This is a genomic window from uncultured Fretibacterium sp., assembly GCF_938030725.1.
Lineage (GTDB): Bacteria > Synergistota > Synergistia > Synergistales > Aminobacteriaceae > Fretibacterium.
On sequence record NZ_CALHIQ010000084.1, the window covers coordinates 1 to 43,445 of the forward strand.

At 66.0% G+C, this 43,445-nt stretch carries 37 protein-coding genes; 25 read left to right on the forward strand and 12 right to left on the reverse strand.

Translation table 11 applies throughout. The features are described 5' to 3' along the window. Positions 1–5 precede the first annotated feature (5 nt). Positions 6–128, forward strand: a complete 123-nt coding sequence (locus tag Q0629_RS10165) for a hypothetical protein (protein ID WP_366123106.1) — start codon at positions 6–8, stop codon at positions 126–128. 69 nt (positions 129–197) lie between these two features. Here Q0629_RS10165 and Q0629_RS05000 read toward each other — a convergent pair whose 3' ends face one another. Together Q0629_RS05000 and Q0629_RS05005 are read right to left on the reverse strand one after the other, a co-directional pair. Then, positions 198–923: a phenylalanine--tRNA ligase beta subunit-related protein gene (locus tag Q0629_RS05000; protein WP_298779722.1), complete on the reverse strand. Its 726-nt coding sequence runs from the start codon at positions 921–923 to the stop codon at positions 198–200. 106 nt (positions 924–1,029) lie between these two features. After that, positions 1,030–1,635, reverse strand: a complete 606-nt coding sequence (locus Q0629_RS05005) for a M20/M25/M40 family metallo-hydrolase (RefSeq protein WP_298779725.1) — start codon at positions 1,633–1,635, stop codon at positions 1,030–1,032. Positions 1,636–1,880: 245 nt separating this feature from the next. Here Q0629_RS05005 and Q0629_RS05010 point away from each other — a divergent pair, with 245 nt between their 5' ends. The 5 genes from Q0629_RS05010 (at position 1,881) to Q0629_RS05030 (ending at position 8,728) form a co-directional block, all read left to right on the forward strand. Further along, positions 1,881–3,218, forward strand: coding sequence for a hypothetical protein (locus tag Q0629_RS05010; protein WP_298779728.1), 1,338 nt, complete (start codon positions 1,881–1,883; stop codon positions 3,216–3,218). Next, on the forward strand, positions 3,202–4,572 hold the full coding sequence (gene mnmE, locus Q0629_RS05015) for a tRNA uridine-5-carboxymethylaminomethyl(34) synthesis GTPase MnmE (RefSeq protein WP_298779730.1): 1,371 nt from the start codon (positions 3,202–3,204) through the stop codon (positions 4,570–4,572). The genes Q0629_RS05010 and mnmE overlap by 17 nt, the downstream gene beginning before the upstream one ends. A gap of 322 nt (positions 4,573–4,894) precedes the next feature. Further along, complete coding sequence (gene hutH, locus Q0629_RS05020; protein WP_298779732.1) at positions 4,895–6,457, forward strand: histidine ammonia-lyase; 1,563 nt, start codon at positions 4,895–4,897, stop codon at positions 6,455–6,457. A gap of 6 nt (positions 6,458–6,463) precedes the next feature. Next, entirely contained in the window at positions 6,464–7,291 is an 828-nt protein-coding gene (locus Q0629_RS05025; RefSeq protein ID WP_298779735.1) for a hypothetical protein, read from the forward strand. A 129-nt stretch (positions 7,292–7,420) separates the two neighbouring features. After that, positions 7,421–8,728, forward strand: a complete 1,308-nt coding sequence (locus Q0629_RS05030) for an SLC13 family permease (protein ID WP_298779738.1) — start codon at positions 7,421–7,423, stop codon at positions 8,726–8,728. 79 nt (positions 8,729–8,807) lie between these two features. Here the strand turns inward: Q0629_RS05030 and citC are convergent, their stop codons facing one another. Next, positions 8,808–9,803 (reverse strand): [citrate (pro-3S)-lyase] ligase, encoded by a 996-nt coding sequence (gene citC, locus Q0629_RS05035; RefSeq protein ID WP_298779740.1) that lies wholly within the window; start codon positions 9,801–9,803, stop codon positions 8,808–8,810. Between the two features lie 226 nt (positions 9,804–10,029). Here citC and citX point away from each other — a divergent pair, with 226 nt between their 5' ends. Then, entirely contained in the window at positions 10,030–11,307 is a 1,278-nt protein-coding gene (citX, locus tag Q0629_RS05040; RefSeq protein ID WP_298779742.1) for a citrate lyase holo-[acyl-carrier protein] synthase, read from the forward strand. Here citX and amrB read toward each other — a convergent pair. The 3 genes from amrB to Q0629_RS05055 all read right to left on the reverse strand — a co-directional run bounded on the left by amrB (position 11,285) and on the right by Q0629_RS05055 (position 17,197). Beyond that, complete coding sequence (amrB, locus tag Q0629_RS05045) at positions 11,285–12,079, reverse strand: AmmeMemoRadiSam system protein B (RefSeq protein WP_298779746.1); 795 nt, start codon at positions 12,077–12,079, stop codon at positions 11,285–11,287. The genes citX and amrB overlap by 23 nt on opposite strands. Then, positions 12,072–14,609, reverse strand: coding sequence for a DUF3160 domain-containing protein (locus Q0629_RS05050; protein WP_298779748.1), 2,538 nt, complete (start codon positions 14,607–14,609; stop codon positions 12,072–12,074). Before Q0629_RS05050 ends, amrB begins: the two co-directional genes overlap by 8 nt. Positions 14,610–14,767: 158 nt before the next feature. Next, positions 14,768–17,197: a DUF3160 domain-containing protein gene (locus Q0629_RS05055; protein ID WP_298779750.1), complete on the reverse strand. Its 2,430-nt coding sequence runs from the start codon at positions 17,195–17,197 to the stop codon at positions 14,768–14,770. 304 nt (positions 17,198–17,501) lie between these two features. Between Q0629_RS05055 and Q0629_RS05060 the strand changes: the two genes are divergently transcribed. After that, the gene (locus Q0629_RS05060; RefSeq protein WP_298779751.1) at positions 17,502–17,747 is read left to right on the forward strand and encodes a hypothetical protein; all 246 of its coding nucleotides are present in this window, start codon (positions 17,502–17,504) and stop codon (positions 17,745–17,747) included. A 78-nt stretch (positions 17,748–17,825) separates the two neighbouring features. Here Q0629_RS05060 and Q0629_RS05065 read toward each other — a convergent pair whose 3' ends face one another. Beyond that, positions 17,826–18,839 carry a cache domain-containing protein gene (locus tag Q0629_RS05065; protein ID WP_298779754.1) on the reverse strand — a complete coding sequence of 338 codons (1,014 nt, stop codon included), beginning with the start codon at positions 18,837–18,839 and terminating at the stop codon, positions 17,826–17,828. A gap of 133 nt (positions 18,840–18,972) precedes the next feature. Between Q0629_RS05065 and Q0629_RS05070 the strand changes: the two genes are divergently transcribed. The 3 genes from Q0629_RS05070 to Q0629_RS05080 all read left to right on the forward strand — a co-directional run bounded on the left by Q0629_RS05070 (position 18,973) and on the right by Q0629_RS05080 (position 22,586). Further along, positions 18,973–20,370, forward strand: coding sequence for an extracellular solute-binding protein (locus tag Q0629_RS05070; RefSeq protein WP_298779756.1), 1,398 nt, complete (start codon positions 18,973–18,975; stop codon positions 20,368–20,370). Beyond that, on the forward strand, positions 20,342–21,928 hold the full coding sequence (locus Q0629_RS05075; RefSeq protein WP_298779759.1) for a helix-turn-helix transcriptional regulator: 1,587 nt from the start codon (positions 20,342–20,344) through the stop codon (positions 21,926–21,928). Before Q0629_RS05070 ends, Q0629_RS05075 begins: the two co-directional genes overlap by 29 nt. 292 nt (positions 21,929–22,220) lie before the next feature. Next, entirely contained in the window at positions 22,221–22,586 is a 366-nt protein-coding gene (locus Q0629_RS05080; protein ID WP_298779762.1) for a helix-turn-helix transcriptional regulator, read from the forward strand. A gap of 52 nt (positions 22,587–22,638) precedes the next feature. Here the strand turns inward: Q0629_RS05080 and Q0629_RS05085 are convergent, their stop codons facing one another. Continuing rightward, a complete protein-coding gene (locus Q0629_RS05085; protein ID WP_298779765.1) occupies positions 22,639–23,673 on the reverse strand; it encodes a serine hydrolase domain-containing protein in 1,035 nt (344 codons plus the stop codon). Between the two features lie 362 nt (positions 23,674–24,035). Here Q0629_RS05085 and gyrA point away from each other — a divergent pair, with 362 nt between their 5' ends. From gyrA to pssA, 3 genes are read left to right on the forward strand one after another with little or no spacing between them, the layout of a single operon-like run. Beyond that, on the forward strand, positions 24,036–26,561 hold the full coding sequence (gene gyrA, locus Q0629_RS05090) for a DNA gyrase subunit A (RefSeq protein ID WP_298779767.1): 2,526 nt from the start codon (positions 24,036–24,038) through the stop codon (positions 26,559–26,561). 10 nt (positions 26,562–26,571) lie between these two features. After that, positions 26,572–27,192 (forward strand): phosphatidylserine decarboxylase family protein, encoded by a 621-nt coding sequence (locus Q0629_RS05095; RefSeq protein ID WP_298779769.1) that lies wholly within the window; start codon positions 26,572–26,574, stop codon positions 27,190–27,192. After that, complete coding sequence (pssA, locus tag Q0629_RS05100) at positions 27,189–27,947, forward strand: CDP-diacylglycerol--serine O-phosphatidyltransferase (RefSeq protein WP_298779771.1); 759 nt, start codon at positions 27,189–27,191, stop codon at positions 27,945–27,947. The genes Q0629_RS05095 and pssA overlap by 4 nt, the downstream gene beginning before the upstream one ends. 165 nt (positions 27,948–28,112) lie before the next feature. Here the strand turns inward: pssA and Q0629_RS05105 are convergent, their stop codons facing one another. The 3 genes from Q0629_RS05105 to Q0629_RS05115 all read right to left on the reverse strand — a co-directional run bounded on the left by Q0629_RS05105 (position 28,113) and on the right by Q0629_RS05115 (position 30,812). Next, the gene (locus tag Q0629_RS05105; RefSeq protein WP_298779773.1) at positions 28,113–28,940 is read right to left on the reverse strand and encodes an A24 family peptidase; all 828 of its coding nucleotides are present in this window, start codon (positions 28,938–28,940) and stop codon (positions 28,113–28,115) included. 9 nt (positions 28,941–28,949) lie between these two features. Continuing rightward, complete coding sequence (locus Q0629_RS05110) at positions 28,950–29,339, reverse strand: hypothetical protein (protein ID WP_298779775.1); 390 nt, start codon at positions 29,337–29,339, stop codon at positions 28,950–28,952. Positions 29,340–29,792: 453 nt separating this feature from the next. Then, a complete protein-coding gene (locus tag Q0629_RS05115) occupies positions 29,793–30,812 on the reverse strand; it encodes a hypothetical protein (protein WP_298779777.1) in 1,020 nt (339 codons plus the stop codon). Positions 30,813–31,181: 369 nt separating this feature from the next. Here Q0629_RS05115 and Q0629_RS05120 point away from each other — a divergent pair, with 369 nt between their 5' ends. The 9 genes from Q0629_RS05120 (at position 31,182) to Q0629_RS05160 (ending at position 38,979) form a co-directional block, all read left to right on the forward strand. Then, positions 31,182–31,871 (forward strand): lysozyme inhibitor LprI family protein, encoded by a 690-nt coding sequence (locus Q0629_RS05120; RefSeq protein WP_298779779.1) that lies wholly within the window; start codon positions 31,182–31,184, stop codon positions 31,869–31,871. Between the two features lie 120 nt (positions 31,872–31,991). Beyond that, on the forward strand, positions 31,992–32,399 hold the full coding sequence (gene mce, locus Q0629_RS05125) for a methylmalonyl-CoA epimerase (protein WP_298779781.1): 408 nt from the start codon (positions 31,992–31,994) through the stop codon (positions 32,397–32,399). A gap of 11 nt (positions 32,400–32,410) precedes the next feature. Beyond that, positions 32,411–33,289, forward strand: a complete 879-nt coding sequence (locus Q0629_RS05130; protein WP_298779783.1) for a lysophospholipid acyltransferase family protein — start codon at positions 32,411–32,413, stop codon at positions 33,287–33,289. After that, complete coding sequence (locus Q0629_RS05135) at positions 33,253–33,759, forward strand: endonuclease (protein ID WP_298779785.1); 507 nt, start codon at positions 33,253–33,255, stop codon at positions 33,757–33,759. The genes Q0629_RS05130 and Q0629_RS05135 overlap by 37 nt, the downstream gene beginning before the upstream one ends. Positions 33,760–33,843: 84 nt before the next feature. Continuing rightward, on the forward strand, positions 33,844–34,329 hold the full coding sequence (locus Q0629_RS05140) for a chemotaxis protein CheX (RefSeq protein WP_298779787.1): 486 nt from the start codon (positions 33,844–33,846) through the stop codon (positions 34,327–34,329). Between the two features lie 157 nt (positions 34,330–34,486). Then, entirely contained in the window at positions 34,487–36,580 is a 2,094-nt protein-coding gene (locus Q0629_RS05145; RefSeq protein WP_298779790.1) for a patatin-like phospholipase family protein, read from the forward strand. Between the two features lie 121 nt (positions 36,581–36,701). Next, complete coding sequence (gene proS / locus Q0629_RS05150) at positions 36,702–38,141, forward strand: proline--tRNA ligase (RefSeq protein WP_298779793.1); 1,440 nt, start codon at positions 36,702–36,704, stop codon at positions 38,139–38,141. Positions 38,142–38,195: 54 nt separating this feature from the next. Continuing rightward, positions 38,196–38,486 (forward strand): hypothetical protein, encoded by a 291-nt coding sequence (locus Q0629_RS05155; RefSeq protein ID WP_298779795.1) that lies wholly within the window; start codon positions 38,196–38,198, stop codon positions 38,484–38,486. 106 nt (positions 38,487–38,592) lie between these two features. Continuing rightward, on the forward strand, positions 38,593–38,979 hold the full coding sequence (locus Q0629_RS05160) for a metalloregulator ArsR/SmtB family transcription factor (RefSeq protein WP_298779798.1): 387 nt from the start codon (positions 38,593–38,595) through the stop codon (positions 38,977–38,979). Between the two features lie 37 nt (positions 38,980–39,016). On the opposite strand, the gene Q0629_RS05165 is transcribed toward Q0629_RS05160, so the two are convergent. Then, entirely contained in the window at positions 39,017–40,672 is a 1,656-nt protein-coding gene (locus Q0629_RS05165; RefSeq protein ID WP_298779800.1) for a hypothetical protein, read from the reverse strand. Positions 40,673–40,888: 216 nt separating this feature from the next. Between Q0629_RS05165 and Q0629_RS05170 the strand changes: the two genes are divergently transcribed. Both Q0629_RS05170 and Q0629_RS05175 read left to right on the forward strand, forming a co-directional pair. Further along, positions 40,889–41,194, forward strand: a complete 306-nt coding sequence (locus tag Q0629_RS05170; protein WP_298779803.1) for a metal-sensing transcriptional repressor — start codon at positions 40,889–40,891, stop codon at positions 41,192–41,194. A gap of 137 nt (positions 41,195–41,331) precedes the next feature. Then, positions 41,332–43,445 (forward strand): heavy metal translocating P-type ATPase (locus tag Q0629_RS05175; protein WP_298779805.1); only part of this gene is annotated, 2,114 nt, incomplete at its 3' end.

Consider the following 43,445-nt stretch of genomic DNA (forward strand, 5'->3'; position numbering starts at 1 on the left):
TCTCCATCGAGCCGGGCATCTACCTGAAGGACGACGTTGGCGTGCGGATCGAGGACCTGGTCCTGGTGACGGAGGAGGGCTGCGAGAGGCTGAACCGTTACAGCAAGGAGCTTGAGGTGCTCCAGTAATCCCAAAGGTTGTTTGACGACGGACGCGAGGGCGGCCCCGGATATTTCCGGGGCCGCCCTCGCGCGAAGTCAGCCTGCGATGACCATCTCAGGGGCCTGCGCGGTGACGAGCCCGCTGGCCAGGACCTCTGCGCCGGCGTATCTTTTCAGCAGGTCCGTCAGCTCCGTCTGGGCCGCCCTCAAGTCTTCCATACGGTGGGGCTCGATGCACTCCATGACGATAAACTCGTTGACGGTGCCGTCCGTCACCGCCGTTCGGCGGCCGTCGCGCCAGTTCCAGCAGCGGCACACCGCACCGGCTTCGTCGTAGTACCCGATTTCTCCGGGGAGCGGCGGGTCCTGGGCATCTTCGCCCAGGGGCAGAAAGTCCTCGGTCCCCTTCATGGCCCCCAGGTGCAGGTCGCCAACGAAGGCGTCCAGGTCCTCCGCCCCGATGGGGAACCCGTATCGGAGGGAGATCGCGTTCGTCAGGTCCACGGTGGGGGCGATGGAGGTCAGCGGCTTGTCGTGCAGGACGCGCTTCAGCAGGTTCTCGATGGAGCAGCGGGCTCCCTTCTTGGTGGGGAACCTTCGGTAGGCCTCTCGCCAGCTTGCGGGGATGGCGTTCTCCGAAATGACGTCCGAGGTCAGGTGCTTCCGCGCCTCCAGGTTGGCCTGGGCCAGCAGGGCCCGGATATCCCCGGCCTGAGCTTCCGCGGGACGGCGGGCCTCAGGCCCCAGGTGCACGCAGAGCACCGCCAGCGCCGCGTCGGGAAAGAGCGCCTGAAAGGCGTCGTCGAGGATCAGTCGTTTCATCGTGTCCTCTCCTCAAGTTAAAAGGGCCCCAGGTTGATCGCCTGAGCGACGGCCACCAGGATGCAGCCCAGCACCACCCACCAGCAGAACACGCGCCAGCTGTACTTCATCCAGTCTGAAAGGCGAGGATCATGGCGTCCAGCGAGCTGCGCCCCTCCTCGGGCCGGATGGCCGCGTGAGCCGCCCGGCCGTGGTACGTCACCGTGAAGCTGGTCAGGGCCATGGACTTGACGTCCGTCGTCGTTTCGCCGCTGCCGTGCATCATCAGGGCGACGTCGATGTCGTGGAAGCAGTCCCCGTGCTTCAGCATGAGGACCTTTCCGCTCACCGTCTCCTCCGCCGGCGTCCCGTAGACGACGACGCTGAAGGGCGCCTTGATGCCTCCGTCCTTCAGGGCCGTGGCCGCTCCCAGGATGCAGGGCCCCTGCATCTGGTGACCGCAGGCGTGCCCCTGGGCTGGGAGCGCGTCGTACTCGCAGAGCAGTCCGATGCGGGGGCCGCCCTCCCCCTGGCGCCAGACGGCCCGAAACGCCGTTTCAAGCCCCCCCACGCCGCGCTCCACGGCAAAGCCCCGCTCCTCAAGCCACGCGGTGAGCAACTGGGACGCATGCCGCTCCGTCAGGCCAACCTCCGGATGGTCGTAGATGTCGTCGGACATCCGGGAGAGCTCCGGCCTGAGGGAGTCGATAAAGCGGTTCATCCGTTCCTTCAAAGTGATCTTTCCTCCTGTCGTGTACGGGGTGCTTTGCCACGTTAAAAACTTGACTGTGTTCAAAAATGATAGCATAAATTGATGGGCGTGGGAAGGAGCTGCGCCCCCGCCCCCGTCGTCAAAAGTCACTGCTGTTAAATTTTAATATAAGCAGTATTCTTCTGGATATATAGACGCTTTTGGGTTAAACTTATGTTGCAGTAGAAAGCAGTTCAATAAATATTAAGGAGTAGGAGGGGGAGTCTATGACCGGCGGCACACTTCCTGGGTGCGGTTTTCTGGAGGTGGTGGAGATGAAACATCTGCGCGTTCTCAAGACGGTGGAGAGGACCGGCGTGAAGGCCTGGCTGGTCGGAGATTCCGCCCGCATGATCGAGATGGGCATCGATCCGAAGGTCATGACGCTGGCCGTGGACGCAAGGGACCTGAGCTCTCTGAGCGACAGGCTGGATAGCGCGACGGTTGACGCCAAAGGGACGTTCCCCGTCCTCCGGGGGACGGTTCTGGGCGCGCCCTTCCGGGCTTACAGCCTCCAGGGCGACACGATCGCGGACGACCTGGCACGCAGGGACCTGAGCATCGAGGCCATCGCCCTGCGCAGCGACGGCGGGGTGGTGGACCCCTTCGGCGGGCGCCGCGACATCCGAAACCGCGTCATCCGCCTGACGGGCGACGACGTGGACCTGATCGACAGGGACCCGCTGCGCATTGTGCGCATCCTGCGCTTTGCGGCGGAGCTGGGGATGGACGTCTTCTGGCGGACCGACATGGACGTGCGCGATTTCCTTAGGGGCCACTCGGACCGCATGAACGCCATCCCCGCCGAACGCTGGGGGCGGGAGATCATCAAGGGCATGAAGGAGCGCCCCTGGCGCTTCATCAGACTCTGCGACCACTACAACCTGCTGCCCTTCTTCCTGAAGGACCTGGAGGATCTGAAGTCCGTGCCGGACGGGCGCGGAAGGACGCTCTTCAGCCACGTCATGGCGACCCTGTCCGTCATCGAGAGGCGTCTGCCGACCCACAAGATCATGCAGGACGAGGCCTTTATCCTGGCGGGGCTCTTCAGCCGCATCGGCACCAGGTCGTTGGACGCCGGGGACGAAGGAGAGCGGAGGAAGAACGAGGCGCTGACCTCCTCCTTCCTGAGCCAGTGGAACATCCCGGCGGAAACGATTCGCGCCGCGCAGGCCATCATCGACGGCTACCGCAGGTTCTACGAGCCGCGGACGGAGGAGGACCTGTGCCGGTCCGTGCTGGAGCACGGGGCCGACGCGATGGCGGCGGGACTTGACTTCGCGGGCTGCATCGCGCGGGCGGAGGGCCTGCCGCACCTGGAGACGCTGTCCGACAATCGATGGCGTCTGGCCCAGGTGCTGCGCCGCTTCAAGTCCGTGGCGCTTCAGACGGGGGGCGCCTCGCGCTTCCTCGGAGGGGACGAGGTGATGAGCCTCCTTCGGCTGGCTCCAGGGCGCATCATCGGCGCTCTTTTGGACGGGCTTGACGTGGCCGTCGGCACGGGGCGGGTGACGAACCGCGCTCAGGCCGAGGAGTGGGTCGTCAGCCATGCACGCTCCGTCTGACACGATCGCCGCGATATCGACGGCTTGGGGCGAGGCGGGCATCGCCGTCGTGCGGGCGTCCGGCCCCTGTGCCGTGCCGCTGGCCCGGTCGGTCCTGCGCTTTGGGCCGAAGGGCTTCCCCCCGCCCCGGACGATGTGCCTGGCCGCCCTCCTGGACGGCGCGGACAACGCCATCGATCAGGTCCTGGCGGTCCACTTTCCAGGGCCTCACAGCTTCACGGGCGAGGACGTGGTGGAGGTCCACACGCACGGGGGAACGTTGGTGGCCCAGCTGTGCCTTGAGGGACTGCTGCGGCGGGGGGCCCGCATGGCGGAGCCGGGGGAGTTCACCCGCAGGGCCTTTCTGAACGGGCGCATGGACCTGTCCCAGGCCGAGAGCGTGCTCGGCATCATCCGCTCCCGCAGCGAGGAGGCCCTGCGGGCCGCGGCGCGGACCCTGTCGGGGGAGTTCTCCGAGTTCGTGCGCCAGATCCGCGACGAGCTCCTGACCCTGCAGGGGGACCTTGAGGTGGGATTGGACTTCCCGGAGGACGCAGCGCCGGCCCTGGACCCGATCGGTCTGCACGACGCACTGGAAACGCTGCGCATCAGCCTGCGGGACTTGGAGGACCGCTGCTCCTTGGGCCTGCTGCTCCGGGAGGGCATCCGAGTGGTCATCTCCGGCCGCCCCAACGTGGGCAAGTCGTCCCTCCTGAACGCCCTGCTGAAGCAGTCCCGTGCCATCGTGACGGCCGTGCCGGGCACGACGCGGGATATTATCGAGGAGACCGTCACCTATCGGGGCATCCCCATCCGGCTGGTGGACACGGCGGGGTTGCGCGTCCCCTCCGACGAGATCGAGGCCAGCGGCATTGAGCGGGCGCGGGCGGCCCTGAAGCAGGCGGACATCTGCCTGTGGCTCCTGGACGGCTCCGCCCCCCTGGAGGACGCGGACCGGGATTACATCCGCAGCCTGGGGACGCGGGAGTCGATCATCGTCCTGAACAAGGCGGACAAGGCCCTTGCAGTGACGGAGGATGACCTGCGGGCCATCGTCCCGGAAGGGAGGACGCTCGCCATCTCCGCCAAGACGGGGGAGGGCCTGGACGCCCTCAAGGAGGCCATCGTCGCCATCGCTACGGCGGGTGGAGCACTGGACGTGGGGCTGAACGTCACGGCACGGCAACTGTCGGAGCTTCGCGCCTGCGCGGAGGCCATCGCGGAGGCTCAGAGGGTCCTGGAGGCCGACATGGGACAGGACGTGACGGCGTCCCTCCTGGGCACGGCCAGGAAAGCCCTGGAGCGCACGCTGGGAATCGCAGCGGACGACGACCTCCTGGACTCCATCTTCAGCCGCTTCTGCGTCGGCAAGTAGGCCGGCAGCGAGGCAGACCTTTAAGAGAGCGCAACGACAGAAAGCGGCGGGCCTTGACCCGCCGTTTTTTTGTTCCCCGCCTTTACATTTCGTCCGCGCCATAGTAAACTACAATTAAATAAACAAATGCCACTATTTAAAATTTACTGATCTGAAAAAACACCAGTTTAACAGGGCGCAGTAAAGGGGCGCCGTATCCACCTTGATTGCCGTTGGCTGCATGATTCTCTTGAGCTTGTTTTAAGCTCCGTTCGTTCCAGCCCCCGCAAGAAGCTTGTGCCGGTGGGTATGTAAAAAACAAAGCGAGGTTAGGCCGATGATCATGAACCCTTCTGCAGTGAAGCGCGTTGTGATGGATGGAAAGAGCCTCTCCCTTGAGGGCTTCGTCGCCGTTGCGCGGTTTGGCGCCTCCGTGGAGCTGGCCGAGTCCGCCCTCCGCGCCATGGAGCGATCCCGGACGCTGGCGGAGAAGATCGTGGGGGAGAAGCGCGCGGCCTACGGCATCACCACAGGCTTCGGGGACTTTCAGAAGGTGGCGGTGCCGGAGGAGATGTCGAACCAGCTCTCCACGAACCTGATCCTGAGCCACTGCACGGGCACGGGGGACCCTTACGCCGCCGAGGTGGTGCGCGGCATGATGCTCCTGCGGGCCAACGCCCTGTGCGAGGGGGTTTCCGGAGTGCGGCCCGTCCTGGTGCAGATGCTCGTCGAGATGCTGAACCGGGGAGTGACGCCCGTCGTCCCCCAGAAGGGGTCCCTTGGGTCCTCCGGCGACCTGGCGCCGCTGGCCCACATGACGCTGCCCCTCCTGGGGCGCGGGCGGGCGCTGTATCAGGGCGTGGAGATGAGCGGAGCGGAGGCGATGGAGAAGGCAGGGATCCCGACGTTGAGCACGCTGGCCTGCAAGGAGGGCCTGGGCATGACGAACGGCACCTGCGCCATGACGTCGGTCGGGGCCCTGGCCCTCTACGACACGATTTGCGCGGCCCAGCTGGCGGACGTCATCGCCTCCCTGTCCTTCGAGGGGCTGACCGCCCTGAAGGACGCCTTTGACCCGCGCGTCCACCAGGTCCGCGGCCAGAGGGGGCAGATCCGGGTGGCCGCCAACATGCGCCGCCTGATGGAGGGGTCCGAGATACTGGACCGCTGCCAGGGGGATCGGGTGCAGGACGCCTACGCTCTGCGCTGCGTGCCCCAGTACCACGGCGCGGTGCGCGACGCGCTGGACTACGTGCTGGACAAGGTGGAGATCGAGCTGAACGCCGTCACGGACAACCCCCTGCTGTTCCTGGAGGACGAGGCCGTCATCTCGGGGGGCAACTTCCACGGCGAGCCCATGGCCATCCCCTTCGACACCCTGGGCATCGCCTGCTCCGAGCTTGCCAACATCTCCGAGCGGCGCACGGAGCGCATGGTCAACGCGGCGCTCTCCAATGGCCTCACCCCGTTCCTGACGACGAAGGCCGGCGTGAACTCCGGCTTCATGATCGTCCAGTACGCCGCGGCCTCCATGGTGTCGGAGAACAAGGTGCTGGCGCACCCGGCCTCCGTGGACTCCATCCCCTCCTCCGCAAACCAGGAGGACATCGTTTCCATGGGCACCACCGCCGCGCGCAAGGCCGGCTGGATCGTGCAGAACACCCTCTCCGTGCTGGCGGACGAGCTCTTGACGGCCTGTCAGGCCATCGACATCCGCCGCCGCCTGGACACCCACGGCCAGGGGATCACGCCGCTGCACGAGGCGCTCTTGAAGCACGTGCGCGAGCGGGTGGCCTTCTACGAGGTGGACCGGGAGATCTGGCCGGACATCGCGGAGGTCGAGAGGATGGTCCGCAGCGGCGAGCTCCTGGAGATCGTGAGAGCGCACGTCCCCGACCTGGAGTAGGCCGTCGTGAGCCTCGTTAGGTTGAAGGTCGTCCGCGCGGACCCGGCGGGCAACGCCACGCTCTTCGTGCTGACGCCCGTCGACCGCGCGCTGCGCGCCGACGCCGCGGGAAAGCTGATCGCCGCCCTGCCGGAGATGAAGGTCGAGCAGGTGGGCTTCGCCTCCGCACCCCTCATGGGCGGTGCCGCCCGGCTTGAGATGGCCGGGGGCGAGTTCTGCGGCAACGCGGCCCGTGCCTGGGGCATGTGGACCGCACGGGAAGCAGGGCGCGTCCCTCGGCCTGAGAGGGTGCGGATCGAGGTCAGCGGCTGCAGCCACCCCATCGCGGTGGACGTGGACTGGGCGGAGGGCACGGCGCGGACGGAGATGCCCCTGCCCCTTGCGGCTCGCCCCGTCCCGGAGTTCGGGGGGACGTTGGTCCACCTGGGCGGCATCGCTCACCTCGTGGTTTGGGACGAGGTTCCGAGCCGCGACTTCTTCCACCGCGCGGAGCCGGCCTTTAAGGGGATGGCCGGGCTTGAGGCCTATGGCGTCATCTTCCTGAACCGTCTCGACGCGGCGGGAGAGGCGCGGCTAACGCCGTTCGTCAAGGTCCCCTCCGTGGGGACGCTGTTCCAGGAGGGCAGCTGCGGGTCCGGCAGCCTGGCCGCGGCGGTGGCGGAGAGCATGGAGGTCCGGGACGGCGAATTCTGCAGGCGGTACGTCCAGCCCGCCGGGGCCCTGACCGCCTCGGTCGTCCGGCGGGATGGGGCGGTGCGGAGCGCCTTTATCGAGGGGCCGGTTTCCCTGGACGAGCCGGTCGAGGTCGAGCTTGACCTATATGCGGTGAGGTGATGCCGTGATGCTATAATTTTTTAAGAGGGGCGGAAGCGGCCGGCGGACGGGCCGCCCCCTAGGCCGAGGCGCATTGTGAGCCACATCTTTGACCTTGCGGACTTTATTCAGACAAAAGGAGGGTTTAGATTGTCTATTCTGACCAACCCGGTAACGGTTTCCGTCATCGTGCTGTGCGTGCTGTGCCTTTTCAAGCTCAACATCCTGGCGGCCATGCTGGTGGCCTGCTACGCCGGCGCCCTGGTGGGCGGCATCCCGTTCCGCGACGTGATGGGCATCATCACGGAGGGGTTCAGCAGCAACGCCGAGACGGCCCTGGCATACCTGCTGCTTGGCACCTTCGCCACGGCCATCGCCACCACGGGCCTTGCGGACATCATGGGCAAGAAGATGTCCCGCCTGATGGGAGACCGGCGGGCGGTGCTGCTGCTGATCCTGGCGGGCGTCAGCTGCTTGTCCCAGAACCTCATCCCCATCCACATCGCCTTCATCCCCATCATGATCCCGCCGATGTTGGCCATGTTCAACCGCATGAAGCTGGACCGCCGCGGCGCGGCCTGCTCCCTGGCCTTCGGACTCAAGGCGCCCTACATCGCCATCCCCTTCGGCTTCGGCACGATCTTCCACGGCATCATCGCAAAGAACATGACCGAGAACGGCATGCCCATCGAAACGGCCGTGGTCTGGCACTACACGTGGCACCTCGGCGTGGCGATGTTCCTCGGCCTGCTGATCGCCATCTTCATCTCCTACGCCGCTCCCCGCGAGTACAAGACGCTGGACGTGGACACGTCGGCCACGGACGCCATCTCCGAGGAACTGAAGCCGGCTCACTGGATCACGGTCCTGGCCATCTTCGTTGTGGTCGCGGTGCAGATTTGGACCGAATCCCTGCCCCTCTCCGCCCTGAGCGGCCTCGTGGTGATGTTCGCCCTGAGAGCCGTCCCCTGGAGCAGGATCGACGACCAGTTTGCGGGCGGCATCAAACTCATGGGCATGATCGCCTTCGTGATGCTGATCGCGGGCGGCTATGCCGGCGTCATGAAGCAGACGGGCGGCGTCGACGAACTGGTTCACGCGGCGGCCAACGCCATGAGCGGCAGCAAGGTCATGGCGGCGACGATGATCACCCTCATCGGCCTCCTGGTGACGATGGGCATCGGCACCTCCTTCGGCACGATCCCCGTGCTGGCGGTGCTCTACGTCCCGCTCTGCAAGCACATGGGCTTCTCCACGCCGGCGACGTGCCTCCTGATCGCGGCAGCGGCGGCCCTCGGCGACGCGGGCTCCCCGGCCTCCGACACGACCCTCGGCCCCACGGCGGGCCTGAACGCGGACGGCCAGCACGACCACATCTGGGACACCTGCGTTCCCACGTTCCTGCACTTCAACATCCCGCTGATGGTCGCGGCGATCATCCTGTCGCAGTACCTGTAGCGCGGCGCCGCAGGCTTCCGGGCCTGACCCTCGGCCGGCGGGGCGAAAACATCGCCCCGCCCCTTTTTTTGCCCCTGGGTCAGCCTGGACGCCGCTCCCGGAGGTATCGGTACGTGCTGTCCGGCGTCATGGCCCGAACGGTGCCCCAGTCTTGGGCGGCCAGCGCAGCCCGCACCCGCGATGCGCTGATGGCCTCTCCCCCTGCGGAGGCCCGCTCCACCACCACGACCTGGATGCCGCACTTCGGCAGCCGCTCGAGGAGCGCCTCGTTGTAGCGCGCCGTGGACGGACTGAAGGGCTCCGTCCCCACGTAGCGCCTCGCGATGCCGAGGGCGGGGGCCACGAGGTCGCAGAAGACGGCTGCATCCAGCGCGCCCTGCGCCGCGGCCAGCGACTCCTGCCGCGTGAAGTAGGCGGGAAAGGTGCGCGCGGAGATGACGTACTCGCCGCCCGACAGGACCTCGACGTTGGCCAGGTCCGCCGTGCCCTCGCGCATCAGCCGGAATCGGACGTCGAAGGGGAACTCCGACCGGTCCTCGCGCACGGCCAACACCCATACCCAGGGGTTCTCCGAGGCGGCCCGCTCCACGAGGTGCCGATGTCCCAGCGTGAAGGGGTTGGCGTTCATCACGACGCAGGCGTGAGGTGCGGGCCGGCCCTTCGCCTGACGCCGAAGGCCCTCCGCGTAGGCCGAGGCGCTGCCGCTTCCGACCTCCAGAAGGACGGCGTAGGGCCGTGCGTCCGCCACCCTGCGAAATCCAAGGCCTGCAAAAAAACGCTCCATGTCGGGCTTGGTGATCACCTGCCAATAGGTGATGCCGCGCTGGACGGCCCTCTGGATCAGGGCCGTGATGAGCGTGGCGGAGAGCCCTTCCCCACGGTGCGCCGCGTCGACGGCGACCCCCTGCAGCAGGTTCCCCTTCAGGAAGCCGCACCCCACGAGGCGCCCGTCCTCGTAGAGCCCTACGCCCTCGTCCGCCTCCTCCGGCAGCGTGAGGTCGTTCGCCTTCAGGAGCGCCGCCAGTTCCGGGTCCCTCTCCGGCCGATAGATCGCGTCCACGCTGACCTCTCCCATGACGACCACCTCCCGCACAACACGGATTCCGTTGCTCCGCTGCCTCTGCAACGGCACAGGCCCTGTAAGTCCGTTTCGAAAATCCGCGCTTTTCATTCTATTTTAAAACCGTTAGTCGCAGGGTTTTACTCTCATAAAACACAAATTTTATTATATCATTTGAGCCGTACCGAAAGCGGGGCGCGCCTTACCGGAGCAGGGCGGCACTTTGAGAGGGGACATTGGGATGACGGGCGGGGAGCGAAGGGGCGGACGGAGGATCGAGTTTTTTGCGCCGAGGGCCGTGGGGCTGGAAGAGGTGTTGCAGGCACGGGAGCGGCGCCAGGCGGCGCAGCGGGCTCTGCTGGCGCGGTGGGGAACGCCCCTCGTCAGCCTTTGTATGAACGTCCCCGGCCCCGTCAAGGATACGCCCCTGATCGAACTGGCCTTCCGTCATGGACTTGACGAGCTCGAGGCGCGTCTGCCCCCGCCCCTGGCCATGGAGGTGAGGCGGGATGCGGCTGGGCCGGAGGCCCTCCTCGCGTTCCGGATGGAGGCGCCCGCTCTCAAGGCCCTGGGGGAGGCGGTCGAGGCGGAGGCGCCCGTGGGGCGGCTCCTCGACGTGGACGTGTTGGACGGGGAGGGACACAAGCTCTCCAGGGCCGTGCCCCGCACCTGCATTGTGTGCGGCGGGCCGGCCTTTGACTGCGCCCGCAGCCGGGCCCACGGGTTGGCTGCCGTCGAGGCGGCAGCGCGGGCGCTCCTGATGGGCTGGGCTGCGCCGCGCTTTGCGGAGGCGGCGGAAGCCGCGCTGTTGGAGGAGGCGCGCCTCACGCCGAAGCCCGGCCTGGTGGACCGGTCGAACAACGGCGCCCACCGCGACATGGACCTCCCCATGCTGGAGAGGAGCGCCAGGGCGCTTCGCCCGTACTTCGAGCGATTCTTCAGGGCGGGAATGGATGAGCCGGACCGGTTCCTCCCGCTGCGGGGGATCGGCGTGGAGGCGGAGGCCGCGATGATGGAGGCCACGGGGGGCGTCAATGCGCACCGCGGGGCGATCTTCGCCCTGGGGCTGCTGCTGGGGGCGCTTGGGGCGTCGCTCCTTGACGGGCGGGACGTCCTTCAGCGCGCGGCGGCCCTGGCGAGGCAGAGGCGTGGGGGAGGCGAGGGGTCCCACGGCGCGTCGGTGCGCACCCGCTACGGCGCAGGCGGGGCGGTGGAGGAGGCCATGGCCGGGTTCCCGACGGCCTTCCGGGCGCGGGCCGCTCTGGAGGCGAAGGGGCCGCTGACGGCGCTCCTGGGGCTCCTTGCGCGCTGCACGGACACTAACCTCCTGTATCGCGGCGGACGGAAAGGGCTCCTCCTGGTCCGGGCGATGGCGCGGGCCGCCCTCTGCCTGCCGCAGGGGATGCACCCCTGGGCAGCGCGGGGCATGGACCGCGTGATGATCCGCCGGAACCTCAGCCCCGGAGGGTCCGCGGACCTCCTGGCCCTGGCCCTCTTTATGGAGCGGGCGGGGCTGTAGGGAGGTAGAGGCAGGTCGCGTGTCCCGTGGTGCGCGGCGAAGGGCGCGAGGCGTAGTCGTCGGAGTTGCTGCGCTCCAGCAGGACGGCTTCCCCGTTTCCCAGGGTCTGCATCAAGGCGAGGAAGAGCCGTGCGCCGCGCCGGCAGTCCACGTCCAGCCCACCGATCTCGCCCGTGCGAAAGCCCCTCAGGACCGCCAGGGTCCGGTCGTCCTCCGCGTCGGACTCGGCCCGCGGCTTGTAGTGGGACAGGTCCATGCTCAGGAGCACCACGCCCCCCTCCTGGCGCAGCAGGCGCGTCAGCACGCGGTGCGCGCGCAGGAGCTCCATGTCGCTGGCGCCGGTCCGCACCAGGAGGCACAACACCTCCGCGCCGGGAAAAAAGCGCTGGACGCGCGGGATGTGTTCCGTGACGCAGTGGTCCCGCTGCACGGCGTCGTCCTGGCGGGGCATGGCCCAGGAGAGGGCGCGCGCAGCCGCCGCGTCGCCGGACAGCAGCAGGTCCCCTGCGGGGGTCCTCCAGTCCGGCGCGCCCAGGACGACGCCCGCGCGGGCCCGGCCGAAGTGGTCCGGGCCGATGATCACGACGCGGGCCGGGGTTGCGTCCTCCGAGGCTAGCCGCTCGTAGAGGTGGTCGATCATCGCTCCGGCCACGCTGTGGTGTGGGGCTAGGGCCCCGACGACGCGGGGAGCGGCCTCCGCCGCGGAAACAAGACAGGCGGCGGCCGCCAGGGCCGCCGCAATCCGTCTGAGTCGATTCGATAAGCTAGTCATTGACCTTGTTCTGCCAGTAGGGGAGGGCCGTCTTCAGCTCGTCCTGACGCTTCTCGTCGTAGACGAGGGCCTTCCACTCATCGTCGTCCATCCGCTTTTCCCCCATCGGGGTCGTGAAGGTGTAGTAGGAGAACATGTAGCCCTCCGTGACGCGGAATCCGCCCGACTTGTCGTTGACGTAGACCCGGAGCTTCCTGGGCGTTCCCGTGCCCATGAAGAGGACCTCGCCCGTCGGAACGGAGGTGGCGACGTCCGCCACGAGGGCCATGCGAAGCTGTCGCTGCGCCTCCTCGCCCACGATCTCACCGATGTCCTCGGGCAGGACGGAGGCCAGCCTGAAGCTCAGCAGCTGCTCGAAGTCCTCCCAGGTCATGGAGTCGTCCAGGGCGCGTTCGGCGATCGCCGTCAGCCCACGCATGTCCTTGGCGAAGGACATCAGGTTCGCCGCGTAGTACTCCCGCCATTTCTCGTTCTCCTTGGGCAGGAGCTTCGTCAGGGTTTCCACAAGGCGGTCCGCGGCCTCTGTCAGGGCGCTGTAGAGCGCCGGAACGGGCTCGACGTAGCTGCGGGGGATGGGCAGCTTGAAGGGGCCGGGGATCCAGAGGTCTCCGCCTCCGTCCCCCATCTCCGCGCCGCTCTGCTCCGCGTAGAGGATCGTGTCGTGCTTCAGCTCCGTCATCGCGGCCTCGGCCGTGATGAGCTTCTTGTAGCCCCAGGCCGGACGGTTGGCGAAGAACTGCTTCGATCCCGCCTCGGCGAGGTACGCCCGGACGAACTTCAGGACGTCCGTGTAGACGTTGTCGCCGTCCTTACCGGTCGAGTAAGCCTCCCAGAGGTCGGCCATGGCCCGCTGATTTTTCTCGTAGTCCTTGAACTTCCCGTTCGGCTTCATCTCGGCCTGAGCGGTCGGGGAGCCCAGCACCGCCATGACGTCCAGCGGGTCCGGGAGCGGCCGCATGTCCTCACGCGTGCTCGTGGCGGGGAAGGTCAGCGCGTCGAAGACCATCGCGTCGAAGGTGACGCGTCGGGGCAGGACGGCGAACTTCTTGCCATCGAGCTTCTGAATGACGCTCTTCTTCCCTGCCGCATCGAGCGCCTCCACGAGCGCCTTGACGCGGTCCAGCTTGGCGAGGTCCCCCAGCTTGAAGGGCTTGAGGGCCACGGACAGGTCGTCCCACGAGTTGACGTTGGAGCTGCCCACCAGGTAGGAGATGGGGTCGGCCAGGGCGCGCCAGCGCTTCTGGACCTCCGGGGTGCTCAGGATGTGGTTCAGGATGAGCGTTGCCGCCGCGCCGTTCTCGCTGTCCAGCGGCCAGGCGGTGCCCAGGAGGTAGGTGGTCCGGAAGTAGGCCTTGAGCCCGTCGTTCATCGTGTAGTGGCCTCTGGGTTCGAAGAGGGAGAGGTCCTGCGGCAGCTCCGTGAAGGGGTTGGTCTCCAGGATGCCGGAGCCGCGCATCGCACCCTCCGCAAACTCCCGGACTTCCGCCGGAACGTTCCCCTTGCCGTTCGACGCCAGGTAGAGACCGAGGGCGATGAAGCCCTTGACGTTGGCCACGGCCGTCCGTCCCGGCTCGGAGGCGGAGAGCTGCTTCGGCAGCTTCGCGGCGGCGTCCCTCATGGCGTTGAGCAGCCCCGTGACGCGGGGAGCCAGGGCCTTCTCCTCCAGCTTCTGAAGGGAGCGGTCGAAGTAGAGGTGGAAGGCGTGCATGGGCAGGTCCGCCGTGATGAACTTGGCCGTCAGCTCGTCCATGTCCGAGTAGCAGTCCACCAGGTCGTCCTCGTTGATGAAATCTCGAAGCTGAGGGGCCGGGTCGAGGTAGAAGCCGTTCTTCAGAAGGGCGGCGCGGGCCTCCGCCTCCAGGGAGGCCGGCAGGTTCTCCTCCTCGACGCGGGTCAGGTCGGGCGACGACGCGGACAGGTCCCTGAGGTCCTCTGCGCGCAGCCAGGCCTGGCGTCTGTCGGAGCCCGAAAACTCCGGGTTCGAGGCCTCCGCTTTCTCCTGGAGCGCCGAGAGGGCCTCGCGATCGGGACCCTCATCGTAGTTCGTGTAGAAGGTGCAGAGGACCCACAGGGCGCCGTCCTCACCCTTCTTCTGGCCCAGTGCCGTCACCACGGCGCCCCGGGGAAGCGTGAACTTCGAATAGTCCGAGAGGGGCAGGCTCCCCGGCAGGAGGTACGGCATGGCGCCGTCCTTCAGGACCTGCCAGGGACGCGGGGCGAAGCCCTCGTGTTCCGGCATGGGGGCCAGGAGCTTCTGCTCCACGAAGCCCAGCATCTCCGTCCCGTCGGGCCCGGCTTTGATGGAGAGCCAGCCCTCCTGCTTCGAGGGCTCCGCATCAAGGGTGTCGCCGTAGGCGATGCAGAAGGTGTTCTCCTCTTCCTTCGGCTGGTAGGCCTCCCATCGGCCGTCGGGCGCGGCCTTTGCGTCCTTCAGCTCTTCGAAGACCGGCGCCACGGGGCTTGTGACCACCCAGCGCTGAGCGGCCTCGGCGACGCCCGTCAAGAGCGCTGCCAGGAGCAGCGCAAACAAGGGGCAAATCGCCGAACGTCTTAGCCATTTTCCTTTCATCTCGTACATCCCTCCAAGATAAACAAATGGTCGAATGCGGCCGGAACCCTCCGGCCCGGCTCCGATTATAACCTGAGGCAGGCCGTTCCGCCGCCGTCAATTTCACCGCTTTAAGGCGGTCATTCGTACAGCCGGCCCGCCCAGTAGGGGAGGCACTGCTTCAGCTCGTCCTGCCGTCCGCCGTCCCGAACCAGGGCCTGCCACTCTCCCTCGGTCATCCCGGCTCCCAGGGGTCGCGTGAAGGCATAGAAGGAGAGCGTGCGCCCCTCCGTGACGCGGCTTCCCCCCGATCGGTCGTTGACGTAGACGAGGAGCCTCCGCGGCGCGCCCGTGCCGACGTAGATGGCCTGCCCGACTGCGGAGGACGCGGCGACCTCCGCCAGGACGACCGCGGAGGGTCCCTCTGCGGGCAGGCGAAGGTGCTGGATGCGGTAGAAGTCGTCGTAGGTCATGGCGTCGTCGATGGCGCGCTGCGCGATGCCGGCGAGGCGGCGCATCTCGCTGGCGAAGTCCGTCAGGCCCCGGACGCCAGGGTCCAGATTGCCTCCCAGGAGGGGGGCCGCGAAGGCCGCCAGTCGGTCCGCGGCCTCCGCCAGGGCGCTGTAGAGGGCTGGCGCGGGCTCGAGGTATCCCCTGGGGAGGGGCTGGGCGAAGGGGCCCGGACGCCAGGTTCCTTCGGGGTCGCGCCCTGTGGAAACGTCCTGGCCTGCGGGCGCCTCCGCCGAGCTCCCCAGCTCCGTCAGCGCGGCCTCCGCCGTGACGAGCCTCTTGTAACCCCAGGCCGGCTGCGTCGCGAAGTACTGAGCCGGGCCCTTCCCCGCCGGAGCGGGCGCTAGGTAGGTGCTGAGGCACCTCAGGGCGTCCGTTCGGAGGCTGTCCTCCTCCCTGCCCGCCGCGTACCCCGCCCACAGGTCCGCTGCAGCCCGCAGGGCCTGGTCGCTGCCCCGGCTCCCCGCGAACAGCGAGAGCTCATCCCGCGCCGGCTGGGACCCCAGCGCCGCCATGACCTCCAGCGGGTCCGGCAGCGGAGTTGGCTCCTCGGCTGCGGCCTCCGGGGGTGCGACGGGGAGCCCGAACGCCCGCGCCTCGAAGGAGGGGCGAACGGACAGGAGGGCGAACCTGCGCCCGAGGCCGCCGTCCCTCTGGTCGAGCTCCGCGAGGGCCGACATCAGGGCCTTCACGCGGTCCGGGGCCTTGAGGTCCGCCAGCGTGAAGGGCTCCAGGGCCGCGGCGACGCCGTCCGCTGGAGCCAAGGTCCCCCGCAGGTATTGGAGGGGCGCGACGAGGGCGCGCCAGCGCGCCTGCACGTCCCTCGTCCTCATGAGGCGGTTCAGGATGAGGATGGCAGCGGCTCCCGTCTCCGTGTCGGTGGGCCAGGCCGTTTCCAGCAGGCGTGAGGTGCGGAACCAGGCCTTCATCTGGTTGTTCAGCAGGTAGCGCCCCCGCGGGGCGAAGGCGGCGAAGTCCTGGGAAAGCTCCGTGAAGGGGTTGCGATTGAGGCCCCCCGTGCCCAGCATCGTGCCCCAGGCCAGGTCCGTGACCTCCGGCGGGACCTCCGTCACGCCGCCCGTGGCGAGGTACGCGGCCAGGGCGATGAAGTCCTTGACGTTGGCTGCGGCCGTCCGGCCCGGCTCCGAGGCGGAGAGGTCATCGGGCAGGCGCCGGGCGGCGTCCGCGAGGGACCTCAGGAAGTCGTGGAGCAGGGGCAGGAGCGCCCGCTCCTCGACCCTCTGCACCGCGCGGCCTGCGGAGAGGCGGAAGGCACAGAGTGCCATGTCGGCCGTGATGAAGCGCGCCCTCCGGGGGGCTGCGGCCCCGCCTCCGTCGGGCCCCAGGATCGGGTCGGGATCGACGTAGAAGCCGCTGTGGGTCAGGAACTTGCGCTCGTCGCGGCTGAGGCCCGGAGGAAGGGCCTCAGGGGCCACCTGCGTCAGGTCGGGGGATGTGGCGGCCAGGGAGGTCAGGGCCTCCTCCGGCGCCCAAGCGCAGCGGCGGTCCGACCCCGCGACCGGCCCCACTCCGGACCGGTCCGTTTCAAAGACGCAGAGCAGCCAGGCCCGGCCCTCCGAGTCCGCCGCGCGGCCGGAGATCGAGGCCACGGTTCCGCGGGGCATCCGAAGCCCGTCGTAGGCGGAGAGGGGGAGGGCTCCAGGCAGGAGGAAGAGGGCGGACACGTCCCGACGGGCCTGCCAGGACTGGGCGGGAAAGGGCTCGTAGTCCGGCATGGGGACCATGAGCCTCCGCTCCACGAAGCCCGACGTTTCCCGTCCGTCCGGTCCCCGCCGGAGGGCCAGCCAGTCCGCGCGCTCCGACGGGTCCGCGTCAACGACGTCGCCGTAGGCCATGACCAGAGCGCCCGCGTTGCCGCGGACCTCCGCCCAGCCTGCGTCGGGCGCCGGGACCGCGCCCTCCAGCCGCTCGAAGACGGGGACGATGCGCCCCGAGGCGACGTAGCGCCGGGCCCCCTCCGCGGGGGCAGGGGGGAGGGCCGTCAGGACCGCGAGGGCCGCGCCGATCGCAAGGTTCAGACACAAATTAGGATGTTTCACCGTTTCAACACCTCGGTTTTATCCGCCGGAAGCTTTGTGGAACGGTTGCCCTTTCGGAAGACCGATCCTTCGAGTTACGGCCTTTTGTCCCTTATTCTATCGTAAACTTTCGTAAACTTGAAGGTTTTGCCAGGGCGCGGCAGGGGCGCGATCCAAGCGAGCGGCCCCTTTGAAAAAAATCGGTGGGATGGCCCTTCTCCGGACAGCCGGCTCCGTGCTTCCATGAGGCACACGGGGCACGGACCGGGGCGGTCCCGTGCCGGGGCTTTTAAATTTCTGGAAGGGACAGGAGGGGCAATAGGCGATGGAACAGTTTTTGAGGTTCCTCAACCGGCTTGAGGAGGAAAAAATTTATTACCGGCTCAACAAGGTTCGGGAGGAGGCGGTGATGGCGGAGATCGCTGTTCCGGGGGAGCGCTGGGAGGTCGAATTCATGGAGGACGGGTCCGTGGAGGTCGAGAGGTTCGTCAGCGCGGACGGGGTCTCCGGCTGCGTGGACATGGACCACTGCCCGGAGCTGGACGATCTCTTCGAGAGGTTTTCCGAGTAGCTGTAGCGATGAGGACTAAAGCGGCCTGCAGGGCCATCGGCACCCGGTCAAATTTTTTGGTCCCCGCGGCCGCCGCGCTCACTGGGAAAGCTTCAGGTCGAAGCGCCGGAGGCGTCGTGGCTTGTCCCCCGACGCCTTTTGTTCGGGGGAGGGGGAATTGGTCACCGGCTGCTGCGGAGTGCGCCTCAGGGTGTGGGAGCCGCAGCAGGAGTAGACCCGAACGTTGTTCTCCAGGAACCACGTCACGTTCTTGTAGACGTCGCGGGTCCGCGACCTGATGCAGACCTTCCAGCCCGTTTCGGGCATGGTGTCGAAGAGGAGGCGGCACCGCTCTCCCCCGTCCTCGTAGTCGAGGTCCCCGGAGGCCGTCGAGAGGACGGTCCGGATCGTTCGGACGAAGTCCGGCCCGGCGTCACGGACCGCGGGGCGCATCAGGGCCGATGGCCGGGAGCTCGCCAGCACGACGCCCTGCGAGTCCAGGACGTCGGCCGTCAGGGAGTCAGGGAGGGCCCGGGCCACGACGAGCTTCTGGAGCTCGAACACGTCCATGTCGCAGGTCACGAAGCCCCGCCACGTTTGACCCCTCGCCCACACGGGGTAGACGGCGGAGACCGAGGGGGTCCGCGTCAGAGGATGAATCCGGAACGGCCGCCACAGGACCGCCTCAGTGTCCTCCGGAACGGCTTCGGCGTCGTCCGGGAAGCCGTCGATCGTCGAAACGTCCCCCGCCTCCCGAAGGGCGTACTCCGCGAGGGGCCTTCCGTCCGCAAAGGCCTCGGCCGGCAGGCGGAGGCCCAGGCTGCCGACTACGTCGTAGGACGTGAGGTAGCGGGCCGGAAGGGACTTGCAGGCGAGGGCGTCGCCGGCAGCGCCGCATCGTCCCGCCTCAAGCGCCGCCTTTTTGAGCAGGACGCCCGTCCTCAGCGTTTCCATCTGGATGGAGTTCAGGAGGGTCTCGATCTCGGAGCGGACCTCCTCGCGCAGCTTGTCCGGGGCGAAGCGCAGGACCGCGCGGTAGCCCAGGACCCCTGCCGCGGCTGCAAGACAAAGAAGACAAAGGACTCTGCGGACGAAAAGGCCGCGTTTCTCCATCGGTGCGAATCTCCCTTCCCCGTGCCTGACGGGCACGAACCTCTTTTAATTCTACACCCGATGCACCGCCGCCGGACGTTGTATAATAAACCATCGTCCTCCTGTCGGCGGACGCAGAGGGAGGTGTTTGCTCGTGGTCCTGTTTCGTTCTCGCGGCGGCCTGGCTATAGCGGCCCTTTGCGCTGCGGCGGCTCTGGCCTTGGGCTTCCTGTGCTGGCGGAGCACTGGACGCGACCCCATCGTGCTCACGATATGGCACAACCCCACGGGGCACGTGGAGGACGCGCTGACCGTGGCCGTGGACCGCTTCAACCGATCGACGGGGCGGAAGCACGGCGTCGCCATCCTCGTCACGAACATCGCCAAGGCTGAGATCATCCACGAGAACCTGACGTCCATCGCAGAGGACGCGCCGGGAGCCCCGGAGCCTCCGGACATCGTCGTGGCCTATCCCAAGTCCGTCCTGCCCCTGATCGAGAAGGGACGGGTGGTCCCCTTTGACGACTACTTCTCTCAGGAGGAGCTGGCCCGATACGTTCCTTCCTTCATCGAGGCGGGGCGCATCCACGACGGAAAGCTCTACTCCTTCCCCATCGGCCGCGGGTCGGAGGGCCTGATCCTGAATCGCACGCTCTGGAACCGTTTCGCGCAGGACACGGGCGTACAGCTGTCGGAGCTGGGGACCCTCGAAGGGCTGTTCCACGCGGCCGAGCGCTACTACCGTTGGACGGACGACAAGACGCCGAACGTCCAGCGCGACGGGGCGATGTTCTTCATGGTGGACAACCCATTCAACCTGCTACAGGCTGCCTTCGCCCAAATGGGAGAGGCCCCCTTCACGGACGAAGGACTCAACACCGAGTCGCCGACCTATCGGCGCGTGTTTCAGTTGCTCTTTGAGCCGAGGGTGCGGGGTTACTCGGCCATCTACAAGGGCTACGGAACGGACCTGGCCAAGACGGGGCTGCTCCTGTGCTGGACCAGCGCTACGGCGGGTATTACCTTCGTGCCCGATCGGGTGACCTACCGGGACAACACCTCGGAGCCCGTGAGCTTCGACATCCTGCCCTTCCCCGTGCTGGAGGGAGGGAAGAAGGCCGCCATTCTCCGATCCGGAGGCTTCACGCTCCTGCGCAGCACGCCCGATCGGGAGGCTGCGGCCGTCCTGTTCTTGAAGTGGCTGACGTCCCCGGACGAGAACCTCCGCTACGTCTACGGCACGGGCTACCTCCCCGTGACGCGACAGGCGGCGGAGCGAGCCGAGGCGGAGTGGCGCGAGGGCGCCTGCGGGATATGGAAGAGCTACATCAAGACGATCGGGGTCATGCAGCGCGAGTACGCCTTCGTCCCCCAGAGCCCCCTGCCGAACTACGGGGAGCTCGAGATCCGCTACGAGCGGGCCCTGTGGGACGTCGCGTCGGAGTCCCGCCAGCGCTATCGGGACGCCCTGGACGCCGGGATGAGCGAGGAGGACGCCTGGAACATGGCGTCGAGAGGGGCCTATGAACAGTTCCTCGACCGGACCCGGTGATGCCCTCAGGCGCGTGCTGCGGCTGAAGCTCTACGCCTTCTTCGCCGCGAGCGCGTTGACGGTGGCTGCTGTCGTCTTTATGGCCCTCCTCCTGACGGGAGGCGTCAGCCTGAGGGATCGGCGGGGACGCCTGGCCTTCGACAACGAGCTGAACCGCCTGGCCGCCGGAACGGAGCGCCGGCTGGGGGAGCTCTCGGCCATGACCCTGCAGCTCAGCCGGATGATCTCGCGGGGCGCGGAGCAGTTTCTGTCCGCTAAGGACCTCTCTCCGGACGGGCTGATGCGCCGGCCGGAGCTGCTGGAACCGCTTCTGGCGTCGCAGTTCGACCTCCTGATGCTCTCGCTGCAGCGCTCCCGCGCCACGGGGGCCTTCATGATCCTGAACGCCACGGCCAGCCTGCGCCTTCAGGAGGCCGTGACCTCCCGATCGGGGCTCTACCTCGTCAACTGGGCCCCGGACTTCGTCAACGGGTCCGCCCTTCAATACCAGCTGCTGCGGGGCCCCGCGGGGATCGCCCTGGACCGCGGATTCGCCATGGAGAAGGAGTGGGGCATGGAGTTCGACGTCCAGGGCGCGGACTACTTCTCCCTTCCCCAATCGCGGGCGGAGGAAACCCCGGAGGAAGCGGAACACGTCTGCCTGTGGTTCCCGGCGGCGTCCGTCCGGGGCACGGCGCGGCGCGCCATGCTGTGTGCAGCGCCCCTCGTCGATTCCCAGGGGAACGCGTTCGGCGTCTGCGGCTTCGACCTCACGGACCTGTACTTCAAAAGGACCAACGTCCCCGCCTCCAACATCTACGAGGGCGCCTTTTGTGCACTGGTCCCTATAGACGAGACGGGGCTGGACCTGTCCGGAGGCCTCGTGTCGTGGCGTTACTTCGTCGATGAGGGGCCGGGTGGCGCGGGGGTGGGAAAGATCCTCCGCACGGCGAGCCGGGAGGGGCTGACGGTGTATCAGGCCGAGGACGGCAGCGGCCTGGTGGGGGCCCATCGGATCTTGAGGGTGCAGCCTACGAACCTGCCGGAGGGCGCCAGGGACTTTGCCTTTGCCCTCCTGGTGCCGAAGGAGAGCTACGATGCGGCGAGCCGCGCCCGAGCCCTCCGGCTGGCCCTGCCCTTCGCCATCGCGGCGGGGGTGGGGGTCCTCCTCTCGCTCTGCCTCAGCCGGCTGTACCTGCGCCCCGTCCTGTCGGGTTGGGGCTCGGACGGCCCGACGACGGCGAACGCTCAGGAGTTAGACGAACTCGCCGAGCTCTTGAACGCCCATCCGGACGACGCCCGGAGGACGGCCGGAGTGATGGGTGCAGAGGAACGAACCTTCAACGAGCGCGCGGCGACCCTTTCCCCCGCGGAGCGCGCCGTCTTCGACCTCTGCCTTCAGGGCTGTTCCGCGGGGGACGTGGCGTCCGCCCTCAACATCAGCCCCAACACGGTGAAGACCCACAACCGAAACATCTTCGCCAAGATGGGCGTTTCCTCCCAACGCGAGCTCCTCACCCTGTACATTGGCATCCTGAAGGCGCGCCGGCGGACCGGACCGCCGACCCCAACCGCCTGACCCAGCCTTGAGGTGCACTGCGACAGAGCCTTGAGACCTAGATTTTTCGGCTCATCCTTTGGGGTGAGTCGAAGATCAACCCTCTTTAACACTGAATTTTCGTTCAATTATTGACCTGCTGTCCTCTTTGGAGCTCTCGCCGCAAATCCTGCGGGGGGGTGATGACGCGTGCCCTGACTTCGCGGTATCCTTCTGCCATGTTGAAGTTTTGAGGGCGCGGGGGCCCGGCGTCCTCGGATGGGCGGTCCCTGCGGAAGGGGCGGCCGGAAGATCGAGAGGAGGCTGTTTCTACATGACGGCGTTCAAGAGGGATCTGATGAGCTGGAGCCGTGACGACCTTCTTCTGATGGCGTTGACGGCGTACTTCGAGGGGATGGACCTGACGCGGCAGGAGCGTCGCGTGGCGGTCATGCTGGCGGAGTCGAAGAGCGCCAAAGAGATCTGTTCGGCGATCTTCATCACGGAAAACACGTTGAAATACCACATTCGAAACATAAACCGAAAACTGGGGATCAGGACCCGTCGGGAGATCCCTGGCCTTCTTGCGGCTCTGACCTCGGAGGCGGAGCGCAAGGGATGGCTGCGGCGGCCCGCAAAGATCGTCAACCTGGCGGAGTTCCGCGCCAGGCGGGGCCTTCAGCCGGCGGCCCTGATTTGATATTCTGTGTGAGGATGCGCTGAACCCCCACACACTTGGGTCGCACGCCCCGCTACAGGGACTGCAGCAGCATGGCGTGCAGCTCGCGGCGCAGGTCCGACAGGTCCGGAATGGGGTCCGCCGTCAGAGGGTTGACGAGCAGCGCCGCTGCGATCCCCAGGTCCGGGACGAGCCAGAGGGAGGGGCCGGAGAGGCTCGCGTTCCCCACGCCCTTCGGAAAGACGTCGGATAGGCTCCAGCCCAGGCCCCAGCCGCCGCCGTGGTCTCTGAAGGACTCCTCCACGGCCTTGTGCCGAAGCCACTCCTTGTCGCCGGCGGAGCCGCCGTCCAGGTAGATGCGTCCCAGCTTCAGCAGGGCACGGGCGGAGGCGAAGATGCCGGCGTGCCCTGCCACGCCCTTGAAGAAGTAGAAGGCGTTGCCGTCATTGGCCGTGCCGACGATGGGGCGGTCCGTGGGGCGGAAGCCCTCGAAGGGGAGCCCCATGTCGGCACACCGCTGCGCCTCAGCCCGGTTCCCATTCTCCGTTTCGGCGCAGATGCCCGCATCCACCGGTCCATAGGTCGATGAGGCGCCGATCGCCGCGTTGAGGTCCGTCAAGGACTCCTTGAGGCCCGCACATTTAGCGCGGACGACCTCCCCCAGGATCATAAAGTTGATGTCGCTGTGGAGGGGCCCCTGGGCGGCGGGCTCCACGGACAGGACGTGCTCCAGGACGTCCCAGAAGCTTCCCTGCCGGGCGTAGAAGGGGTACCAGGCCGGGATGCCCGAAGCGTGGGCGAGAAGGTCCCGGACGGTGAGCCGCTCAAAGCGCGAGCGCGTGGCGGGGCCCAGGGGGGCGAAGGGCAGAAGCTTATCGAGCCGCTCCTCCAGGGCAAGGCGGGCCAGCGCTTCCTGGTGCAGGATGGCCGTCGTGGTGTAGAGCTCGGTGACGGAGCCCAGGTCAAAGAACGTTTCCGGGCCACAGCCCATGGAGAGCTCAAGGACCGTTTTGCCGTTTTTCGAAACGGCGCAGACGGCCTTGGTGAAGCTTCCGCGCGCCCTGTAAGACTCGAGAAGAGCGCGAACGTCCTGCTTCATATCCTTCATTTTTGAGAGAAACCCCCATTTCATACGAATTTGACGCGAACAAGCCCTTTGGTAGCGGTCCGCCTGCGCTCAGGCGGACCCGACAGGCCATGCAGAACTCTTGGGCGCGCCCTCCCGCAGCGTCGAGAGGCCCCTCGACGCCCGTCAGGCCCCTTCGTTGACGCCATCGGCCACGTTCTGTATTTTAGCAGAAGCGGCGCGGCGTTTTTGCGCAAGAATGGCATGAATGGCGTCCAATGCCGTTTTTTATCCGTTCCTCGTGTTAAAATAGACCGTAAGGCTATCGTGAACGTATGAGCGAGCCGTGCGTCGGCCCGACGTTCCGGGCTGTGCTGGAGAGCTTTTGGGAGGTCATTGATTTTATGTCGGAAGAGAAGATCGAGGGGCCGCTGGCAGGGGAACGGATCCTTCCCCTGCCATTGGTGGGGGAGATCAAGGACAGCTACCTCAACTACGCGATGAGCGTCATCGTCGGCCGAGCCCTGCCGGACGTGCGCGACGGGCTGAAGCCGGTGCAGCGCAGGGTGCTCTACGCGATGTCCGAGTTGGGGCTCCGCCACAATTCCGCCTATAAAAAGTCCGCCCGCATCGTCGGAGAAACGATGGGTAAGTACCATCCCCATGGCGACAGCTCCATCTACGACACCATGGTGCGCCTGGCGCAGGACTGGAGCCTGCGGTACTGCCTGGTGGACGGACAGGGCAACTTTGGGTCCGTGGACGGGGACCGGGCCGCAGCCATGCGCTACACGGAGGCCCGGCTTCACGAGCTGGGCGAGCTGATGCTGGCGGACATCGACGAGGACACCGTGGAGTGGGGGCCGAACTTCGACGAGTCCCTCAAGGAGCCCCTCTCCCTTCCCTCCGTCCTGCCCAACCTTCTGGTAAACGGGAGCACGGGCATCGCCGTCGGCATGGCGACGAACATCCCGCCTCACAACCTGCGGGAGGTGACGGATGTCCTCTGTTGGCTCCTCAAGGAGGGGATCAATCCGGAGGAGGCCAGCTTGGCGGACCTCATGGAGCGGCTGCCGGGGCCAGACTTCCCCACGGGAGGCCAGATATTGGGACGGCAGGGCATCTACGACGCCTACAGGACGGGTCGCGGCAAGGTCATCGTCCGCGGCCGGATGCACGTGGAGGACGGCAGGCGCGGCAAGGTGAACGTCATCGTCACCGAGATCCCCTACGCAGTGAACAAGACCACGCTGATCGAAACGATGGTGAAGGCGGCCCAGGACAAGGTCGTCGACGGGATTCAGGACATCCGCGACGAGTCGAACCGGGAGGGGATGCGGATCGTCCTGGAGCTGAACCGGGACGCCAACCCGGACCTCGTGATGCGCCAGCTCTACAAGCGCACGCAGCTCCAGACGACGTTCGGCGTCATCAATCTGGCCCTGGACCGACAGACCCCCAGGCTCCTGCCCCTGGCGAGCATCCTGGGGCTCTTCCTGAGCTACCGGCGCGACGTGGTGCGCCGCAGGACCCAGTTCCGGCTGAACAAGGCCTCGGCGCGGGCCCACATCGTCGAGGGGCTCTTGAGGGCGGTGGACCGGATCGACGAGGTGATCCGCCTCATCCGGGAGGCCGCGAACGACGACGTGGCGGAGCAGGGACTGATCGACCGGTTCGGCTTCTCCCAGCTCCAGGCTCAGGCGATTTTGGACATGCGCCTGCGCCGCCTCACGGGCTTGCAGCGCGAGAAGCTGGAGGAGGAGATGCGCCAGCTTCAGGCGGACATCGCGTCCTACGAGAGGATTCTGGGGGACCCCCGGACGTTGGACGGGGTGATCCGGGACGAGCTGGCGGACCTGGGGAAGCGCTTCGGGGACGAGCGGAGGACGGAGATCCTGGACAGTTACCTGGAGACGCCGGACGAGCAATTGATCCCGGAGAGCGACATCGTCGTGGTCCTCTCGAAGGACGGCCTGCTGAGGCGTCAGGACCTCGAGTCCTACGCGCTGCAGGGGCGCGGCGGCAAGGGGCGCAAGGGAGCGGCGGTGCGAGAGGACGACAGCGCCGCCCTGGTCTGCGTCACCCACACCCACCGCGACATCTACTTCTTTACGAACCGGGGCAGGGTCATGTCGCTGAGGGGCTTCGCCATCCCGGAAACCCGATCGGGCGGGAAGGGCCGGCAGATTGCCTCCCTCCTGCCTCTGGAGGACGGGGAAACGGTGGTGACGCTGGCCAGCGAGGAAACGGGAGGGGAGAAGTGGCGGTACGCCTTCTTCCTCACGCGGTGCGCCATCGCGAAACGCGTCCCCTTTGCCGAGCTCATGGACTCCAACCGGCCCCGCCGCGTCATCACCCTGGACGAGGGGGACGAGATCGCCCAGGTGCGCCTGACCCGTGGCAAGGACGATCTCCTGCTGATGACGGCAGGGGCGAAGGCCCTGCGCGTCCCGGAGGAGGAGTTCCGGCCCATGGGCCGCAGCGCAAGGGGCGTCCGCGCCATGAACCTTGCGGGGGACGACCACATCATCAGCTGCGACGTGGTGGGTGACGATGAGGACGTCATGCTGTTGAGCGAGCGGGGAGTGGGGAAGCGCACGCGGTTTGACGAGTTCACGCCGCACCACCGGGCCACGGGTGGGATGCTGGCGATGAAGATATCGGAGAAGACGGGGCGCCTCGTGGCCTGCCACGCGGTGCACGAGCAGGACGAGATGCTCGCCGTCACCGTCCGCGGGCGCATGATCCGGGTAGCGGTCCAGGAGATACGGCTGCTCAGCCGTGCCGCTACGGGGGACATTACGGTTCGCCTCGACGAGGGGGACCTGGTGGCGGACTGCAGCATCGTGCGCGCGGACGCGCTCCGGTCCGACGAGCCGGACGGCAGCGAGGCGGGCAGCCTGCCCTTTGAAGCCCCTGACCTGGCGTAAGGAGTTTGCCATGAGGTTTGCCAAAGATGGGTTCTTCACGATCGCGGCCTCCGTTCTGCTGACGGCACTTGCCGCCCCTTTCTCCTTCGCCCTGGGGGCGGTGATGGGGGCGTTTGCGCTCTTCGTCCTTTGGTTCTTCCGGGACCCGGACCGCAGCACGCCAGACCGGGAAAACGCCTTTTTCTCCCCGGCGGACGGGCGCGTCGTGGAGGTCCTGGAGGTCGAGCACCCCTTCACAGGGCCCGCCGTCCGGGTGGGGATCTTCATGAACGTCTTCAGCGTCCACGTGAATCGAGCCCCCTGCGCGGGGCGGGTGGCTTTCCTGGACTACGTTCCGGGAAAGAAGGTCGCCGCCTTCGCCGCGAAGGCCTCCGAGGTCAACGAGCGCAACTTCGTCGGCCTCTCGACGGCCCGCGGCCCAGTCATGATGGTGCAGATCGCAGGGCTGCTTGCGCGACGCATCGTCTGCCGCCTGAAGCTGGGCGACGCCCTGGAGGCGGGGCAGCGCTATGGGATGATTCGCCTGGGGTCCAGAGTTGACATCTACCTTCCCCGCGAGGTAAGATTAACAGTTAAGATCGGAGATAAGGTGTATGCCGGGGTCTCCCGTATAGGAGAGGTGGAACGATGAGTTTCTTCAGGAGAAAACGGGGTTCTGCGCGCAAGCCGCTGGAATTTCGGCAGATCGCGCCCAATATGGTCACCAGCGGAAACCTGCTGTGTGGGGTGTTCTCGCTGATGTTGACGACGCAGGGGCGGTTCGTCCCGGCGGCGTGGCTGGTCTTCTTCGCCGTGATCTTCGACGGCATGGACGGCAAGGTGGCCCGCATGCTGGGCGGCGGCTCCCAGTTCGGGCTTGAGTTCGACAGCCTGGCCGATCTGGTCAGTTTTGGCGTCGCGCCCTCCATCCTGATCTTTCAGACGTCCCTCCGGGGCTTTGGCGGCCTTCTGGGGGCGGTCGCGGCCTGCTTCTTCGCGCTGTGCACCGCGCTGCGGCTCGCGCGGTTCAACGTGGTTCACGTCCCCGGCCCCTTCCAGGGGCTGCCCGCGCCGGCGGGAGGGCTCTTTGCCTCCTCCTTCGTGCTGGCGGGTACGGACCTGCCCGCAGGGGTGATGGCGGCGGTCCTGGCGCTGACGGGCTTCCTCATGATCTCCAGCATCCCCTACGCCAACCTCAAGAAGCTGACGAAGCGCAGCGCGGATCGGAGGAAGTGCCTTGTGCTCTTCTCGCTCCTGGTCCTCTCCTTCGCGTTCCTCAGGAACGCGGCCCCGCTCTTCCTCTTCTTTGCCTACATCCTGAGCGGGCTCCTTCACTTCGACTGGGGACGCTGGCTTTTGCGTCCCGAGGCTCGGGACGAGGAGCCGCGCTCTCACGAGGCCCACTAACAGAGGCGACGCGAGAAGGACGTAACACGGAGGGTCGTTCGTTCAGGGCTTTTCCTTCGTTTAGGGTGAGATATTGAATCAGTTAAAAAAAGGGGCGTCCATCGGGACGCCCCTTTTTCTAGGCGTATCCTATTGCAGCACCGGCGCGCTCACGCCCTTCTCAGGTCAGAACGGCCAGGAGGGGAGGAACGCCGCCGGGTTGGGGAAGCGCTGGCCGATGAAGCTCAGTATCTGCGGTCCCCAGAGGAGCGTCAGGTAGCACCCCACCGCCAGGTAGGGGACCAGCGGGACGGCGTCCCCCCGTCCCCACCGCACGCGGCCCATCAGCATCAGGAGGACGATGCCGAGCCCTCCGACCATGATGCCGAGGTAGAAGGCCAGGAGGGTGAGCTTCCACCCCATGACGGCCCCCATGCCGCCCATGAAGAAGGCGTCGCCCCAGCCCATGCCCTCGCGGGAGAGGATGAGGACGGTAACCAGGATGATGACGGCAAAGACTCCCCACCCAACGGCCACTCCCGCCAGCCCGTCCAGCAGCGCCTCGCGCCCACCTGCGCAGCGAAGGAGCATTCCCGCCACGCCGGGGGCGATGGCGAAGGCGTCGAACACGTCGCCGGACTCGAAGTCGGTCAGCGCGTTCAGAAGGAGGCTGAAGAACGCGAACAGGACGAGGACGCCGGCCCAGGAAGGGCCCCACCGCCAGGCGGCCCCGGCGGCCCCGGCCGCTCCGATGAGCTCCACCAGCAGATAGCGCGGGGAGAGCGACGCACCGCAGGATCGGCAGCGTCCTCTCTGGAGGAACCAGGAGAGGATCGGGATCAGCTCGCAGGGAGTGAGGACGTGTCCGCAGGCCTCGCAGCTCGAGCGCTCCTTCCCCCACCAAGGGCGCCCCTCGATGCTGCGGTGCGCCACGACGTTCAGGAAAGAGCCCATACAAGCCCCCAGCACTGCGGCCAGCGCGACGAAGAATGGAAGCGCAGACTCCTCCGACATGGTCAGGCTCTACTTCTTCCTGCCCTTATCGCTGTACAGCTCCTGACCGTAGGAAACGGGCTTGCGCTGAGCCGCAGCCGCCGCGGCCGCCCGCATCTGGGTCAGGGATTGCTCGAACTCCTTCGCCAGCTTCTGCCGGCTGTCGTTCTCCTGCAGCTCGCCGCCGCGCGGCATGTCGCGCTCCAGGTAGCCCAGGTCCACCAGCCCCTGCACGTCGCGGATGTCCGCGCCCAGAGCGTCGGCCAGAGTTTCGACGTTAAAGGCCACCTTCGGGTTGTCCCTCAGGTAGTTGCGGACGTCGAGGTAGAGGTCGTCGAGGCGCTTCTGGCACTCGGGGCATACCCTTCCGCCCGCTGCGGTGAATATCTTGCGGCACAGTCTGCACGTTATCAAAGCCATGTCCGTTACCTCCTGCGTTGACGGGCGCCGGGGACGAAGCTCCGCCCGCCCGATTGTGTTAACGAAAAAATCCCCAAGCGGCATTACCTCCCTTATTGTACAACATCCTGCGGGGTTCTTTGCGTGTCGCGGCCTCGTCCCATGCGGTCCTGATGATGGGTCGCCGCCTTGGGATTCGCAGGCGAGCGGGCGCTTTCGTCCTGTCGCCATAAGGGTATAGTCGTGGCATTGAGCAAGCACTACTTATAAGGCTATCCTTCAGCGCTTCCTTGTAAATTTCCACCTGAAAGCGGTCTTCCAAAAAGCTGGATATCCGTTCCCGAGAGAATTTGGAGGAGACGTTTTGAAAAAAATGATCTTGTGACGAACTGGGTAGGGTTTGGAACAAAGCGCGCGGCTTCCGGTGTCCGGGGGCCGAGCGCCTCTCGTAGCCTTTCGTATTCAAAGGGAGCCTTAATTCAGCCGGTCCCGCAGCGCCACAATTTCGTCCATGGACAGGCCCGTCGCCAGGGCGACCTGCTCCAGCGTGAACCCCAACGTCAGCATCCGCCGCGCGGTAGAGGCGATGCCCTCGTTCCGTCCTTCATTCAAACCCTCGTCCCGACCTTCGTTCCGCCCCGCGTTTCGACCCAAAACGAACCCTTCGTTTAAGCCCTCGTTCCGGCCTAATGCGATGCCCTCGTTCAGAATTGTCTTCGCCTCGTACTCCAGAACCCGTCCTCCCATGATGGATTTCACTCCTTCCCTGACTCTGTCGCTGCCTTCGGCGATGTGTTCCAGTACCTTGCCGGACATCTCCTCAAGCGTGTGTCGCACGTACTCCGTCAACCTTCCGGCCTCGCTCAGCGCCGCAAGACGGTTCTTGATCTCCTCGTACTCGGACATCAAGCCCCTCAAGGCGGCATCATCCCTCTCGTACTCCGCGAAACGGCCCTCGTGGGCGAAGATGCGAAAGGGTATGAGGAACAGCAGCCCCTTGGCGAAGATATCGTCCGCGGTGTAGCGCTGGGCCTTCAACACGGGTATGTTGTAGTCGGCGGACTTTTTACCGGGCAGCTCGATGCGGATGGTCATGACGTCCGGCGTGGAGGCGCGGTGTCTGAGGTACAGGACCGCCGAGTGGGGGAACCGCACCGTCAGTACATTGTTCTCGATCTCTCCCGCGTCCAGAGCGATCTGCGAGTCGTACTCGAACATCCGGATCAGCATGGTGTTGTCAGCGGTGCTCTGGCACTCGATGTGGTACCGTCTGGGCTTCTGCCCCTCTTTGCGAATGGTGAAACAGGAGTCCGTGACGCGCTCCTGTTCCTGCCCATCCTGAGCGTTGATGAAGTGCTCGTTGGGGTAGAACACGACGGCTTCCTGCCCGGAGTAGGACTCGTGAAAAATCTCGTTGACGACGGGGATGATGAGGCTGGAGCAGTCGTTCAGCAGAGTCCGAAACACGTCGTCGTAAGGTGTGTTGACGGTCATCCCGAATCGTCCTCCTCTCCCCGTCCTCAACACCATTATAGCAAAGGTGTGGAGGAGAAAGCGGGGGTTAGACTACAGGGCAAGCGCGCAGCGTGCCGCGTGGCTGGCCCGGCAAAAACTACCCGAAAAACTACCCGGCGTGGGGGTGGCGCACAAGGGCCGGATAGCGTAAGCTGGTAGCGTGTGGGGATGTTCGGGCCGAGCGCTGAAATTTGCTCCGGAAAGCGAGGAGGGATGCCTGTGGCCTTTATCAAGTCTGTGGCGCCGTTTGGTGACTGGCGCCTGGTTGGGGGATGGAAAGCGGCAGCGTGACGATGGCGAAGCTCTCTTCTGGGAGAGTCGACTGAGCTTGAGACAGGAGGAACTGCGATGAAAACGAGAAGAATTCTGGCTGTGTTGTGCGCCGTTCTGCTTTTGTCGGGGGCCGCGTCGGCCCTGACCGGCGCGGAGTATCAGGAGATGCTGAAGGACCCCGGTTTCGCTGCGGCCGACAAGGCGCTGAACCAGGCCTGGAGCGAGGCGAAGAAGATCATGCCGAAGGCCGCGTTCGAGGCGCTGAAGAAGGAGCAGGATGCGTGGGTCGCCAAAGGCCGGGACAAAGAGGCGAAGGAGCTCATAGCGGACGGGATGCCGGCCCCGAAGGCCTATGCCCTGGTCACGGAACTACGGAAGGGGACGATCCAGACAACCGCGGAAGAGGCTTTCCTGATGGGCAACCCCTCCGGGGTGCAGGGATTTTACGTCCGCAAGGGGAAGGGCGGCGAGGACGGATGGCTCAAGGTCTACAATCGCTCCCTTCCCGATCTTGAGGCGAAGATCGAAGCCGTTAGAGTGATCTCTCCGGAAAACGCGAACGTGGGCGAGCTGTCCGGCAGGGGGCGCTTGGAGGATGGAGTTGCGGAGTTCGTCGATCCCCAGGCCGAGGAGGCCCGGATGACCGTGACCTTCAAGGGTGACACGGCGACGGTGACCACCTCGGCCGAGTTCAAGAGGAGTGGCTGGTGTGGTATGGGGGTTGTTTTGGACGGAACCTACGTGCGCCAGAAGGCGAAAAAGTAGCCTGAGCACGAGGAGAGGGCGCGTGGAGTTGGGCGCAGCTTCTTCTCTTGCGCCGGATGAGGGGTTGGCCTTAAAATAACGCATAGAGATTTGTCTTTTATTTTTAAGGGGGGACTCGTAATGAAACCGACGATCATCGATCACATTGGCGTCGCCGTGAAGAGCATCGACGCGGCGCTTGAGTTCTGGGAGGGGACGCTTGGGGTTTCGTGCCATGGCGTCGAGGAGGTGGCGGAGCAGAAGGTGAAGACGGCCTTCCTGCCCTTGAAGGACTCCGAGGTGGAGCTTCTGGAGCCGACGGCGGAGGACAGCCCCGTGGCGAAGTTCATCGCCAAGAAGGGTGAGGGGATGCACCACATGGCGCTGCGCGTGGACGACCTGGAGGCTGCGCTGGCTGAGCTGAAGGCGAAGGGCGTGCGCCTGATCGACGAGAAGCCCCGCAGGGGAGCGGGCGGCGCGCTGATCGCTTTCATCCATCCGGCGGCGACGGGCGGCGTCCTGCTGGAGCTCTGCCAGCGTCAGGCGTAGGGGGCGGCCTGTTGGAAGAGCGCGCGGTGGGGCTTCTCATCGCCTTTATCAAGGCCCTTCCCCACCGCGTGGCCGTGGCCTTCGGCGGCCTGCTGGGGCACCTCTTGTGGCTCCTGAGCTGGAAGAAGGTCGACCGTTGCGAGCGGCGCTGCGTCCAGGCCCTGGGAGTGGGCGTGACGCTTGCGCGGGGGATCGTCCGTCGTTCTTTTGTCAACCTCGGCCGGTCTGCGGCGGAGTTCGTGCGGCTGGACCGCATCAAGCCCAGGCTCCAGGAGCTCGTGGCGATCGAGGGCACCGAGAACCTGGACCGCGCCCTGGCGCGGGGCCATGGAGCCCTTCTCATGGTCGCCCACATGGGGAACTGGGAGATGGCGGGGGCTCGCGTGGTCCAGGCCGGGTACCCGCTGGTCCCCATCTACACGCCCCAGCGCAACCGCGGCGGCTTGAACGACCTGATCCAGCGCCGGCGGACCCGCGCCGCCGGCATGACGATGATCCCCAGCGAGGGCGGAGGCCTGCGGGGGGTCTTCCGCGCCCTTGGCCAGAACGGCATCGTCTGTATTCTTCAGGACCTCGACGCCCGCGCCGATGGGGTGGTGGTGCCGTTTTTAGGAATGCCAGCCAGTGCCCACGAGGGGATCGTGAAGCTCTTTCGCCGGTTCGGCGCCCCCGTCGTCCCCGTCCTCTGCGTGCGCGCCCCGGACGGGATTCACCACCGCGTCGTCTTTCAAGAGGTCCTGAGCGACGAAGTGGATGAAGATGGAAATTCGTTCGGATTCAATATGGAAAAGTCCCTGCGGATGTGTCATAATGTTTTAGAGGAGTGGGTCCTCACCTACCCCGATCAGTGGCTGTGGCTTTTGGACCGATGGGAATCCACGATGCGCTGATCTTGGGGCTGGACCCGGGACGCGACAAGATCGGCTTTGCGGCGATGGCCCCGACGAAGGAGCTCCTGTTCTCGGGGGTCTTCCCGGCGAAAGAGTCGGGGGCGTTTCTGAGGAGGGTTGCACGCGGAAGCTGTTCGGCGGACGCCTTTTCACCTTGGCTGCAGGAGCGCCTGGAGGAGGGGACGCGCCGAGCTCTGTCGGCTGTCGTCCTTGGGGATGGTACTTACAGCGATGTCCTGATGAGGGCGCTTAAAGAGACTTCCCTGCCCTGCAGGATCGTCTGCGTGGACGAGCGGGGAACCACCCTGGAGGCGAGGAAGCTCTACTGGAAGCTGCACCGTCCACGTCCCTGGCAGCTTTTTCTGCCGCGTTCGATGAGGGTGCCTCCGCGGCCGCTGGACGACCTGGCGGCGTGGGCGATTGCCCTGCGCGGAGTGGATGCAACAGCGGCAATTCCGTCCCCAGCGTAAACTGGGGACTTTAAAGAACACGCGGGACAGCCCTTTGCGCGCAGGGGGCAGTTTTGAAGGGAGTCATTCAACGCTATGGCCAATATGGATAAACTTGCTGCTCTCGTCAACAGCTTCGGTTCGTCCGTCATGTCTGTGGGACGAGAGGTGGGGCTTTCGGTCACCTTGAACAAGGCCCAGGTTTCTCAGGGGATAAAGGTCGCCAACATCTGCGCGGCCGCCCTGATCGGGATCGTGGGGGAGGATGCCCGCGGAACCGCCGTCATCATGCTTGACAAGGACGGCTTCAACTCCGTCATCTCGGCGATGTCGGGCGGGATGATCACGCCGAGCCTTGAGGACCCCATGTCCATGAGCGTCGTGGGTGAGCTGTCCAACATGGTCAGCGGGCGCGCCCTGATCCAGGCGTCCCTTGCGGGAGTGGACGTGACGCCGCCCCAGCTGATCGTGGGGGACAAGATTCAGAACGTCCCCAACGAGGGGCCGGGCATGAAGAGCTTCACGCTTCCCTTTGCCATGCAACCGAGCGGTGTGCTCTATTTGGTGCTGTCCTTTGAACAGGGAAAATGACGTTGAGGACCCTGCCTCCGACGAGTCGGCGACAGGGCGGTCCGCAATAGCGGGGAGGGGGGCCGAAATGGCACCCCCTTGCCCGTAGTTCTTGTGGATTGGGGTGGCGGCTCATCGGGTGAGTTCGCCGCCTTTTTCGTTGCGGGAGGTGAAGGTGGTGCGAATAGTCAGGAAAATCTTGTGGGCGCTGCTCCTTGGCCTCGTGTCCTTTCAGTCCGCGGAGGCGGGGGTTGTGCTGGTCCTCTCTGGGGGTGGGACCCGGGGCTTTGCCCACATCGGCGTCATCGAGGTGCTGGAGCAGAACAACATTCCCATCGTCGGCATCGTGGGGACTAGCATTGGCTCTCTGATGGGTGCGCTAAAGGCCAGCGGATACGACGCGGAGGCGATGAGGCGCATCGTCGCGGAGCTAGACCTGCCCTCTCTGCTCTCGGAGAACACGGGGCCCATGTTCGTCTTTACGGGTGACGACAGGAGGGCCAAGGGCAGCACGATCACCGCGCTCTCCTATCAGAAGCAGGGGGACCAGCGGGGCCCCCGGGGCATCCTGACGGGAGACAAGCTGTACCGCTACTTTGCGCAGTTGATGCGCCACGTCTCGGCGAAGGACTTTTACCATCTCCCCATCCCCTACGCGGCCGTGGCGTCGGACATCCACACCGGAGAGAAGGTCGTTCTGAGACGGGGAGGGCTGGCTTCGGCCATGCGGGCCTCCATGTCCATTCCGGGGCTCTTCGAGCCGTGGGAGATCGACGGCCGCCTCCTGGTGGACGGTGGCGTTGTCTCCAACCTTCCCGTCTACACGGCCAGGGAGATATTCCCCGGCATCCCCATCGTCGCGGTGGACGTTTCGGAATCCCCCTCCAAGGAACGCCCGATCAACTCCTTCATCGACGTCATCGATCAGTCGCTGGCCATCCTGATGCGGCGCACGACGAACGAGGAGAGCCGTGCGGCGGACCTGCTGCTCTCCCCCCACGTGAACAGCTTCAGCTTTTTGGATTCGAGCGAGGCGGACGCTATCATCAAGGAGGGGCGGCGCGTGGCGCTGGATAAGCTCGACGCGATCCAGAGGCTGTCGGCCCGAGGTCCCGCGCTGTTCACGAGCGCGAACGTGGAGGTCACGAGCGACGTCGTCGGTGACGTGGAGGTCGTGGGGCTGCCGGAGAAGATGGCGCGGAACCTGCGAAAGCGCTGTCTTGTCTGGGTGGGGAAGACGATCGACCAAAAGCGCATCGAGGATGCCATCGAGCGGCTGGTGCGGTCCCCCGGCATCGCCAACGTAGACTACCAGACGGGGCGCACGGAGTCGGGTGACGTGCTGGTGCGCCTCGAGGTGCGGCAGACGCCGGAGATCGAGGTGGGGCTGTCGGGGTACACCACGAACCTGCACAACAACCGCTGGCTCTACGTCAAGGGGGCTGCCCGTGGACTCCTGTCGGAGTACGACACGATGTCGGGCGTGCTTCGGATCGGCGACCAGTGGGGGATCGACCTGTCCTATCAGACGGCGCCGGAGGGCATGAACGCCTGGCGTTTCAACCTGTCCGCCCAGAACTGGGAGGTCCGCAGCAGCGCGGGCACGCGGGATTGGGACCGCTTCGCCTTCGGAGTGAACCGCGTATATCAGTGGGGCGACGTGAACGTGGGGCTTGGATTGGCCTACGAAGACGTGGGGGGGGATTCCATCTCCGACGAGGACGACCGCAACTCGATCGGCCCGACGTTCTTCGCCGCCTACGACACGCTGGACATCCCCGGCGACCCGACAAAGGGCTACGCCTGGCGCATCAACGCGTGGTGGCCGGACTTTGACGAGGTCCTCTATCGGTTCACCTACTTCAAGCCCTTGGAGGTTACGGGGCACCTGCGCACGTACTTCCGCCTGGGCTACGCGGAGGGCGACCTGGATCGTTGTAGTCACGGGACCTACCTGGGCGCGGCGGAGGAGCTCTACACCGCGGCGGCCCGACCGGTCGAGGCGGAGCGCATGGCCTGGGCGAACCTGGCCTTCCGCCGGGTGTTGAGCCGTAGCGTCCTGGGCATCGTGGCGGTGGAGCTCTTCGGCAGCTACGGCTACGCGATGGACAAGGACTACGGGAGGATCGACTCCCCATGGGAGGTGGGCGTTGCCGTGAACTTCCCCAACAACATCGTGGACATCAAGCTGGCGGCCCTGTACGGCTCGGAGGAGTTCAAGGTGGGCTTTTTCATGGGGGTCCCCATCTGGGACCACTACCCGCTGCCGTAAGCCGCAGCGACTTCGTTCGATTCCAAGGAAACTAAATCGTAGATCACAGGGCCCCGCCGGGGCCCTCCATCCTGTGTGAGGGCAGGGCCTGGGTGGCCCCCCGCCCTGTGGAGGTTATATCATGGCACGCAACATCACAGCACGAAGCGTCGATTACTCTCAGTGGTACCTTGACGTGATCAAGGCGGCCGAGCTGGCGGACTACGCGCCGGTGCGCGGCTGCATGGTGATTCGCCCGACGGGGTACTCCATCTGGGAGAACGTTCAGCGCTACTTCGACGACGCCTTCAAGCGGACGGGACACGTGAACGCCTACTTCCCGCTCCTGATCCCCAACTCCTTCCTCCAAAAGGAGGCGGAGCACGTGGAGGGCTTTGCGCCGGAGTGCGCCATGGTCACCCATGCGGGCGGGGAGGAGCTGGAGGAGCCCTTCGCGGTGCGCCCCACCTCCGAGACGGTCATTGGCCACATGTACAGCCGCTGGATCCAGTCGTGGAGGGACCTGCCGGTGCTTATCAACCAGTGGTGCAACGTCATGCGGTGGGAGAAACGGCCGCGCCTCTTCCTCCGCACGTCCGAGTTTCTGTGGCAGGAGGGGCACACGGCCCACGCCACGGAGCAGGAGGCCCGCGAGGAAACGCTGCGGATGCTGGAGGTGTACCGTAAGGTCATGGAGGAGGAGCTGGCGTTGCCCGTGATCACGGGCGAGAAGACGGCGGGGGAGCGCTTCCCCGGCGCCGTAGCCACCTACACCTGCGAGGCGATGATGAGCGACGCGAAGGCGCTCCAGGCGGGGACCAGCCACTTCCTGGGCCAGAACTTCGCCAGGGCCTTCGAGATTCGCTTCCAGGACAGGGACGGAGAGCTGGCGACCTGTTGGACAACCAGTTGGGGGATTTCTACGCGCCTCATCGGCGCCATCATCATGACCCACTCCGACGACGACGGCCTGGTGCTTCCGCCGCGCATCGCTCCCATGAAGGTGGTGCTGCTGCCGATCTCGAAGGACGAGCGCCAGGCGGAGGACGTTCTGCTGCCCATGGCGCGCGAGCTTTCAGGACAGCTCAACGAGGCGCTGGGGGGGCTCTATACGACTGTGGACACGCAGTTTCACATGCGGCCCGGCGACCGCTTCTTCACCCACCTGCAGCGGGGGGTGCCTCTGCGCCTCGAGCTGGGGGAGAAGGACGTGCAGGCCGGGACGGTGCGGGTCGTGAGGCGCGACACCGGGGAGAAGGCGGACCTCAGCCGCGACGCGCTGGTCCCTGCGGTGCAGAAGTTGCTTGAGGACGTCCAGTCGAACCTCTACAGGAGGGCCCTGTCCTTCCGCGAGGCGCACACGGCCCAGGCCTCCAGCTACGACGAACTCAAGGCGATCCTGGCGGAAAGGGGTGGGTTTGTCGAGGCGTACTTCGGGGGGACGCCTGAGGACGAGCGTCGCATCCGGGAGGAAACGGGCGGCGTGACCCCGCGCTGCATCCCCCTGGCGGACGCGAGCACGGGCCGGTGCATCGTCACGGGGAAGGAAGGGCGCAGGACGATCTTCGCCAGGGCCTATTGAGCCCCTTGAACTCGTCTGCCCGTCCATGATGAGTGCTGAGGGGGACGAAAAGGGATGGATAGGAAGGAGAAAATAATCGTCTTGCCCTGCGATTGCAGGTGCTGTATGTTCGTCGTCGAAAAAATCGTGTGGGAGGATGGCGACGTCGCCTACAACATCTCGATCAAGGACTCCAGGTACGACCACAATTACAACACCCTGTGGGGTCGTATCAAGAGGGCAGTCAAGACGTTGTTCGGGAAACCGATCTTTTACAACGATCTTTATCTTGACGGAGAGGAAACGTTTCAAAAACTCGTCAAAGACATGGAGGAGCTCTCGAAGGCGGAGCTGAAGGGGGACTGAGGTCGAAGTGATGCAACGACGACCCTTTTTGCGGCGGCGATCGGCACGGGGGCTGTGACGGATGTGTTTTGACGGGGATTGTTTTTTTCGGGTGGTGTGAGGCGGGATGACGCACTATAATTTGCCGCACGATCACGGACAGGACGTTCAGGTCGTGCTGGAGCGTATGCCGGCGGCGCAGCGCTTCGAGGAGGCGGCCATGAGCTTTCAGCAGCTAGGGGACCCCACGCGGCTCAAGATCCTGTGGATCCTATGCCACTGCAGGGAGTGCGTTTCCGACATCGCGGCCGCGGTGGGCATGAGCGACGCCGCGGTATCGCACCACCTTCAACTTTTGAGGCGCAGTGGCCTCATCGTGGGCAGCCGCGTCGGAAAGGAGATCCACTACACCCTTTCCGACGAGCGCAGGGCCGGGCTGCTGCACCGTGTGATGGATGCCCTGTTCGAGATCACCTGCCCCAGGGAGGACGTCCCCGGCCCTCGAAGCGTTTAGCCCCTTCGGGGGCTTTTTCTTTTTGGAGCAGGCCTTCTCATCGGCGGTCGCGCCATGCCGGAATGCAGGCAAAAAACGGGGCCAGGTATTCAAAGATCGTCAGCGTGGTGCGAACGTCGAGCTCTCTGAAGTCTGGACTTAAGGAGGATACGTAGCCCCACAGCAGACACAGGGCGTTCACGGCGCTGGCGGTCAACACGAAGGGCGCCCAGGGTACCCGGCGCAGCACCAGGTACCCGCCAACGATGAGCGCGGCGGGGAAGGCCCATCCGGCCCACCACGTCCCGGAGAGCAACAGCGACTGAAGTTCCCCCTTCGAGATTGCCCAGTGGAGATTGTAGGCGACGCTGAGCAGCAGGGAGGTGCCTGCAGCGGCGCTGGCGGCCAGGGCCGAGCGGCGATCCCTCCGGGGGAGAAGGGACAGGCAGAGCGCTGCCAGCAGGACTTTGAGGACCAACAGGATTGCCCAAAGGTCCAGGCTGTCTTGATAGTGCCTGAACTCGATCCACCTCATGACCCAGTAGATGCAGTTTGCCAGCGGATAGAGAAAGGACACGGCGTAGGCGCACCACGCGGGGAAGGACTCCTTCGCGTGGGCGGAGCAGGACAACCTATCCAGGCGGTAGGCCGTGCGGAGGACGGCGAGGAACAGCACCATCAGAAGCACTCCTCCCATGGTGACCAGGAAATAGATTCCCCCCAATCCGATGGCCACCATCATGGACCTGCCCGTAAACGCGCGAAGTGTTGCCCCGGTTGATAATACTGCGTACACGAAAGCCTCGCAGTAGGCGTAGGTCATGAGGATTTTTGGCGAAGCCGAAGGGCGCAGGCTGTAGAGGAATGCAGCACCGGGCAGGATGCAGGGCAGAAGTCGAATGCCCGTCCGGCCGAGGCTGTCGTAGAGCGTCATGGACAGGATCGCGCTTAAAAGGCCGCCTGCGCCGAAGAACTCGTTGAGGCAGAAAAGGATCGCGCCAGCCAGGAGCAGCCGGCTGAGCCTCTTTCTGAGCTTCAAGGTCTCCAAACGTTTGTCGTTCGGTTCAGGCTCGATTTTCTCGACCCCCGACCGTACCGACCGCGGTGAACGCGCGTCCAGCCACGCGAACAGGAACGCGGCGATGATGGAGGCGTAGCCCATGACGTCGCAGACCTGAAACGCCAGGATGGTGGGGGATTGCAGCTCCATGTGCCACAGGGCGGGGGTGTCGGCGAGGAGGTACAGGGCCCCCGCCGTGCTGACGCAGAGGAGGGGCCAGGCGCGTCGGCTTCGGCGCAGCGCCAGGTATCCGCCGACGAGGAGGGGGAGCCACAGGAGCTGATGAATCCACCAATACGGCGAGGACAACAGCTGAAAGGCCTCCCGCAGAGCTTTGGGGTTCGCGTTGGCGAGGAAGGTCGAGTGGAGGTAAAGCCCCCGATCCAGGAGCCCGTAGAGGCCCGCTCCGGCGCTCAGCGCCAGGGCCGCCCGGCGGTCCCGCCTGAGGTGCAGGAGGAGGGCGATTGCAGCCGCTGCGGCCAGGACGAGCACCGGCCAGGTTTCCTTCCTCCATGAGGTGGGGCTTGCATTGGCCCACAGGACGATCCTCAGGAGGGCGTCGCTCAGCGCGTAGCCGAACGAAAGTCCCCACGCCCAGAGCCCCCACAGGCTGATGCAGGCCCGGTCCTTCGGCGCATCCCACGCTTCGCTCATCGTCGCTCACTCCTTTAATTTGAATAGATTCGTCGTGTGCGGCACGGACCGGCTGTCCGAGACGCCAGACAGGTCGATCAATATATTATCATGACTTTACGGTGGCGTAGAGACACGTTAAGGCGATCATCGAGATGCGACCGTAGTATAATAACACGGGGTGGGGGTGTCGTGCCGATGCGGAGGTCCGGAGCGAGTGAAAGCGGGGGCTTTTAGATGACGATCATGCCGGAGCGCACGCCGGGTGCGGCGGCGCTGAACGAGGAGAAGCGGGCGGCGCTCAAGGCGCTGAAGACGGTGAGGGGACAGGTGGAGGGCATCATAAGGATGATCGAGGAGGGGCGCTACTGCGTGGACATATCCAACCAGCTCCTGGCCTCTTCGGCGCTCCTGAAGCGCGCGAACGTCCTGGTGCTGCGGCAGCACATGCACCACTGTGTGCGGGACGCCGTCGAGCACGGCGACGTCAACGCGAAGCTGGACGAGATATCGGACCTCCTCGCCAAAGTCATAGGCCGCTGAAGCCCGTTTGACAAAGAGGGCGGGCCGTGCTATCGTTCAATGGACCCCCACGGGGAGGGGGTCTATTGAACGCCCTTCGCCTCATCCTGAGGGCGTCCGCTTGGTGAGTTGCGAGAGGTTCTTGAGGAGGGATTCCGATGAAGAAGGAATCGTACGACGTTACGGGCATGAGCTGTGCGGCCTGCTCGGCCCGCGTGGAGAAGAGTGTGGCGGCGCTGCCGGGCGTTAAAGAGGTTGCCGTCAACCTGTTGAAGAACAGCATGACCGTCAGCTACGACGAGGGGGCGCTTTCCTCCGCCGACGTCGTGGCCGCGGTGGTGAAGGCGGGCTACGGGGCCAACCTCCGCGCCGCCGCCGAGGGAAAGAAAAAGGAGCGCGGGCCGGCACAGGACGTCGCCCTCCAGGAGTACCTGGGGTTGAAGACACGCCTGGTGGCCTCGCTCGTCTTCGCCCTCCCGCTGTCCTACCTGTCCATGGGGCGCATGATGGGCTGGCCCATGCCGTTCTGTTTTCTGGGTGCTGAGAACGCACTGGTCTTTGCTCTGACGCTCCTCCTCCTGGCTTTACCGGTGGCCTTCATCAACTTCAAGTTCTTTCGGGTGGGCTTCGGCGCGCTGGCTCACGGCTCGCCGAACATGGACTCCCTGATCGCCCTGGGCAGCAGCGCAGCCCTGGTGTACGGCGTGTACGCCATCTATCGCATGGCCTGGGCCGCGGGACGCGGGGATATGGCGACGGTCGACCACTTCTCCATGGACCTCTACATCGAGTCGGCAGGGATGATCTTGACCCTCATCACGCTCGGCAAGTTCTTCGAGGCGCGGGCCAAGCGCCGGACGTCGGATGCCATCACGCGCCTGATGGACCTGGCTCCCCGGACGGCGGGGGTGGAGCGGGGCGGTGCGGAGGTGGAGATCCCGATCGAGGAGCTGGAGAGGGGGGAGATCGCCGTCGTCAAGTCCGGGCAGGCCATCCCCGCGGACGGCGTGCTGACGGAGGGCGCCGCCGCGGTGGACGAGTCCGCGATCACGGGCGAGAGCATCCCTGTGGACAAGGCCCCCGGCGACCGCCTGGTCGGCGCGACGACGGTGCGCAGCGGCTGGCTGAAGATGCGGGTCACGGGCGTGGGCGAGGAAACGACCCTGGCGCAGATCGTCCGTCTGGTGGACGAGGCCACGAGCTCCAAGGCCCCCATCGCCAAGATGGCGGATCGGGTCAGCGGCGTCTTCGTGCCCATCGTGATCGCCATCGCCCTTGCGACGGGCGCGATATGGCTCCTGGCGGGGCGCGGTGTCGAGTTCGCCCTCTCCATGGCCATCTCCGTGTTGGTGATCTCCTGCCCCTGCGCGCTGGGGCTGGCGACGCCCACGGCCGTCATGGTGGGCACGGGGCGGGGCGCGGCCAGTGGCATCCTTATCAAGTCGGCTGAGGCCCTTGAACGGCTCCACGACATCGACACGGTGGTGCTGGACAAGACGGGCACCATCACTCAGGGGATGCCGGTCGTGACGGACGTCCTGTGCCCTGCGATGGACCGGCGGGAGTTCCTGAGGGCTGCCGCGTCCCTTGAGAGCCGATCGGAGCACCCCCTGGCCGCTGCCGTCACCGCGAGGGCGGAGGAGGAGGGCTTGGAGCTCCTGCCCGTGGAGGGCTTTTCCCAGGAGGCCGGGGCAGGGGTCCGCGGCGTCGTGGGAGGGTGCGAGTGGTGCGCGGGAAACCGCAGGGTCCTGGAGGCGGCAGGCCTCTACGACGAGCGCGCGAAGGAGCTGGAGCAGAAGCTGGCGGACGAGGGCGGCACCCCGATGTTCTTCGTGACGGAGGGGCGGCTGGCTGGGGTGATCGCGGCGGCGGACGTCGTGAAGCCCACCAGTCGCCAGGCCGTAGACGAGCTGCATCGTATGGGGCTCCAGGTTGCGATGCTGACGGGGGACAACCGGCGCACGGCTTGCGCCATTCAGCGCCAGGTGGGGCTGGACGAGGTCACGGCGGAGGTGTTGCCCCAAGATAAGGAAGGGGAGGTGCGCCGCCTGCAGAAGGCGGGACGAAAGGTGGCCATGGTGGGGGACGGCATCAACGATGCCCCGGCCCTGGCCAGGGCCGACGTGGGCATCGCCATCGGGGCGGGCACGGACGTGGCCATCGAGTCCGCGGACCTGGTGTTGATGCGCAGCAGCCTGTTGGACGTGGCGGGGGCCATCCAGCTTGGCCGCGCCGTCATCCGCAACATAAAGCAGAACCTGTTCTGGGCGCT

What these genes read in the sequence shown, in the direction of transcription:
- Q0629_RS05000 (WP_298779722.1), bottom strand. Translation starts at nt 923, where the DNA reads ATGAAACGACTGATCCTCGACGACGCCTTTCAGGCGCTCTTTCCCGAC.
- Q0629_RS05010 (WP_298779728.1), top strand. Translation starts at nt 1,881, where the DNA reads ATGACCGGCGGCACACTTCCTGGGTGCGGTTTTCTGGAGGTGGTGGAG.
- mnmE (WP_298779730.1), top strand. Translation starts at nt 3,202, where the DNA reads ATGCACGCTCCGTCTGACACGATCGCCGCGATATCGACGGCTTGGGGC.
- hutH (WP_298779732.1), top strand. Translation starts at nt 4,895, where the DNA reads ATGAACCCTTCTGCAGTGAAGCGCGTTGTGATGGATGGAAAGAGCCTC.
- citC (WP_298779740.1), bottom strand. Translation starts at nt 9,803, where the DNA reads ATGGGAGAGGTCAGCGTGGACGCGATCTATCGGCCGGAGAGGGACCCG.
- citX (WP_298779742.1), top strand. Translation starts at nt 10,030, where the DNA reads ATGACGGGCGGGGAGCGAAGGGGCGGACGGAGGATCGAGTTTTTTGCG.
- amrB (WP_298779746.1), bottom strand. Translation starts at nt 12,079, where the DNA reads ATGACTAGCTTATCGAATCGACTCAGACGGATTGCGGCGGCCCTGGCG.
- Q0629_RS05060 (WP_298779751.1), top strand. Translation starts at nt 17,502, where the DNA reads ATGGAACAGTTTTTGAGGTTCCTCAACCGGCTTGAGGAGGAAAAAATT.
- Q0629_RS05065 (WP_298779754.1), bottom strand. Translation starts at nt 18,839, where the DNA reads ATGGAGAAACGCGGCCTTTTCGTCCGCAGAGTCCTTTGTCTTCTTTGT.
- Q0629_RS05075 (WP_298779759.1), top strand. Translation starts at nt 20,342, where the DNA reads ATGAACAGTTCCTCGACCGGACCCGGTGATGCCCTCAGGCGCGTGCTG.
- Q0629_RS05080 (WP_298779762.1), top strand. Translation starts at nt 22,221, where the DNA reads ATGACGGCGTTCAAGAGGGATCTGATGAGCTGGAGCCGTGACGACCTT.
- Q0629_RS05085 (WP_298779765.1), bottom strand. Translation starts at nt 23,673, where the DNA reads ATGAAGGATATGAAGCAGGACGTTCGCGCTCTTCTCGAGTCTTACAGG.
- gyrA (WP_298779767.1), top strand. Translation starts at nt 24,036, where the DNA reads ATGTCGGAAGAGAAGATCGAGGGGCCGCTGGCAGGGGAACGGATCCTT.
- Q0629_RS05095 (WP_298779769.1), top strand. Translation starts at nt 26,572, where the DNA reads ATGAGGTTTGCCAAAGATGGGTTCTTCACGATCGCGGCCTCCGTTCTG.
- pssA (WP_298779771.1), top strand. Translation starts at nt 27,189, where the DNA reads ATGAGTTTCTTCAGGAGAAAACGGGGTTCTGCGCGCAAGCCGCTGGAA.
- Q0629_RS05105 (WP_298779773.1), bottom strand. Translation starts at nt 28,940, where the DNA reads ATGTCGGAGGAGTCTGCGCTTCCATTCTTCGTCGCGCTGGCCGCAGTG.
- Q0629_RS05110 (WP_298779775.1), bottom strand. Translation starts at nt 29,339, where the DNA reads ATGGCTTTGATAACGTGCAGACTGTGCCGCAAGATATTCACCGCAGCG.
- Q0629_RS05115 (WP_298779777.1), bottom strand. Translation starts at nt 30,812, where the DNA reads ATGACCGTCAACACACCTTACGACGACGTGTTTCGGACTCTGCTGAAC.
- Q0629_RS05120 (WP_298779779.1), top strand. Translation starts at nt 31,182, where the DNA reads ATGAAAACGAGAAGAATTCTGGCTGTGTTGTGCGCCGTTCTGCTTTTG.
- mce (WP_298779781.1), top strand. Translation starts at nt 31,992, where the DNA reads ATGAAACCGACGATCATCGATCACATTGGCGTCGCCGTGAAGAGCATC.
- Q0629_RS05140 (WP_298779787.1), top strand. Translation starts at nt 33,844, where the DNA reads ATGGATAAACTTGCTGCTCTCGTCAACAGCTTCGGTTCGTCCGTCATG.
- proS (WP_298779793.1), top strand. Translation starts at nt 36,702, where the DNA reads ATGGCACGCAACATCACAGCACGAAGCGTCGATTACTCTCAGTGGTAC.
- Q0629_RS05155 (WP_298779795.1), top strand. Translation starts at nt 38,196, where the DNA reads ATGGATAGGAAGGAGAAAATAATCGTCTTGCCCTGCGATTGCAGGTGC.
- Q0629_RS05160 (WP_298779798.1), top strand. Translation starts at nt 38,593, where the DNA reads ATGACGCACTATAATTTGCCGCACGATCACGGACAGGACGTTCAGGTC.
- Q0629_RS05165 (WP_298779800.1), bottom strand. Translation starts at nt 40,672, where the DNA reads ATGAGCGAAGCGTGGGATGCGCCGAAGGACCGGGCCTGCATCAGCCTG.
- Q0629_RS05170 (WP_298779803.1), top strand. Translation starts at nt 40,889, where the DNA reads ATGACGATCATGCCGGAGCGCACGCCGGGTGCGGCGGCGCTGAACGAG.